Consider the following 57671-nt stretch of genomic DNA (forward strand, 5'->3'; position numbering starts at 1 on the left):
TGTAGTGGTAGTACTCGATCGCCGACAGCGGCCGCGACACCGCGCTCAGCGGCGCGAGCGGCGGCAGCGCGCCGGCTTCAGATGGAGCGGAGGGCATCGACGATCTCCAGGCGGGAAGCGCGCAAGGCCGGCAGCACGCCGCCGAGCACGCCCATGAATACCGAGAACAGCAGGACCTGCACGGCGATCGCCGGCGTCAGGATCAGGCGGAACACCACTTCGGAAAACGTCTGCACATTGGTCGTCGAGATCTCGACGAACTGCATGAACGCGGCGGCGACCAGCCCGGCGACGCCGGCGACAAAGCCGAGCAGCGCCGCCTCCTGGATGAAGGCGCTGACGATGTTGCCGCGGCGGAAGCCCAGCGCGCGCAGCGTGCCGATCTCGCGCGTGCGGTTGGCGACGCTCGCGTACATGGTGATCATCGCGCCGATGATCGCGCCGATCGAAAAGATGATGGTGATCGTCTGGCCGAGCACGGCGATGAAATTGGCGAGCTTCTCCGACTGGTCGGCGTAGAACGCCAGCTCGCGCTTGATATCGACTTTCAGCAGCGGCTGCGCGGCGACGGCACGGGCGAACGCGTCGTAGCTGCCGGCGTCGCGCAGGCCGACGACCACCGACGAGTACGCGTTGCGGCGGAAGGCCTGCATCATCTGCTCGCTGTCGCCCCACAGTTCCGAATCGAAGCCGTTGCCGCCGGCGTCGAAGACGCCGACGATGGTCCAGTCGCGCAGGCCGAAGCCGACGCGGTCGCCGATCGCCAGGCCGATCTTGCCGCGCGTCATCGCCGAGCCGACGATGATCTCCGACGAGCCCGGCCGGAACGCGCGGCCGGCGACGATCTTCGCCTGCGGCCGCATCAGCATCCCGGTCGGCGTCGTGCCGCGCACGACGACGTTGGCCAGACCGCCGCCGTCGCGGCGCGGCAGGTTGACGAGCACCAGCACTTCGCGCGTGATGCGCGCCTGGCCGCGATCGGCCGACGCGAGGCCCGGCAGCGATTCGATCAGATTGGCCTGCTCGCGCGTCAGCGAGCTCTGCACCTCGGTCTGCGAGCCCTGGCGGATGATGACGACATTGTTGTAGCTGCCGGTGCCGCCGAGCGTGTGGCGCAGGCCCTCGGCCATCATCAGCACGGTCGCGAACACGAACACCACCAGCGCCATGCCGGACGCCGTCAGGATCGTCGTCAGCTTGCGCGCGATCAGGTTGCGCGCGACGTAGGCGAACGACAGCCCGCGCTTGATCGGCAGCGGCGTCGCCATCACGTCACCGCCCGCAGGCCGTCGACGATGCGCACGCGCGCGCTCGACCATGCCGGCGCCAGCGCCGCGCACAGGCCGATCAGCAGTGCCGAAACGAGCTGCAGCACGATCGTCAGCGGCCGCACTTCGAAGACCAGGAACAGGTCGCGCGTCGCCTTGAAGAACGCGTCGGCGAGCGGAAACGTCAGGGCGATGCCGAGCGCGCCGCCGGCCAGCGACAGGCTCAGCGACTCGCCGATGATCAGCAGCGAGACGAACGAATCGCGAAAGCCCAGTGCCTTCAATGTCGCGTATTCGCGCATGCGCTCGCGCGCCGACATCGCCATGGTGTTGGCCATCACCGCCATCATGATCAGCACGACGACGTAGGCGACCGTCTGGATCGCCAGCAGGATGGTGTCGACCATGGCGATGAAGCCGAGCTGGAAGGCCTTCTGCGTCTCGGTGCGCGTCTCGGCCAGCGAGTTGGCGAAGCCGCTGTCGATCGCCGCCGAGATCGCCGCCGCCTGCGCCGGATGGTCGATGTCGACGACGAACACGCCGGCGCGGTCGGCCAGCGACGGCAGCGCGCGCTTCAGCGCCTCGTTGACGTAGTCCCAGTGCAGGATGAACTGGCCTTCGTCGACCTTGGCGTCGGCGCCGCCGTAGATGCCGCGGATCGTGAAGCTCCAGGTGCCCGGATAGATCGTGCCCTTCAGTGGCACCTGGTCGCCGATCTTCCAGCCGTACTTGCGCACCAGCTTGCGGCCGACGATCACGCCGCGGCGGTCGTGCTGGAACGCCGACAGCTGCGCCGGCGGCACGACGAATTCCGGATACAGATCGAAGTAGCTGCCGGCGTCGACCGCGTACTGCGGAAAGAAATGCTTGTCGTCGACGTAGATGCCGCCGAACCAGTTGACCCAGGTCACGCCGCGGACGCCAGGCACGCGGCGGATGCGCGCGGCATACGTCACCGGCAGCGAGAAGCTCAGCGACGCCTCGTTGCGCGTGATCAGGCGCGCCGACGAACCGAGTTCGGCGCCGGCGTACCAGGAATCGACGACGGTGCGCAGCAGGCCGAACGAGACGATGGCGACGGCGATGCCGGCCATCGTCAGGCCGGTGCGCAGGCGATGCCGCCACATGTTCTTGCGCGCCAGGCGCACGATGTAGGCGGCGAGCATTCAGTGCGCCTCGGCGTCGGCGTGGTCGAGCAGCACGCCCTTCTCGAGATGCACGAGGCGCCGCGCGCGCGCCGCGCACTTCGGATCGTGCGTGACCATGACGATGGTCTTGCCGAGTTCGCGGTTGAGGCGGTCGAGCAGCTTGAGCACGTCGTCGGCCGATTGCCGGTCGAGATCGCCGGTCGGCTCGTCGGCGACGATCAGCGTCGGATCGGTGATCAGCGCGCGGGCGATCGCGACGCGCTGCTGCTGGCCGCCGGACAGCTCGTTCGGATAGTGGTCCATGCGCTCGGCGAGGCCGACCATCGCCAGCGCCGTCTCGACGTGCTCGCGGCGCTCGGCCTTGCCGAGGCCGGTCAGCAGCAGCGGCAGCTCGACGTTCTCGAACGCGTTGAGCACCGGCATCAGGTTGTAGAACTGGAAGATGAAGCCGACATGCGCGGCGCGCCAGCCGGCGAGATCGTTCTCCGGCAATGCGGCGATGTCGACACCGCCGATCAGCAGGCTGCCGCTGCTGGGCTTGTCGATGCCGGCGATCAGGTTCAGCAAGGTGCTCTTGCCGGAGCCGGACGGCCCCATCAGCGCCACGTAGTCGCCGGCGTCGATTTCGAGATCGATGCCGAGCAGCACCGGCACCGGCTGGTTGCCGCGCCGGTAGGTCTTGCTCAGGGCGCGGATGCTGATCAGCGCGCTCATCAGCGCTCCGCAGCCAGTTTGAGGCGGCTGCCGTCGCGCACGCCGTGGCCCGGCGCGAGCACCACGGTGTCGCCGCTCTTCAGCGTGCCGCTGATTTCGCGCACGGCGCCGAGCGTGGCGCCGGTGTTCACCGCGACCTCGCGCGCGCGGCCGCCGTCGGCGACGACGTAGACGACGTCGTGGCCGTCGCGCTGCACGATCGCCGCCGGATTGACGGCGAGCACCGGCTGGCTCTGCGCCGTGCCGCCGAGCCCCTGCGACAGGAAGCTCACGCGCGCGCTCATGTCCGGCAGGATGCTGCCGTCGGCGTCGAGGATGCGCACCTTGGTCGTCACCGTCGCGCTCGAACGGTTGACGGCCGGCACGACGACGCTGACCTCGCCGCGGAAGCGGCGCTCGGGAAACGCGTCGAGCGCGATCTCGCAGGGCTGGCCGGTCTTGAGCTGCGACAGCGCCGATTCGGACACGTCGGCGTCGACTTCGAGCGTGCTCATGTCGGCGAGCACCAGCACCGCGCCCTTGGCGTCGGCCGCCGACGACAGCGGCGTGATGATGTCGCCGAGGTTGGCGCTGCGCGCGATGACGGTGCCGTCGAACGGCGCGCGGATCTGCGTGTAGTCGAGATTGCTGTGCGCGTATTCCTCGTTGGCGCGCGCCGCGGCCAGCGAGGCCTGCGCGCTTTCGAGCGCGGCCTTGGCGCGCGCGACGCGCGAGCGTCCGTCCTGCAGGTTCAGCAGCGACACCAGCTTCTTGCTGAACAGCAGCTGCATGCGCCCGAGATTGGTGTTGGCGTCGTCGAATTCGCTCCTTGCCGTCGCCACGCCGGCGGCGGCGACGGCCGTGTTGGCGACGGCGGCACGGTAGCTGGCGGCGACGTCGTGGCTTTCGAGGCGGGCGACGACGTCGCCTTCCTTGACGTGGTCGCCTTCGCTCGGGCCTATCCATTCGACGCGGCCCGTGCCTTTCGACGACACCGCGGTCTTGCGCCGCGCGACGACGTAGCCGGTCGCATTGAGCAGCTCGTACTGCTGCGACGGCCAGGCGCTGACCACCTGCGAGGTCTGCAGCGCGGCTGACGACGGCAGCAGCAGCCAGACGACGACGGCGATCGCGGCCGCCAGCAGCGCCCAGTGCCAGCGCGGCCGGCGACGCGCGAGCTTGACCTTGAGGCCGCCGGTTGCGTCGCGCTGCACGCGCAGCTTGTCGAGATTCAGGTCGTTCACGCGGCGGCCTCTACTGCGGTCGAGAAATGCTGGCGATACGCTTCGACCAGCGCATCGAGCTGGCCTTCATGGTTGTAGGCGGCCGGCGCCGCGAACGACACCGACACGTCGTGCGGCGTGTTGACGAAAACGACGTTGAGCTTGCCGACTGCGCCGGGGATGCCGTACAGGCGTGCGGCCTTGAAGCCGGGAAAGTCGTAGTGCTCGGGCTTGATGGTGCCCATCGACACGATGCCGCCGCTCGGCAGGCCGGGGCCGGCTTCGTGCAGCACCGCGTCGATCTTCGGGCGCAGCTGGCGCAGCATGAACCACACCGGCAGCCACCGCAGCAGCCTCGCGCCGGGGAACTGGCGGCAGTCGGCGAAGGCCTTCACGCGCGCGTTGAGCTGCTGGACGACGGTGCGCGGCGTCGCGCCCGGCTCGACGGTCAGGCGCAGGTAGCCGGTGAGGTTGCCGATGCCCATTTCGTGGATGCGGAAGCCGCGGTAGTCGACCGGCACCGTGAAGCCGATTTCGCCGGCCTCGCGGCGGCGCGCCCAGTCGGCGAGGAACACCGCGGTCTTCGGCAGCAGCTGCGAAACGTTGCGGTCGAGCAGCACGCGGCGCCAGATGAAGCGCACGCCGCGGCGTTCCGCGCTGCCCGCCGCGGCCGGCCGCAGCACCGGCATGCAGTTCGACGGCAGCGTCGGCGCCTCGTCCGGAATCTGCGCGCGGTACCGCTCCTGCACGTCGAAGTCGCTCAGCCGCGAGTCGGAACCCTGCAGCGGCTCGCCGCGCAGGGCGCGGCAGATCTCGAGCGCCCAGTGCATGCAGCCGCGGCCGTCGATCGCCGCGTGCAGCGTGCGAAAGACGATGCGCGTCCTGCCGTCGCGGCACGGCACCAGCAGCACGTCGGCGATCGGTCCCCGGCGCCGCGGATCGAGCCGCTCATCGAGGTACGGCGCGCCCTGCTCGCTGTTGCCGTCCCAGTCGGACCTCGGCAGCGCGCGCACCTGCGGCGCGATGCCGCTGTCGACCCAGCGCGACAAGCCGAGCCAGCCGCGCAGGCGCACGCGGATCGCCGGATTGGCGGCGGCGGCGCGGTCGACGGCCGCCTGCAGCAGGCGCGGATCGACCTCGCCCTCGCCTTCGAGAATGCCGTCGACGTGATAGCGGTACGCGGCATTGATGACCAGCGAATAGCGTTCGAGCGGCGAAACGCGGCGTTGGTAGCGGCGCGATGTCATGCCGTCTCCCGGAGATCGTGTGCGTGCATGTCGTCAGTGAGGAATCGCGTCAGCGCCGCCAGCAGGGCCTGCGGCGCTTCTTCGGGGATGTAGTGGCCGCAGTCCAGCCACTCGAGCGCGGCCTGCGGCAGCACGGCGGCGAGACGTTCACCGGCGGCGCGGCACGGCGACGCGCGGCCGTAGACCAGCAGCACCGGCAGCTTCAGCGCGGCGAGCGCGGCATCGGGCTCGGCGTCCATCGCCTGCACATCGGCGCGCAGAGTCGAGGCGAAGAACAGCGCCTGCAGGCGCTGCTGCTGGCGCTCGCGGCGGCGGCCGCCGAGGCCGGCGAACTGTTGGTCGAGCCAGGCGCCGAGATCGTCCGCCGTGCGCAGGCCGGCGAAGCTCGGCGCGACGTGCTCGCGCGCCGGCATCGGCGCGTCGACGAGCACGAGGCGGCGCACCGCGCGCGGCCGGCGCAGCGCGTAGCGCAGCGCGATCAGCGCGCCCATGCTGTGACCGACGATGTCGACGCCGGCATCGGCCTGGCCGTGGTGCGCCAGCACGCGGCCGAGATCGTCGGCCTGGCGATCGAGATCGAAGCCGTCCCGCGGCAGGCTGCTGGCGCCGTGGCCGCGCTGGTCGTAGAGGATCACGCGGCGGCTCGCCGACAGCGGCGACGCAAGCGACGAATACCAGCTCGCCATGTTGCCGGACACCAGGCCGTGCAGCATGACCAGCGGCGGCGCCGAGCGCGCGCCGAGCGCGAGGGTCGCGAGCTGTGCGCCGGGCACGCCAATCAGTTCCATGACGCCGCCTTGCGCGCTGGCGCGGCCGTCAGCGCGGCGATGTGCGCGGCGGCGCCGGCGGCGCCCGGCGCGGCGCGCAGCGCGGCGCCGATGCGTCGCGCCTGCTCGGCAAGCGACGGCGTCGCCAGCAGCTTTTCGATCGTCGCACGCGCCGCCGCCGGCGTGACCTTGCCGTGGCGCATGAACAAGCCGGCACCGGCGGCGATGACCTGGTGCGCGATCACCGGCTGGTCGTCGCGGATCGGCGCGACGACCAGCGGCAGGCCCTGCAGCAGCGCTTCGCAGACGGTGTTGTGGCCGGCATGGCAGATCACGCCGTCGACGCGGGCCAGCAGCTCGGTCTGCGGCACGTAGTCGCGCACCAGCACATTGTCCGGCGCCTGCGCGGCCAGCGACGGCGGCGCGACCATCACCGCCTGCAGCTGCGGCAGCCCGGCGAGCGCGGCGCACATCACCTCGAAGAAGCGCGTGTCGCGGTCGCGGCTGACGGTGCCGAGCGTGATCAGCAGCCGGCGGCGGTCCTCGCGCAGCCAGTCCCACGGGAATTCGACGCGGCGGCGGCCCTCGCCGCGCGTCGGGCCGACGAAGGCATACGGCGCGGCGATGCGTGCGTGCGCGTCGCCGAGCAGCGCCTCGATCGAGAAGACGATGACTTTGTGCGGCGAGAAGTCCGGCCGCTCGACGGGCGGCGTTTCCGGCAGGCAGCGGCACTGCAGGCTGTGGTACTGCGCGGCGACCCAGTCGTCGAAGGCCGGCGACATCTTGAGGATGGACGCGCTGGTCGTCACCAGCGTCGCCCACGGCAGGCCGAGCTTGCGCGCGACCAGCGCGCCGGCCGGCATCTGGTGGTCGACGACCATGACGTCCGGCTGGAAGCTGCGCGCGATCGCATCGAGCGGCGCGAACAGGCGCGCGGCGAGCGGGATCGTGTAGTCCTCGAAGAACAGGCGCACGCTCTCGAGGCCGCGCACCCGCGCCGACACCGCGCCGAGATCGTCGTCGTTCGCGTCGGCTTCGCCGTCGAGCGGATAGACGCGCGCGCGCGGCGGCAGCTTGTCGCCGAGCTGGCGGCGATGCAGCGCCCAGGCGACGACGTGGCCGCGCCGTTCGAGCTCGTCGGCGACCGCCAGCGCCGGGTTCAGATGCCCGGTCAGCGGCGGCACGGTGATGAGGATGCGCGCCATGCGCGGCTCAGGCGGCGCCCGCCGTCGCCTCGGCGACGTAGGCCGCGAGCTCGCCGACCGACAGGCCGATCAGCTCCTGGATGCTGCGGCCGGACAGCCAGCCGACGATGTCGAGCTGCGCGCCGTAGTGCGCCTGGATCGCCTCGGCGATCTTCACGAACTCGATGCTCTCGATTTCGAGATCGTCGTTGAAGCGCGTTTCGGCATCGATGTCGTACAGCGCGATCCAGTCTTCATTGATCGTGCTGCGGATCTTGGCGATGACCAGTTCGAGGGTGTCGTCGTAGCGGCTCATGCGGGGGAATAAGTCGGGGAGAGAGAATTCAGGAAGCGACGGCCGCCGCCGGTCCGGCGTCGGGCCTGCGATTCGAATCGGCATCGGCATCGGCATCGGCGGCGGCGAGCGCGGCGTCGACCGTCCAGCCGAGCACATGGCCCGGCAGCACGTGCGTGACGATCCAGCGGCCGTTGACGCGCAGGCAGTCGCCGTCGCGCGCCTCGATGACGGTGTCGCGCAGATGGCCGCCGAGGCCGGTGCGCGCGGCCTTGGCCGCCGCTTCCTTGGCGACCCAGCCGCGCGTCCATTCGATGTCGGCGACGGCGTTGTCGGTGCCGAGCAGCAGCGCGCGCTCGGCCGGCGTGAACGCCATCGCCACGAAGCCTGGGTCGCGCGCCTCGATGCGTTCGAGATCGATGCCGACCGCCTGCGCGCCGACGATCGCCGCCGCCAGCGTGTCCTTGTGCGCGATCGAGATCTGCAGCGCGGCCGGCACGACGTCGGTGACGTTGCCGTGCACGTGCGGCGCGCCGTCGCCGTCGTTGGCGATGCGCAGTTCCTGCGGAAAGATGTCGCCGGCGGCGCCCTGCCCGCGCAGCCACGCGCGCACCGCGTCCTTGGCGGCGACGCGGCCGTTGAGCCATTGCCGGCGGCGGCGCGGCGGCAGGCCGGCGTAGACCTCGCGCTCGGCAGCGGTCAGATAGCGGCGGCTGATGTAGTCGCGCAGGATCGCGGTGTCGTAGCGGTCGTCGAACAGCGCGACGTTCGGCGGCACCGCCTGCGAGACCTGCAGGCGCGACAGCGCGCGGCTCGCTTCCCAGAACGCCTTGTCCATCTGGTAGCGGCGCGTGCGCCAGCCGGCGATGGCGATGCGCAAACGCCCGCTCGCATCGCGCAGCTGGTGATCGCTGACGCAGTTCAGCTCGTCGAGCGCGGCGATGCGCACCTGCGCGCTCAGCGTCTCGCCGGGCTGCGGATCGGGTGCGAAGAACCGGATGCGGTCGACGCCGATCGGCATCGCCAGGCAGTCGCGCGGCTGCTCCATCACCCAGTAGCCGGCGAGCTGGCCCATGTTGTCGAGCAGCGCGCCCTTGCCGTCCGGCACGCGCAGGCGGCCGTCGATGCCGTTGTCGCCGATCGCGTCGAGCGCGTTGACGCCCTGGTAGGCCGGACCGTGGAACATCCAGCGCTGGCGATACAGGTCGGCGGCGGCGACCGCCGTCGCGCGTGGCGCCGCCAGCGGCGCCGGCGGCGCCAGATCGGCGTCCGGATACTGCGCGGCGACGTGCACGCGCGCCTTGAAGTAGCCGGCGATTTCCGCTTCCACCGTCTGCGCGTCCAGCGACTGCAGCACGATGTCGACGGTCAGCGGCTGCGTGACGACCAGCCAGTTGTAGGCCTGGATGTGGCTGATCTCGACGACCTTGAGCAGCGGCAGCGCTTCCTCGACGGCCTCGCGCACCAGCATCGCTTCCATCGTCATCGGCACGACCGGATGGCGGTCGGCGACGATCGGCCAGCCGTCGCGCTGCGGGTAAAGCTCGTGGTCGCGCACGTATGGGATCGTGCTGTGCAGATCGAGCAGGCGCTGCACGCGGCGGCTGATGCGCGCCGCCGGCACCGCGACCGGCGCCGGCGCGGCGCGATGGCGCTGCCAGGCGGCGAGCACGTCGCGGCCGGCGCGTTCGATGTCGGCGAGCGTGTCGCGCAGCAGACGGCCGACCGCGTCGTTGGCGGCCACGTCGGTGATGTCGGCGATCTGCTGCGGCAGCGCCGTGCCGCCGCGCAGCGACGGCGGCAGCAGTTCAGCGGCCAGCGGCTCGCGCACACGCAGCAGCGGCACGCCGAGCGACAGGCGCCGCGTGCTCGGCGTCGGCGCGTCATCAGCGGCCGGCGTCGCGACTGCCGGCGCCTGCAGCAGCCGCGTGTCGAACGTCGCGCCCTCGACCCACAGCGCCGCGCAAAGCTGCTGCAGCTGCGCGAGGCCGCTGCGTTCCTCGTGATGGCTGGCGAGCGCGCGATGCGGCCGGCCGCTCAGGGTGTCGGCTATGAAGCCCGGCAATGAACCCGTGCCGACCTGCACGAACACGCGCACGCCGTCGTCGTACAGCGCCTCGGTCAGCGCGCGGAAGCGCACCGGCTGCAGCAGATGGTCGAGCGCGAGCTGGCGCTTGCCGTCGAGGTCGGCCGGAAAGCGCTGCGCGGTCGTCGCCGACCACACCGGCACCGCCGGCTCGACGAGATCGGCGCGGCCGAAGAAGTCGCGGTACCAGTCCATGTGGCCGGCGAACAGCGGCGAATGGAAGCCCGACACGAACGGCAGGATCTGCACGAACACGTTCTGCGTGCGCAGCCGCGAGGCGGCGATCTCGACCGCGGCGCGCTCGCCGCAGGCGATGACCTGGTGCGGGCAGTTGTCGTGCGAGATGGCGATGCGTTCGAGGCCGGAGATCGCGACGGCGAGCTTCTCCTCGCTGCACGACGCGGCGAGGAACTGCACGTCCGGAAACTGCATCGCGTCGAGATCGAGCCCGGCATTGGTACGGTCGGACAGCGCCTGATCCATCATCCCCGCGCACAGCATCGCGCTCCATTCGCCGATGCTGTGGCCGGCGTAGACGTCGGCGCGGATGCCGAGGCCGGCCAGCAGGTCGTACAGATAGCGGTTGAAGCCGAGCAGGCCGATGACGACCTTCATCAGGGACTCGGCCGGAGCCAGCGGCTCGCACCAGCGCGGCAGCGGCTTGCCGAAATAGGCGGCGAGATCGCGCGCCTGCGGCGCGAACGTGCTGTCGACGCCGGGGAACACGAAGGCCAGCTTGCCACCGTCGCTGAGCAGGCCGCGCGGCGAGAACCAGATCTGCTGGCGGCCGCTCCACGGCTTGCCGGACGCCACGGCCTTGCGCGCCATCGCCAGCTTCTTGTCGTCGGGCTCGACGATCACCAGCCGGCACGGCGCGGCGCCCGGCACGGCGTCGCACTCGCCGCGCTCGAGGCGCGCGAGCAGCGCTTCCGGCGTGTCGGCGCTGAGCAGCAGCAGGCGCGGCAGTTCGGTCGCCGCCGGCGTCGCTTCGGCGACGCCGCGCAGCACGACGTGCGCGTTGATGCCGCCGAAGCCGAAGGCGTTGACGGCGGCGATGCGCTGCTCGCGCGGCTGCCGCCAGGGCTCGCTGCGCGACAGCGTGCGGAAGCGTGTCTGCGCGAGGCGCGGATGCGGCGTCTCGCAATGCAGCGTCGGCGGCAGCACGCCGTGATGGATCGCCAGCGCGGTCTTGATGATGCTGGCCATGCCCGACGCCGGCATCGCGTGGCCGATCATCGATTTCACCGAACCGATCACCGGGCGCGCCGCGGTGCCGTCGTGCGGGCCGAAGAATTCGCCGACGGTCTGCAGCTCGACGGCGTCGCCGGTCGGCGTGCCGGTGCCGTGCGCTTCGAGCAGGCCGATCTGCTCGCGCTCGAACGGCGCCTGCGCCCAGGCCTTGTCCAGCGCCATGCGCTGGCCGGCGACCGACGGCGCGACGAGGCTGGCGCTGCGGCCGTCGCTCGCCGAGCCGCAGCCCTCGATCACCGCGTAGACGCGGTCGCCGTCGGCCAGCGCGTCGTCGAGCCGCTTCAGCACGGCGATGCCGACGCCCTCGCCGGCGAGGATGCCGTCGGCATCGCCGGCCAGCGGCCGCACCGTGCCGCTGCGCGACAGCGCGCCGAGCTGGCAGAACGTCGCCCAGAACGTCAGGTCGTGCGTCAGGTGCGCGCCGCCGGCGAGCATCATGTCGGTCTCGCCGCGCGCCAGCGACGCGCAGGCCTGCTCGACGGCGATCAGCGAACTCGCGCAGGCGGCGTCGACGGTGTACGCCGGGCCGTGCAGATCGAGGCGGTTGGCGAGCCGCGACGCCAGCAGATTCGGGATCAGGCCGGCGGCGACGTCCGGACCGTAGTGCGTGAACTCGCGCTGCAGGCGCTCGCGCGCCGCGGCGATCGCCGCCTCGCCGAGATCGGGAAACAGATCGCGCAAGGTCCGCTCGATCTGCGGCAGCAGGCGCACGTGCTGTTCGAGCCTGAGCACGCCGGCGCCGACGTAGTTGCCGCGGCCGACGATGACGCCGGTGCGTTCGCGCGCGAACGGCCGCGCGCCCGCCGTGCCGGCGTCGTAGCCGGCGTCGCGCAGCGCCGCGTAGCCCACCTTCAAGGTCAGCAGCTGGTCGGGCTCGACGGCGTCGGTCGCCTTCGGCATCACGCCGAACGGCAGCGGATCGAAATCGGCGTGCGCGTCGACGAAGCCGCCGCGCCTGCAGTAGAAGCGGTCGACCGCCGTCGAATGCGGATCGTAGAAACTCGCGTCCCAGCGCCCGGCCGGCACGTCGCTGATCGCATCGACGCCGTCGACGATGTTCTGCCAGAAGCGCACGAGATTCGGCGCTCCGGGGAACAGGCAGGCGAGTCCGACGATGGCGATGCGCATGGCGGTCCGGCCTTCCGTCAGGCGGCCAGCGCGGCGGTCAGCAGGTTCGCGGCGCCGAAGTTCTCCGGCTTGCCGCACATGAACACGACCTGCGTGTCGCCGCGCTTGGCCGACAGCTCGCGCAGCAGCGCGTGCACGCCCTGGCTTTGCGGGATCAGGCCGATGCCCTTGCGCTGGTACTCGTTCTTCAGCGATTCCGAGACCATGCCGGTGTCGGCCCACGGTCCCCAGTTGACCGACAGCACGCGGCCCGGAATGCGCGCCTGCCAGCGGTGCGCGAGCTTGTCGAGCACGTCGTTGGCCGACGCGTAGTCGACCTGGCCGCGGTTGCCGAACGCGCTGGCGACGCTGGAGAAGAACACCACGAACTTGACGTCGTCGCGGATGCGGCGGTCGAGCACCAGCGCGCCGCGCACCTTGGTGTCGAACACGCGCACGAAGCTGTCGACCGTCTTGTCGCGCACCAGCTTGTCCTCGACGACGCCGGCGCCGTGAATGACACCGTCGATGCGGCCGCGGCGCGCGTACAGATCGTCGATGAACTGCGCGAACGAGCGCGACGCGCGCACGTCGAGCGGCGTGTAGTGCAGCGTGCTGCCGGCGGCGGCGACCGCGGCCAGCGTCGCGCGCACCTCGCGCTCGGCGACGATGCGCCGCGCGAGCTTCTCGATCTCCGCCGGCTTGAGCTGCGGATGCGCGGCGAGCAGCGCCTGGCGCAGGCGGCGCGGATCGGCGATGCCGCGCGTCGCCGCATCCTCGTCGGCCGGCGGCAGCGGCGAGCGGCCGACGACTTCGAGATGGCAGCGGTAGCGCCGCGCCAGCTCGACGGCGACCAGCGCCGTGATGCCGCGCGCGCCGCCGGTCAGCAGCACGACGCTGTCGGCCGTCAGCGGCAGGCCGTCGAGCGTGCCGGCGTCCAGCGTCGTCGCCACCGCCTCGCGCGCGTAGCGGCGGCCGTCGCGGTACGCGACTTCGGCGAGCGGATTGTCGGCGAGCAGCTCGTGCTCGATCTGCGCGGCGATGTCGGCCAGCGCCTGCGCCGGATCGAAGTCGACCCAGTGCGCGCGCAGCTCGGGGAATTCCTTGGCGACCGATTTGACGAGGCCGGCGAGACCGCCGCCGCGGCTGATGTTGCTGACCGCGCCGCCGTCGCCGAAGTCGCCGCCGAGGCTGCTGGCGACCAGCAGATGGCGCGCGCGGCCGACCAGCGATTCGCGCACGACGGCGAAGAAGCGCTTGACGTCGCGCACGCGGCTGCGCGGATTGAAGCTCCACAGGTGCACGAGGCCGTCGACCTGTCCGAGCCCGGCCGGCAGCGCCTTGGCCGACGGGAAGTCGACGATGCTGGCGCGCGCGCCGAGCGCGGCCAGGCGCGCGGCGACCAGCGGCGCGAGGCCGAGGCGGTCGTCGCTGATCAGGAAGCTCTTGCCGTCGAGACGGCCGTCCGGCCGCGCGGCGGCGACCGGCTGGCGACGCATCACGTAGCGTTCGAGCGGAATGATCGCCGCGTCGTTGTCGCCGGCCACGTCGCCGGCGATCCCGGCGGCGCCCGCCGCCGGTGCGACCGCGTCGAGCGCGGCGAGCATCGCGCGCAGCGTCTTCAGGGCGGCGACGCGTTCGAGCAGCTCGTCGCGGCCGACGAGGCCGAGGCGGACGGCGAGCTGGCCGACGATCTCGATGCGCTTGATCGAATCGATCGACAGATCGGCTTCGAGATCGAGGTCGAGATCGAGCGAGGCCGGCGGATAGCCGGTGCTGGCGCTGACGACGTCGAGCAGCACGTCGGCGGTCGCCGCGGCGGCCGGGACCGCGGCCGGCGCCGCCAGCGCGGTCGTCACCGTCGTCGGCGCCGCCGGCTGCCGCGCGGCGAGCCAGGCGAGCATCGCGCGCAGGCTCTTCTGCGCGGCGAGCTGTTCGAGCGCCGCGTCGGCATCGGCGCCGAGCACGCTGCGCAGCGACAGGCGCCGCGCCAGCTCGCCGATCACTTCGATGCGCTTGATCGAGTCGATCGACAGATCGGCTTCGAGATCGAGATCGAGGTCCAGCGCTTCCGGCGGGTAGCCGGTGCCGGCGCTGACGATGGCGAGCAGAACCTCCGCCGGGTTCTGGGCCGCCGCGCGTTCCGCCGCCGGCGCCGCGACCGCCACTTCGGTGCGCACGGTGACGGCGGCCGCGGCGGCCGGAATGCGCGCGGCGAGCCAGTCCTGCATGGCACGCAGCGTCTTCTGCGCGGCGAGCTGTTCGAGCGCGGCGTCGGCATCGGCGCCGAGCGCGCTGCGCAGCGACAGGCGCTGCGCGAGTTCGCCGATCACCTCGATGCGCTTGATCGAGTCGATCGACAGATCGGCTTCGAGATCGAGATCGGGGTCGAGCATCTCCAGCGGATAGCCGGTGCGTTCGCCGATGATCGCCAGCAGCACTTCGTGCGCGCCGGGCGTTGCGACCGCTTGCACGGCGACGGTGGCCGTGACGGTCGTCGCCTGTTTCGAAGCCTGCGCGCGCGGCGCTAACTCGATGACGGCAGGCGACGGCACGTCGCGTGCGGGCGGCGCGCCGAAATATCCCAGCAGCACGTCGCGCTGCGCATTGACCAGTTCGCGCATATTGCCGAGATAGCTGACGAGCGCCTGCTCGCCGGCGCTGCGCTCGACGACGACGCTCGGCAGCGGCACCAGCGCGGCATCGAGCACCGACACGGCAACGGGCGCGGTGACGACGGCGCCGGCATGCGCCGGCAGCTTGCCGTGCAGCGGCCAGGCGCGGCCGCCGTTGACCATCCACGTCGTCGCCGCGAGCTGGCGCGGCTGCGCGAGATCGAGCGTGGCGGCACGTCCGGCGAACAGCGGCGCGGCGTCGAAGGCGGCGTGATGGACGGCCAGCTGCGCGACGGCGTCGAACAGGCCGGCGAAGCCGCGCTCCTCGCCGTCGATCGCGATTGCCGTGTGCGGCTGGTCCTTGAGGATGCGGCCGACGAGGCCGCTCAGCACCTTGCGCGGTCCGATTTCGACGAACACGCGGGCGCCGTCGGCGTACATGCGTTCGATCTCGGCGACGAAGCGCACCGGGCTGACGATGTGCCGCGCGAGGCTGTCGCGGATCGCCGCCGCGTCGTCCCGCGGATGCGGCGCGGCCGTGATGTTCGAGTAGACCGGCCACTGCAGCGCGCCGACTTCCTGGCCTTCGAGCACCGCGGCGTAGCCGCGTTCGGCGGCCGCCATCAGCGGCGAATGGAAGGCGCAGTCGGTGGCGATGCGCTTGTAGCCGACGTTGTGCTGGCCGAGGAACGCACAGGCCGCCTCGACGTCGGCGGTCGGGCCGGAGATCACCGTCTGGATCGGGCTGTTCTGGTTCGCCATCACCACGCTAGGGAAGCCTTCGAGCAGCGGCCGCAGCGTGTCGACGTCGAGGCGCACGGCGGCCATCGCGCCGGCGTCGCCGCCGTCGATCGCGCCGACGATGGCCTCGGCGCGGGCGCGCGACAGGCGCAGCAGCGTCGCCGCGTCGAAGGCGCCGGCCGCGGCGAGCGCCGCCAGTTCGCCGTAGCTGTGGCCGGCCGCCATGTCCGGCGCGACGCCGAGTCCGCGCAGCCACTCGAACGCCGCGAACTCGACGAGGCCGAGCGCCGGCTGCGTGTTGCGCGTGTCGGTCAGCCGCTGCTGTTGCGCGGCGCGGCTGTCGTCGTCGTAAGCCGTTCCCGGCCAGATCAGCGGCGCGTAGTCGCGGCCGGCTTCGAGCAGGGCCTGCAGCGCCGGGAAGTAGACGAACAGCTCGCGCAGCATGCCGGGGTACTGGCTGCCCTGGCCGGAAAACAGGAAGGCGGTCTTGCCCGCGGCCTCGGCGACGCGCACGTGCACGCCATGCGCATCGCGCTGCGCGAGCGCGTCGGCGATGCGCGCGCGCAGCGCGTCGCGATCGGCGGCGACGAACGCGAGTTGCACCGGGCCGCTGCCCTCGTGCCACAAGCTCGCCGCGAGATCGCGCAGCGCGAGCGGCGCGTCGGACGCGTCGACGAACGCGGCGACGCGGCGCAGCAGCGCCAGCGCGTCGTGCAAGGACGCGCCGCGCGCGGCGAACAGCTCGGCCGGCCACTGCCGCGCGCCGAGCGCGCTGCGATGCGCCGGATAGGCCGACAGCACGGTGTGGAAGTTGGTGCCGCCGAAGCCGAAGGCGCTGACCGCGCCGCGCGTGACGCCGCCGGCCGGCAGCCACGGCAGCGGCTTGCGGTTGAGCTGGAACGGGCTCGTCGTCGCGCGCCACGCGGCGTTCGGCGCCGTCACCTGTCCGGTCGGCGGCAGCACGCCGTGATGCAGGGCCTTGGCGACCTTGATGAAGCCGGCGACGCCGGCCGCGCACTTGGTGTGGCCGATCTGGCTTTTCACCGAGCCGAGCGCCGCCTGCCCCGGCGTCGCGCCGAGCGCGGTGTAGACCTCGGTCAGCGTCTTCAGCTCGGTGCGGTCGCCGACCACGGTGCCGGTGCCGTGCGCCTCGACGAGACCGATCTCGGCCGGCAGCGCGCCGGCCTGCCAGTACGTGCGTTCGAGCGCGCGGCGCTGGCCTTCCTTGCGCGGCGCGGTGAGGCCGAGGCCCTTGCCGTCGCTCGAACCGGCGATGCCGTCGATCAGCGCGTAAATGCGGTCGCCGTCGCGCTCGGCGTCGCTCAGGCGTTTCAGCACGACGACGCCGACGCCTTCGCCGAGCGCGATGCCGTCGGCCTCGTCGTCGAACGAGCGGCAGCGGCCCTTCGCCGACAGCGCGCCGACCGACGAGAACATCAGGAAGTCGGCGATGCCGTTGTGGAAGTCGGCGCCGCCGGCCAGCACCATCTCGCTGGAACCGGCGCGCAGTTCCTTGACGCCGAGTTCGATCGCCGTCAGCGAGCTCGCGCAGGCCGAGGTCACCGAATAGTTCACGCCGCCGAGACCGAGACGGTTGGCGATGCGCCCGGAGATGACGTTGACGAGCATGCCGGGAAACGAATCCTCGGTGAGGCTCGGCAGCGCTTCGGCGAGTGCCGGCGGCAGTTCGCCGCAGTACTGCGGATACAGATTGCGGAAGGTGTACTGGTTGCCGAGATCCATGCCGGCCTCGGCGCCGAAGATCACCGAGGTCCTCTCGCGGTCGAACCAGCGGCCTTCGTAGCCGGCGTCGCGCAGCGCCTGCTGCGTGACTTCGAGCGACAGCAGCTGCACCGGCTCGATCGCCGCCAGCGACGCCGGCGGAATGCCGTACTTCAGCGGATCGAACGGCGTGTCGCCGATGAAGCCGCCCCACTTGCTGACGCTCTTGCCCTGCGGCGCACCGGCGCCCGCGTAGTACTGCGCGACGTTCCAGCGCCCGGCCGGCACTTCGCCGACGAGATCGCGGCCTTCGAGGATGTTGGCCCAGAAGCTTTCGAGATCGGGCGAGCCCGCGTAGAGACAGGCCATGCCGACCACGGCGATCGGCTCGAACGGCGCAGCCGGCTGCGGCCGCGGTGCGCGCACCGCGGCCAGATGCGCGGTCGCGCCGATGCTCAACTTCTCGTGCAGCGCGGCGATCGTCGTCTTCTCGCGCAGCATCGCGACGACCTGGCCGATCATGTACATGCCCTCGGCCTGCTGCACGTCGGCGTCGACCGGCGCGAGGCGGCCGGCGACGTAATCGAGACCCTTGGTGGCGATGCGCAGGCGGCCGACGGTCAGCGATTCGAGCGCCTGCCAGGCGAGCTTGTGCTCGACGCCCTCGCCGCGCAGCCGCGCCTTCTCGCGCTCGAACAGATCGATGAAGCCGGACGGCAGGCAGCGGATCGCGTGGCCCGGCGCGGTCTCGACCAGCGCCGTGCGCGTGCCGGCCAGTGTCTCGTCCTGGAAGCGTTCGAGGATCGCGCCGCCGGCCACCGCCTCCTGCGTCGCCAGATACGCGGTGCCGGCGAGCACGCCGACCTTGGCGCCGCGCGCCGCCAGCGGCGCGGCCAGCGTCGCCACCATCGCCGCCGAGCGCGCGTCGTGGATGCCGCCGGCGAACAGCAGGTGCAGGCGCTCCGGCGCCTCGACCTGCATCAGCTGCGCGAGCTGCTGCTCCCACAGCACGAAGCTGTAGCGCGGGCCGACGTGGCCGCCGCATTCGCGGCCTTCGAACACGAAATGCGTGGCGCCGTCTTTCAGGAAAAGTTCGAGCAGGCCCGGCGACGGCACGTGCAGATATGTGGCGATGCCGAGCTCGACGAACGGCCGCGCCTGCGACGGCCGGCCGCCGGCGAGCAGCAGCACGTCGGGCTTCAGCGCCCGGACCAGTTCGAGCTGCGGCTCGAGGATGTCCGGCGCGGCGAAGCCGAGCACGCCGACGCCCCAGGGCCGCTCGCCGACCTGCGCGCGCGTCGCCTCGAGCAGCTCGCGCGACGCATCGGCCTTCATCAGCGACAGCGCGACGAACGGCAGACCGCCGTGCGCCGCGACCGCGGCGGCGAACGCGGCGGTATCGCTGACGCGCGTCATCGGCCCCTGCGCGATCGCGTAGCGCGTGCCGTGCGACTGCGCCCAGGCATTGCGTTCGTCGAGCACGCGCAGTTTCTGCGCCTGGCCGATCTGGCCGGGAATGCGCAGGCGCAGGGTGTTGACCAGCGCCTCGACGTTCGCGCATTGGGCGAGCACCAGCCTGGCCAGCGCCGCGTCCTGGCCGATCGGCAGCAAATGGCCGGCGGCGATCGCCGCGCGCACGCCGTCGGCGTCGAGCGCTTCAAGCGCTGCCGCGTCGCGCGCGCCGCGCACGTAGACGTGATGGCCGGCGCGCTCGCGCGCCTCGCTGCCGTCCATCGCCAACACCTGCGTCTTGAGCTCGGCGGCGAGCGAGCATTCCGGCAAACCGGCGAGCGCCGCGTCGACGACGACGCCGAACGCGCCGCCGGCGACTGCGGCGGCGGCCGTGTTCAGCGCGATGCCGCCCTGCGCCCACACCGGCATCTCGTGCGCGTCCGCGACGTCGAGCACGCGCTGCAGCAGCACGAACGTGCTCTCGTCGCCGATGCGCCCGCCGCTCTCCTGGCCTTTGGCGATCAGGCCGGCGACGCCCTGTGCGAGCGCGGCCTGCGCTTCTTCGACCGAGCAGACCTGCGCGAGGACGGGCCGCTCGCGCCATTGCGCCGGCAGGCGCGCCGGCGTGCCGTCGACGACGAGGAACTGCACGCTGCGCGGCAACGCGACATCGGGCGGCACGATGCCGTCGGCGACGCGCAGGCCGAGTCCGTTCGAGGCGCCCGTCGCGCTCGCCTCGCGCACCAGCGCGTCGAACAGCGCCGGCCACGCCGCCGCGTCGCGACCGATGTCGACGGCGGCCGCGCCGCCGTGCCGCAGCCAGGCACGCGCGAGCGACAGGTCCGGCCGCTCGAACGGCGTGATGGCGAGCAGACGCAGCCGGCCGGCATCGATACCGGCCAGCTGCGCGACATCGTGCGAATGCGGCAATGACTCCATCGTCCTATACCCCTTCAACATCCCTGCGGCCCGGCTGCGCGGCAGCGCCGCTCAGTCCTGCGTCCAGCGGAAAAATCCGGCGCCGATCGCCGTGAACAGCACCGTCATCAGCACCATGGCCGACAGCGGCCGCAGCAGATCGGCGAGCCCGGCGCCGTCGAGCATCACGGCGCGCGCGGCGCTCAGCAGATGCGTCAGCGGAAACAGATCGGCGAAACCGCGCAGCAGGGCCGGCGCGCCGTCGAGCGAGAAGAACACGCCGGACAGCAGCACCATCGGCCACGCGATCAGGTTCAGCAGGCCGGCCGACAGCTCCTCGCTGGTGATGCGCGCGGCGACCGGCAGGCTCATGGCGATCATCGCCATGGCGCCGAGCACGGTGACCAGCAGCAGATCGACGTAGCTGCCTTCGACATGCAGATGCAGCACGAGCTTGCAGATCGCGAACACGGCGCAGCTGACGGTGACGGCGAGCGCCAGGCAGGCCAGAAGCTGCGCGCCGACGAATTCGAGCGCGCGCAGCGGCGTGCCGTTGAGGCGCTTCAGGAAACCGGTCTTGCGGTAGCGGACGATGACGTGGCCGATGCCGAGCAGGCAGGTGAACATGATGTTGACGCCGAGCAGGCCCGGCACCAGCCAGTCGGCATAGCGGACCGGCTTGCCGATGACGGCCTGCGCGACGGCATCCGGGTCCTTCGCGAGCAGGATCGATTCCAGCAAGCGGCCTTTGGCCGACTCCGTGTTGATGGCGTAGTGCGCCGGCCGCTCGCGCAGGTCGAGCAGCAGGTCGGTGCTCTGCCGGCGCAGCCGGGCGAGCGCCGCCGCCGCGTCGGTCTCGCGGTAGAAGCGTGTCGCCTCGACGGCGAGGAACGGATGGCTGTCGGCGGTCAGCGCGACGTCGCCGAGCACGGCGACGGTGAACACCGGCTGCGGCGTGCCGGACAAGACGACGGCCATGCCGGTGATCAGCAGCGGCACGAAACACAGCTGCCAGAACAGTGCGGTGCGGTCGCGCACGATCTCCAGCAGGCGCGCGCGCGTCATGGCAAGCAGCCGGTTCACGGGAGCACCTCTCTTGTGATGAACGCGTGCACCGCCCGGCGTCGCGCACCGGCGCGCGCTTCCCGCATCCACGGCGCCACGCGCAGGCATCGCGCCGGCCCGCTCATGCGCGCAGCTCCCGGCCGGTCAGGCTGATGAACAGGTCTTCGAGCGTGCGCGGGCGGATCTTCAGCTGCGCGAGCGACACGCCGGCGGCGAGCAGCTTCTGCACCGTGCGGTTGACGTCGGAGCTGAGGATTTCCACCAGATCGGCGCGCTGCTGGATCGGCAGCTCCAGCTCGCGACCATCGATCTCGGCGGCCGGAAGTTCGAGCACGCTGTCATCGAAATGCTCGGACAGCAGCTTCTGCGGCGAGCCGCGCGCGATGATGCGGCCGCGATCCATGATCGCGATGTCGTCGCACAGCGTGTACGCCTCGTCCATGTAATGCGTGCTCAGCACGACCGTCTTGCCGCGCGCGCGCACGCCCTGCACGAGCTCCCAGAAATTGCGGCGCGCCTGCGGATCGAGCCCGGTCGTCGGCTCGTCGAGGAACAGCAGATCGGGATCGTTGATCAGCGCGATCGCCAGCAGCAGGCGCTGCCGCTGGCCGCCGGACAGGCGTGCATGGTCGCGGTCGAGAAAGCTCTCGAGATTGCAGGCGGCGATCAAGGCGTCCATCGGCATGCGCCGCCGGTACAGCGCCGCGAACAGCTCGAGGTTCTCGCGCACCGTCAGGAAATCCTGCAGCGCGGTGTGCTGGAACTGGATACCGACGTATTCGCGATAGCGCGCATCGAGCGGACGGCCGCGGAACAGGATCCGTCCGGACGTCGGCCGCACGAGGCCTTCGAGCATCTCGATCGTCGTGCTCTTGCCGGCACCGTTCGGGCCGAGCAGGCCGAGACAGCTGCCTTCGTCGATGTCGAAGCTCAGGCCGTCGACGGCGACGAGCTTCGGATACGCCTTGCGCAGTTCACGGACCGAAAGTATGGAGGCCATCGTGCTTCACCGGCGCGCCGGGCGCATCGGGCCGTGCGCGATCGGCCGACCAGGGCGCGGCGGATCAAAGCGAAGCTGGATGGAGCATGCGCGAAGCGACGACTGCACCGTCGACGCCATAGGTCTCTGCGCGGGCCATGGCCAGACCGCGGGCAACACGTCTCTAATACACTCGTACATGGGAGGATGCGAGCGATTGACACCGTTGATTGGGAACAACACTTCACGGCGAGTTCCACAATCAGGTTGCGGTCACTCCATACTGCGGCGCGAGCGTGTCTTCTCCCCACTGTTCGGCACGAACAGCGCTCGTCGCGTTGAGATTGCATCTTAAGGAGCGATGAACGAACGGTCTGTAAGGCGATTGCTCATCACCATGCACGCAACTCTGAACATGCGCATGCACGAATGCCGAACTGCGGCACATGTCGACAACATTGCGTCACTTCCGCGACTTTAACGTCGCATCCGTTGCCGATCGTTGCAGGCGCGCGTCCTCGATGACGACAGTCGCCAGATCGAAAAGTGCTCAGCTTATGCGTTGCAAGAATATGAAAGCGCCTGCGCGACCAAGCGAGGCGCGCGCTGCGCAGGAACGACCGGCTGCGTGCGCGCGTCGACGATGCCGTCGCTCCACAATCGCGCGCGCTCGTTTCGAGAAAGGCCTCGCCTGCGCATTGGTGGTGCATCGCGACGCAAGCCCGCGACCGCTTGCTTCGAAGCTGCGCATGTTGGCTCTGTCGGCGAGGCGGCCGACGGGCATCGGAGCGCGCTACTTCTGCGTCTGGCGAACCAGGTCGCAGCTGATGTCGGGGTTGAAGGCCGTCGGCCAGCAGATCGCGGCGAGCGGCGGCCAGAAGATCGAGACGACGCGGAACTTCGCGCGCGGCCTGCCCTTCTTCACGACCTCGCCATCCTTTTCCAGGCGGTCCGGAATCCCGCCGGCCGCGCTCCACGAGAACGGCCTGGTGCTGACGACACCGTCGGCCGGCACGTCGAGCGCACGCCCCATCGCGACAAGCCGCATATGCGGCGGCATGATGAGATGCCCCGTCGTCGAACAGCCGCCAGGCAGGACCACGCTGGCAAGCAGCGCGGCCGCCATCATCTTCTGGAGGGAGCCATGCGATCCGCCCCGCGATCCGTCGCCGACACCGTCGTGCAGAGCGGCAACGAACGGCGCCGGCCATGACGACGATGCTCGCCGGCCTGCATCATGTCGCGCTGATCGCCAGTGACTACGAGCGATCGAAGCGCTTCTACACGCAGGTGCTCGGCCTGCGCGTGCTCGCCGAGCATTACCGCGAGGCGCGGCAGTCGTGGAAGCTCGACCTCGCCGGCGCCGGCGGCCTGCAGCTGGAGCTGTTCACGTTTCGCGGCGCGCCGCCGCGGCCGTCGCGGCCGGAGGCGCTGGGGCTGCGGCATCTCGCGTTTCGCGTCGGCGATCTCGACGCCGCGCTCGCGCAGCTGCGCGCGCACGGCATCGCGCACGAGGATGTGCGCGTCGACGAATACACGGGCCGGCGTTTCTGTTTCTTCGCCGATCCGGACGGCCTGCCGCTGGAGTTCTACGAGGACGCGCGCTAGCTAGCGCCTTGCCGCCGCGGCGATCCGCGTGCGCACCAGCGCGACCAGCTCGGCCGGCGTGTCGCAATAGAAGTCCGGAGCGGCCGCCGCCAGTTCGGCCGCTTCGCCGTAGCCCCAGCGCACGCTGCAGGCCTCGACGCCGTTGGCGCGCGCGCCGAGCACGTCGTGCCTGCGGTCGCCGGCCATCAGGCACAGAACCGGATCGAAGCGCTCGCGTTCGAGCAGGTGGCGGAGCAGCTCGGCCTTGTCGGCGCGCGTGCCGTCGAGTTCGGCGCCGTAGACGGCCGACAGCCAGCGGTCGAGACCGAAGTGTTCGACGATGCGCTGCGCGTAAATGTGCGGCTTCGACGTCGCCAGCACCATGCGGCAGCCGAGCGCCTGCAGCGCGTCGAGCATCTCCGTGATGCCGGGATAGAGGCGGTTCTCGAAGATGCCGGTCGCCGCGAAGCGCTCGCGGTACAGGCGCACCGCTTCGTCGACCAGCGCGCGCTCCTCGCTGCCGAGCAGGGTCGCGAACGTCTGCTGCGTCGGCGGCCCGATCAGGCGGCGCAGCGCGGCGTCGTCCGGCACCGGCCTCCGCATCTGCTGCAGCGCGTGCCGCATGCAGCGGATGATGCCTTGCTCGGAATCGGTCAGCGTGCCGTCGAGGTCGAGCAGCACGCCGAAGGGCACGCCGCTCATTTCGGCGCCGTCACGCCGGCGGTGTCGAGGATGATGCGCGCGAGGTGATCGTAGTTGCCGTCGAAATGATGACCGCCCGGCAGCTTGACCAGCTTGACCTTCTTCGGATCGAGCGAGGGACACAGGGTGTCGTCCTCCTCGGTGCCGTAGACGCACAGCGGATTGCCGCCGTCGAGCTTCTGCACCTCCGGCGCGATCGGCAGACCGTCGTCACTGCTGCTGACCCAGTTGCTGACGTGGAACTCGAAGTCGGCGCGCTCGGACAGCCCCATCATCGCTGTCACCGCCACCATGTCGCGCGTCGTCGCCGGCATGCGGTTCATCGCGAACGGCAGGATGTTGGCGCCCTGCGAGTAGCCGATCAGCAGCACCTTGTCGCGCTTCCATTGATGCGCGTAGTAGCGGATCACGCGGTCCATGTCCTTGGCGAGGCTGGCCGGCGTCTTCTCGCTCCAGAAATAGCGCAGCGAATCGACGCCGACCACCGGGATGCCGTGTTCCTTGAGCGCCTCGGCCACGTCCTTGTCGAGCCCGGCCCAGCCGCCGTCGCCGGACCACAGCACGGCGAAGGTGTCGCCGGGCGCGCTGTTCGGAATCTCGATCAGCGGCAGGTCGGACAGCGAGGTCGGCAGCGCCGCGCCGGCGAGCGGCGCCAGCTTGGCGGCGAGCGTGTCGTAGCTCTGCAGGAACAGGTCCTCGCGGTTGTGCGCGGCGGAGATGATGCGGCGGCCGTTGTCGATGTCCGGGAATTTCGCGTCGATCTTCACCTTGCACGAGGCCGGGTCGACGCCGGCGTCGATCCAGGTCCACGGCGCGTCGAGATCCTTGGCCGGCAGCAGCAGGCCCGGCCGGGCGCGCGGCGAGGCGTAACGCACGTGCTCGCCCTCGCAGAACGGCTTCTTCAAGCCGGTCAGCGGGCAGAAGCCGAGCGTGATGATGCCGGTGAGCTTGCCGGCGCCGGCCTGCGCGTCGAGCAGGTAGGCCAGCGCGGCGCCGGTGCCCTCGCCGATCAGGATCGGCGGAAAGTAACCCGGCACCTTGTAGTAGGCCTGCACGAAGCGGCTGAGATTCTCGACGTCGCCGCTGGTGTAGAGACACTTGTCGGGCAGCGCGTCGAGCATCGCGTAGAGGCGCGCGGTATCGATGCCGGCGACCAGCGCGCCGCGCTCGGTGAGCTGCCTGGCCATCTCCGCATCCTGCGCATTCCAGGCGCCGTCGGAGAACAGCATCACGAAGCTCTTCACCTGGTGGCGCGGCGCGTACATGGCCACGCCCTCGAAGCTGCCGTGCGTGATCATCTGCTCGGCGCCCGGCGCCAGCGGAATCTCCCTGGGCTTGGCGGCGGGCCTGGCGCTCTTCGCAGCGGTTCTGGCCGGCGCCTTCGACGGCGCCTGCTGGCCGGCATACGCGCTGCACGACAGGGTCGCGCAGAGCAGCACGGCAAGGACACGGATCATTTGCTGATGACTCCCTTCAGTCCGCCGCCGATCAGGGCGGCGATGTCGGCCAGGGTGAGCAGCGGCGCGATGCCGCCGGGCGCGACGAGATAACGGGGTTCCCAGCCGGGCGCGAACTTTTCCTTGAACGCACGCAGGCCCTGGAAGTTGTAGAACTGCCCGCCGTGCGCGAACAGCAGGCGCCCGAAGCGGTGCCAGCGCGAGGCCAGCGGGTGATCGATCATGCCCGACATCGGCGCCATGCCGAGGCCGAAGCTCTGGTAGCCGAGCGACTGCAGCTGCGTGAGCGTCCTGGCGAACAGGAAATCCATCGCGCCCTTCGGCGCGTCCGGCAGGTAGCGCATGAGATCGACGACCGAATCGATGCGCTGCTCGGTGATCATCACGCTGACGAAGGCGACGATGCGCTCGCCGTGCCGGGCCACGCCGACCGCGCCGGCGGTCAGGTAACGCGCGTCGAAGCGGCCGAGCGAGAAGCTCTTCTCGCGCGTCTCGTGCGCCGCCAGCCAGGCGTCGGACACCACGCGCAGCTGCGGCAGCCATTCGGCGATCGCCTCGCCCTCGCGCCATTCGAACGTCAGGCCCTCACGCTCGCCGCGGCTGGCGCCGTGGCGCAGGTTGGCGCGCGCGCTGCCCTTGAGCGTGAAGTCGGGCAGCGACACCGAGGCGTATTCGCCGAGCTTGAGCGCGCGCAGGCCGGCGTCGAGATAGAGCGGCAGCGAGGCCGGCGGCACCTGGTAGAACGCCGCGCGTCCGCCGTGCGCGGCGGCCAGCTCGATGAAGCGCCAGATCAGCTCCGGCCATTCCTTCACCGGCCCGATCGGATCGTGCAGCGCGACCCAGGAGCGCGCGTGCTTGCCATACATCAGGAAGGCATTGCCGGAAGCCGAGAACAGCAGGGACTTGTCGCCGGTCAGCGCCAGCAGGCCTTCGGCGCGCGGCTGCTTGCGGATGATGGCCTGCGCGCGCTGCAGCTCCTCGGCGGTGGCCGGTCGCACGTCGCCGGACACCGGCCGCATCAGCTGCCAGCTGGCGTAGACCAGCGCCAGCGCGGCGATGCCGGTGATCGCGCGCAGCGAACGCGGCGCGTTGGCATTGAAGGCGAACTGCCACCACAGCTCGTTGCCATACGAGACGTCGCGGTAGGCGAAGAACAGCACCCAGACGACGACGGCGATCACGCAGCCGATGGCGATGAACCAGTCGATCGAAAAGCTCTGCGTGACCAGCGAGGCGCGCCGGTAGAACTCCTTGCGCGAAGCGAGCAGGGTCAGCCACAGGAAGGCCAGCAGGACCATTTCGCCGACGGCGAGGCCCTTGGGCAGCGCCAGCACGAAGCTCAGCGCCGCGAGCAGCACGGCCGCCCACCAGGCGGCGTCGAGCCGGTGCAGCAGCCCGCGGGCGATGAACAGGAAGGCGATGCCGACCATGCTGCCGATGAAGTGCGAGGCCTCGACCAGCGGCAGCGGCACCTTCAGCGCCAGCAGCTCGGCCGCCTCGTCGGTCGCCGGCGTCACGCCGGACACCAGCAGCATGACGCCGACGATCAGCGTGAAAGCGGCGAGGAAGGCCGGCGACAGCCGCGCCGCGGCGCGCGTCACCGGCGCGGCGACGCCGACGCGCAGTTCGAACAGCGCCAGCATCGCCACCGCCACCAGCAGCGGCAGCAGGTAGTAGATGCCGCGATAGAGGATCAGCGCGCCGGCCAGCTGCTCGGGCGGCATGCGCCCCGAATACGCGAGCAGCAGGGTCGCCTCGAACACGCCGAGGCCGCCCGGCACGTGGCTGATGATGCCGAGCGTGATGGCGATGGCGTAGAAGGCGATGAAGGCCGGGAAGTTGATGCCCTCGTGCGGCAGCAGGAACCACAGCGCCGCCGCCGAGAACACCAGCTCGACGATCGAGATGCCGAGCTGCTGGAGTGCCAGGCCGGCGCGCGGCAGGGCGACCGTCAGGCGCGGCCCGAGCGGCAGCTCGCGCCGCGCCGCGCAGAGCGTGACGAAGGCGGCGACGCCCATCAGCAGCAGCACGGCGATCGTGCGCAGGAGGTTCGCCGACAGGTGCGTGACGCCGCCCATCTGCTTGGCGCCCCACAGCAAGCCGAGTGCGCCGAGCGTGGAAATGCCGATGCCGAAGGCGAGCGCGTTGAAGGCGATCGCCCGCCCGACTTTCGGCGCCTCGACGCCGGCCGCGCTGTACATGCGCATGCGCACCGCGCCGCCGGTCAGCACGCCGAGGCCGACCGTGTTGCCGAGCGCATAGGCGATGAACGAGGTGAGCATGACCACGCGCGGCTTCACGCGCGCGCCGACGTAGCGCAGGCTGGAGAAGTCGTAGCCGCTCAGGGCGATGAAGCTGGCGGCGGTCATCAGCGCGGCGAGCGCGATGTCGGACTTCGCGGTGCCGCGTATCGCCGTCAGCAGGTCGGCGTAGCGGATCTCCGCGGTCAGGCGCTGCAGCGCGAAAAGGATCAGGGCCGTCAGCGCCACGGCCCCGGCGATCGTCAGCGCCATGCGCCAGCGCGACCAGCGCAGCCCGGGTGCCGCGCCGGCGGCGGGTTCAGGACTGGCGGCGGGCTTTACGGGGTCCGGCATCGAAGGTCGGGGCGATCAGGCGGAAGCGCTGCGCGATTGTATGCGGCCGGCACGACGGGTATCTGAACCCTGACCGGCGGCGGGCCGGCGGCGTCCGCCCGGCGCGGCGCCGGACGGCGCCTCGATCCGGTTCAGCCCTGGCGCGGCGCGGTCGTGAAGGCCGCGCTCGGCGGCGCCTCGAGGCGCTGCAGCAGCGCGGCCGGCGGCAGGTAGCCGTTGACGACGCTGCCGTCCTCGAGCACCAGCAGCGGCGTGCCGCGCAGGCCGAACTGGTTGCCGAGCTCCCATTCGCGCTGCACGACGTTCTCGCAATCGGCGCCGCCGCTGACCGGCATGCCCTGCTTGGCCTGCGTCAGCGCCGCCTGGCGGTCGGCCGAGCACCACACGGCCTCGGCCTTGCGGAACGATTCGGAATTCGGCCCGGTGCGCGGATACGAGAGATAGCGGATCTCGATGCCCTCGGCGTTGTACTGGGCGATCTCGCTGTGCAGCTTGCGGCAGTAGCCGCAGTCGACGTCGGTGAACACGCTGACGATGTGCTTGGCGCGGCCCTGCGGCGCGAAGATGATCATCTGATCCTCGCCGAGCGCGGCCAGCTTGGCGACGCGGTCGGCCTTGCGCAGGTTCTCGGTGACGTTCTCGCCGGTCTGCAGATTGACCATGTCGCCCTCGATGAGGAACTTGCCGTCGGCGGTCACATAGGCGACGTTGGCGCCGTCCTGCACCTCGTACAGGCCGTGCGCGGAGGCCGGGCGCACGGCTTCCGGCGACAGGTCCGGCAGCACCCTGGCGATCTTGGCGCGCACGGCATCGAGCTCGGAATTCTGTTTCGGCGCGCAGGCCGAAAGCGCGAGGATCGCCGCAACGGCGGCGCACAGCGGCAGGACGAACTTCATGGTTTCCACGACGGGCGGAGGAAGGCGGCCATTATGACAGCACGGCCCGCCGGCGGTTCACCGCGGCGGTGTTTTTCAGGCGCGCGGATGATGCCGGGCATGCAGCTCGCGCAGGCGCGCCTTGGCGACGTGCGTGTAGATCTGCGTGGTCGACAGATCGGCATGGCCGAGCAGGGCCTGCACGGCGCGCAGGTCGGCGCCGTGTTCGAGCAGATGCGTGGCGAAGGCGTGGCGCAGCGTATGCGGCGACAGTGCCGTGCGGATGCCGGCCTGGCGCGCGTAGGCCTTGATGCGCAGCCAGAAGTTCTGCCGCGTCATCGCCGCGCCGCGCGTCGTCACGAACAGCCAGTCGGCGCCGGCCACGGCCCGCTCGCCGCGCGCCTCGCGCACATAGCGCTGCAGCCAGTGCAAGGCCTCCTCGCCCATCGGCACGAGGCGCTCCTTGCCGCCCTTGCCAAGCACCTGCACGACGCCCTGGCGCAGGTCGGCGCTGGTCAGCTTGAGCGTGACCAGCTCGCTGACGCGCAGGCCGCTGGCGTACATCAGCTCGAGCATGGCGCGATCGCGCAGGCCGAGATCGGATTCGACGTCCGGCGCTTCCAGCAGGTTCTGCACGTCGCGCTCGGCCAGCGTCTTCGGCAGGCGCAGGCCGAGCCTGGGTGATTCGATGCGCGCGCTCGGGTCGTCGTCGCGCTGCCGGTCGGTGTTGAGATAGCGGTAGAACTGGCGCAGCGCCGACAGCAGGCGCGCCTGCGAGCGCGGATTGCGACGCACGGCGGCCAGGTAGTCGCGCAGATCGGCCTCGCGCGCGCCGGCGATCGCCACGCCGCGCGGCGCCAGCCAGCGCGCGAACAGCGCGAGATCGGAGCGGTAGCTGGCCTGCGTGTTGGCGGCGAGCCCGCGCTCCAGCCACAGGCGGTCGAGGAAGCGCTCGATCGCCGCGCGATCTTCATCGCTCGGCGCGGCGGCGAGGGAGATCGACGGAGGCGAAGCGGCGCGCGGCATGGGCGTATTGAAGCGTCGCCGCGCACGAGGCGGCAAGTGGAACCGGCACGGCGCGGCCCGCCGGTGGCTTGCGTTCACGATGCGGAACGCGCACCGTGCGCGCAGTGCGGCGGAGCGGTTCCGGCGCGATCACGCCGAGACGCCGGACCCCAACAATGGCTGTCAAGCCCTACGCCGGCGACGCGCAGCGTCGCCAGGAACGCCAGCAGAATTACGACATCGCGCCGACCATCAGCGAGCGCTGGCCCGAGGTGCGCAGCGTCGCCGTCGACCTGCGCTTCGCACGCATGGAGCGACGCACGCTGCCGATGCCCTACCGGCAGATCTTCCTGCCGCCGATGCGCGCCTTCTTCGCCTTCCTCTGCCCCGATCCCGAGTGCCGCAACGGCGGCTTCGATCTGACGCCGACGATCGAGCGCGGCCACGCGCGGCACGGCGGCGCGATCCACGGCACGCTCGCCTGCGGCGGCCAGCGGCCGACGCGCGAACGCGGGTGGGCGGCCTGCGAGATCGAACTGCAGTTCGACGTCATCTTCGATGACGACCCGCCGGCATCCGCCTGAACGGGTGCGCCGCCTCGCCCGGCGCGAGACGGCGGCCGGCGAGCCGGCGCCGCGCGGCGCCTCAGCCGGGCCTGATCACGCTCATCAGTTCGGTGGCCGCGAACGATTGCGAATGCTTCGCCGGACCGCGAACCCAGGTGCAGCGGACGCGGCCATCGCTCCTGTCGATCGCGGACACTTTCATGCGGACGCTGCCGCTGCGCTGGACGACGATGTCGCCGACCTTGAATGGCTTGTCCATCATTGAACTCCGAAGCGGATGCGGACGGGCGGAGAACCACGGTGCGCCGACCACGCGACAAAAGCAACACGGAACGCGCGGCCGCCGCACGTGAACCGGCGCGCGGCGCGCGGCCGCGCGCCGATTTGCAGTGCGTAAGCTTTGCGCGCAGACTGCAATTCCAACCGCTGCCGGTCCCGCGTCGCCATGTCGTTTCCCTCCGGCTGCAGCGATCACGATTTCACCTACCTCATGCGCCTGTTTCGCGGCCAGCAACCGGCGCCGCCGCTGGGCGAGGATGAAAGGCGTCTGGCGCGCGCCGGCTGGCTCTATCGCAACGAAGCCGGCGTGCTGGCGGTGACGGCGGAAGTCACCGCGCATTTCCGCAAGGTCTGGCAACCGATCGTCGTCGAGTCCGGACGCCGCCGCTCGAGCAGCTGAGTTCCCACAGCCGTCGCCATGGCGCGACGGATCGCCGAGTGTGCGCACGCGACCGCGCGGCACGCTTTTCCGTGACGCGGCCCGACGCCGCATCGCTCACAACGCCGCCTTGCAACGGTGACATCGCGCCGCCGGCGCCCTTCGAACATGCATCGCTTGCTCTTCCTGCTGTGCCACGCCGTGGCCTGCGCGCTGCTGCGCTCGTATCGTTTCCGCGCGGTCGGCGAACCGCCGGCCGGCGGCCCGTACATCCTCGCCATCTGGCATCAGAACCTGTTCGCCGGCATCCTCGCGCAAAGCGCCCGGCCGCACGTCGTCATGGTGTCGCGCTCGCGCCACGCCGATCCGCTCGACTACGCGCTCGGCCGGCTCGGCCACGTCGTCGTGCGCGGCAGCTCGCGGCGCGGAACGCGCGACAAGGGCGGCCGCCAGGCCAAGGACGAGATGATCGACGTGCTGATGTCGGGCCTGCCCGGCGCGGTGACGGTCGACGGACCGAAAGGGCCCGCGCGCGAAGCCAAGCCCGGCATCGTCGACATGGCCATGCGCACCGGCCTGCCGATCGTGCCATACGCGGCGCTCGCCGAGCGCTACTGGAGCTTCCCGACCTGGGACGCCTTCCGCCTGCCGAAGCCGTTCACCACCATTCACGTTCATTACGGCGCGCCGCTGCGCATCGACGCGCGCGCCACGCCGCGGCAGTTCGATGACATGCTCATCGAACTCGGCAAGCGCATCACCGCGCTGGACGACGGCCCGCTGCGGCCGCGCCGCCGGTGGCGGACGGCGCGCCGGCGCGCGCCGCTCGGCAGCGCTTGAACGGCAGGGCCCGGCCGGCGGCCGCCGCCGTCGCGGCACTGCCGGCGTCTCGCGTCTGGCGGTCCAAGCCGCCGCCGTCCGATAATGGCGCTCCCTATGCGCCGCCTTTTCCATCTCGTCTACGCGCCTTACGCCGCGCTGATGCTGGCCTTGCTCATCCCGCCGGTCTGCGTCGCCGTCATCGCCAGCCGCTCGCTCGAGACGCGCCGCAACGTCGGCCGCATCGGCGCACGGCTGATGCTGGCGGCGATCGGCGTGCCGCTGCGCGTGCGCGGCACCGAGCATCTGCCGGCCGGCGCCAACATCGTCGTCTGCAACCATGCCAGCTACATCGACGGCATGGTCATGACCGCGGCGCTGCCGCCGCATTACAGCTTCGTCGTGCAGGACGGCGCCGAGCGCTGGCCGCTGATCGGCCGCTGCCTGAACGCGATGGGCGTCATCTTCGTCAATCGCCGCGAGGCGCGCGCCGGCGCGCGCACCACGCGCGAGCTGATGCGGCGCCTGCACGGCGGCGAGGCGCTGACCATCTTCGCCGAAGGCACGTTCAAGCCGGAACCGGGGCTGCTGCCGTTCAAGGCCGGCGCCTTCCTGATGGCGGCGCGCTGCGGCGTGCCCGTGGTGCCGGCGGCGATCCGCGGTTCGCGGCGGCTCTTTGGCGGCGGCCGACGCCTGCCGCGCTGGAGCGCGCTGCACATCGAGATCGCCCCGCCGCTCAAGGCGGACGGCAGCGAACGCGAGGCCGCGCTCGCGCTGCGCGACGTCGTGCGCCGCGAGGTCCTGCGGCTCAGCGGCGAAGCCGATCACGTGACCGCCCTCGCCGATCGCGGCGACAGCGAGCTCTGAGCATGCCGGACAGCGAAGCGGGCCTGGTGAATGGCCGCAGCGCGCAGGCGCCGCGGGCAGGCGCAGCGACTGAATTCACCATGCGAATTGGTTATCCTCCTCGCCCCCGCCCGTCGTCGCCCCCTGCATGAAGCCGCTTTCCCGCCCGCAAGGCTGGAGCAACTGGTCCGGTACCGTTCGCTGTGAACCGAACTGGTGCTCGGAACCGGTTTCGCTCGAAGAAATCCAGGCCGAAGTGCTGCGCGCCGCCGAGGAAGGCGAGCGCCTGCGCGTGATCGGCTCGGGCTGCTCGTTCGCGCCGCTGTGCTGGACCGACGACAACCAGATGTCGCTGCGCCGCTTCACCGGCATCGAGAGCGCCGACGTGCAGCGCAGCCGTGTCTGGGTGCGCGCCGGCACCACGCTGCGTCACCTCAACGAACTGCTCGCCGAGCGCGAGCTTGCGCTCGAGAACGGCCCGTCCACCGACGCGCCGACGATCGCCGGCCTCATCGCCACCGGCTCGCACGGCAGCGGCACCGCCTTCGGCAACCTCGCCAGCATGGTCACCGGCCTGCGCCTGGTGCTGGCCGACGGCTCGGTGCGTGTCTGCTCTCGCGAGCAGCAGCCGGAGCTGTTCGACGCCGCGCGCGTCTCGCTCGGCGCGCTCGGCGTCGTCACCCACATCGAGCTGCAATGCATCGATCACTATCGCCTGAAGGTGACGTCGCGGCGCGCCAGCTTCGGCGAAACCCTGGCGCGGCTCACCGAATTGCGCCGCGAGCACCGCAATCTGGAACTGCACTGGTTTCCGTACGCCGGCGTCGTGCGCCAGCGCTATGCCGACGAATCGCGCGAAGCGCCGCAGCCGGCGCTGAGCGTCGCCACCGTGCGCGGCCTGGCCTACGAGCAGATCATGCTGCGCGGCATGCGCACCCTGGCGCGCCGCTCGACGCAGGCCGCGGAGTACGCCGGCAAGCTGCTCGCCGCGCGCCTGCCGACGGAAAGCTGCGTGCTCGACGCCGAGCGCGCGTATGCGCTGCCGCGGCGCACCCGCGTGCAGCAGCTCGAATATGCACTGCCGCTCGAACGCGCCGCCGACATCCTGCGCCAGCTCGAGCGCGTGATCCGCGCGCTCGATTTCCGCGTGCACATCCCGATCGAGATCCGCTTCGTGCGCGGCGACGATGCCTGGCTGTCGCCGCAGTACCGGCGCGACAGCGTCTGCATCGCCCTGCCCGCCTACGGCGATCGCCCTTACGCCGCCTACTTCGCCGCCGTCACCGAGCTGTTCGATCGCAGCGAAGGCCGGCCGCACTGGGGCTCGGCGCACGACAAGACGATCAGCGACCTGCGTCCGCTGTATCCGCGCCTCGACGACTTCTGCGCCCTGCGCCGGCAGCTCGACCCGCACGGCCTGTTTCTCAATCCGCACATCGCCCGCCTGTTCGGCGCGAACCTGCGCTGACCGTCCGCCGGGATGACGCACCAGCAACCGCCATCGCCGCGCGCGCGTTACGCGCAGGACCTGCAGCGCAGCGACTTCTCGCGCGACGCCGCGCAGGCGGCGGCCATCGAAGGCCTGCAGCAGGTCTACGAGGCGCTGGTCGACACGCCGCCGCGGCGCTGGTTCCGCAAGCAGCAGTGGGCGCCGGTGCAGGGCCTGTACATGTGGGGCGGTGTCGGCCGCGGCAAGACGTACATCATGGACGTCTTCTTCGAGTCGCTGCCATTCGCGCGCAAGCTGCGCACGCATTTCCATCGCTTCATGCTCGACGTGCACGAGCGCCGCAAGCGCTATCCCGACGAGCGCGATCCGCTGAAGCTGGTCGCCGACGAGTACGCCGCCGAAGTGCGCGTGCTCTGCTTCGACGAGTTCTACGTCTCCGACATCGCCGACGCCATGATCCTCGGCCGTCTGTTCGAGAACCTGTTCGCGCACGGCGTGACGCTGATCGCCACCAGCAACATTCCGCCCGAACGGCTCTACGAGAACGGCCTGCAGCGCGCCAATTTCCTGCCCTTCATCGACATCCTCAAGCGTCATGTCCGCGTGCTCAACGTCGATGGCGGCATCGACTACCGTCTGCGCACGCTGACGCACGCCGACATCTACCGGCACCCCTGCGACGAGGCCTGCGAGGCGGCGCTGCAGAAATGGTTCACGGCCATCGCGCACGGCGACGGCGTCGCCGAACCCGACCTGCGCATCAACGACCGCGTGATCCACGCGCGCCGCGAGCTCGACGGCGTGATCTGGTTCGACTTCGACGAGCTCTGCGAAGGTCCGCGCGGCGCCGCCGACTACATCGAGATCGGCCGCACCCATCACACCGTGATGATCTCGCGCGTGCCGCAGCTGACCGTCTTCAAGGAAGACGCCGCGCGCCGCTTCATCAACCTCGTCGACGAGTTCTACGACCGCGGCGTCAAGCTGCTGCTCGCCGCCGACGTGCCGCTCGACGCGCTCTACACCGGCGACAAGCTGCGCTTCGAATTCCAGCGCACGAATTCAAGGCTGACCGAGATGCAGTCCGAGGAATATCTGGCGAAGCCGCATCTGGCCTGACGTTCCTGAAGATTTCGCCGCGCATGGCCGGCGCTTCGCCTCGTCAGGCCCGGCGCCGGCATCCGCCCGTCGCGCGACGATCCGGACACTTCAACGCAGCGCGCCGCCCTGAACCCAGGCACCGATGTTGGCCGTCGCTTCGAGCTGCTGCTCGAAATAAATCAGCATGTCGGGCGGCTTCGCGCAGCCAAGATAGTGATGCAGTGCGCGATGCACGCCGGCATCGGAGAACGTCAGCGAAATCGTCGCGTGATCGGTCGCGTAAGCCTGGCAACCCGCACTGCCCGGCACGTAGTCCATGAGCCTGCCGAACAGCTCGCGCGCCGGCATCAGGAGCTTGGCGACGACAAGCGGATCGACGCGCTTGCGATACGGCCCCAGGGCCGCGACATTCCGTTCGCCGACGAACTCGACGAGGCCGTCGCCATGCACGGTGACGCGATATTGCGGACAGCGCCCGAAGCAGGCCGAACGCGCGAGCGACACCGCGAAACGCTCGTCAGCCGGCGGCGCCGGCACCGGCGCACCCGCCGGCGGCACCTTGGACGGCGGTACCTTGGACGGCGGCGCCGACACGCCGGCACAGCCGACCGCGAGACCCGCGAGCAACGCCGTTACCCATCGCCTGCCCCTCTTCATCGAACGCTCCATGCGCAGCGAAACCGGCCGGCATCGGCCAATCACGGCGCAGCGTTGCACGTCCCGTGCCAGCGGTCGTCACAAATTGCCCATCTTGCGCAGTTCTCTCACCGCGACCGCCAGCGTCATGAAGTCGCTGACGCCGCCGGTCTGCAGTTCCTGCAGGCGACGAATGCCGAACTTGATCTTGTCCGGATCGGCCTGCAGCCAGGAGTCGAGGCGCGCCTCGGCGCCGTCGTTGCCGGACTGCAGCACGCGCGCGGCGATCTTGCGGTGCAGGCGATAGCTGTCCTCGCGCAGGTTCGAACGCGCGAGCGCCTGCCACTTGTTCTGTACCGGGAAGGCGATGATCGTCGACAGCAGCCACAGCATGCCAAGCTTGTCGCCGACCAGGAAATACGCGCGCGCGGCCTCGGCGAGCGGCACCTCGGCGCTGCGCGCGAGCTCGATGATGTCCGGCGCGCTGCCGAGCACCATGGTGTTGGCGAGCTGGTGCGCGAGGCCGACCGGCACGCCGTCGGCGAGCATGGCGGCGACAGCCTTGTCCCAGTCGCCGCGATAGCCCGGCGGCAGCACGTCCGGCAGCAGCGCGGTCAGCGCGTCGATGCCCGCGCCGAAATTCTCCACCGCTTCGTGCACCGGCTTCGCGGTCCAGCGATAGTTGAGCAGCCAGGTCGTGGCGTGCTTCATCAGGCCGATGGCGCGGCCGAACAGGCGCAGCTGCAGCGCGGCCGGCACCTTGCCGTCGAGTTGCTGGATCGGCAGCCAGTAGCGGTCGCCGTCGTAGATCTCGTGGGCGATCGCGTAGGCCTTGACGACCTCGGCGCGCGGCACGCCGTGATCCTCGGCGAAGCGGTGCGCGAAGGCGAAGCCCATGCGGTTGATCACCGCGTTGGCGAGGATGGTCGCCACGATCTCGCGGCGCAGCCGATGCGTGCGCAGCGGCTCGCGATACTGCGAGACCAGCTCGCGCGGGAAATAGGCCAGCAGATCACGTTCGAAGAACGGCTCGTCCGGCACGGTGGACTGCAGCACCGAATCGAACAGCGAGATCTTGCTGTACGACAGCAGCACGGCCAGCTCGGGGCGCGTGAGCCCCTTGTTCTTCGAGCGCCGCTCCTTCAGCGCCTCGTCGTCCGGCAGGAACTCGACCGTGCGGTTGAGATGGCCGTCGCGTTCGAGCGTGCGCATCACGTCGTTGTGCTCGCCGAGCTGATTGACCGCATCGCGCTCGATCAGGCTGATCGCCAGGCTCTGCACGTAGTTGTCCTTGAGCACGGCGTCGGCGATCTCGCCGGTCATGCCGGCCAGCAGCGGATCGCGCGCGGCGCGCGTCAGCCTGCCCTCGTACATCAGGCCGTTGAGCGGAATCTTGATGTTCACCTCGCGGTCCGAGGTGTGCACGCCGGCGGCGTTGTCGATGAAGTCGGTGTTGATGCGGCCGCCCTCGCCGCCGCGGCCCTGCGGCGCGCCGCCGTACAACGAATACTCGATGCGACCGAGCTGCGTGCAGCCGAGATTGCCGCCTTCGCCGACCACCTTGCAGCGCAGCTGCCGGCCGTCGACGCGGATCGCGTCGTTGGCGCGATCGCCGCATTCCTGGTGCGACTGCAGGTGGCTCTTCACGTAAGTGCCGATGCCGCCGTTCCACAGCAGATCGACCGGCGCCAGCAGGATGGCGCGCATCAGCTCCTGCGGCGTCAGGCTCGCCGCCTCGATGCCGAGCGCGCGGCGCGCTTCCTCGGACAGCTTGATCAGCTTGGCGCTGCGCGGCCAGACACCGCCGCCGGCCGAGAGCCTGCTCCTGTCGTAGTCGTCCCAGCTGCTGCGCGGCAGCGCGAACAGGCGCTCGCGCTCGGCGAAGCTCGCTTCCGGATCGGGGTCCGGATCGATGAAGATGTGGCGATGATCGAAGGCGGCGACCAGCTTGGTCTGCCGCGACAGCAGCATGCCGTTGCCGAACACGTCGCCGCTCATGTCGCCGACGCCGACCGCGGTGAACGGCGTGCTCTGGATGTCCGTGCCCAGTTCGCGGAAGTGGCGCTTGACGCTCTCCCACGCGCCCCTCGCCGTGATGCCCATCTTCTTGTGGTCGTAGCCGGCGCTGCCGCCGGAGGCGAAGGCGTCGCCGAGCCAGAAGCCGTATTCGTCGATCGCGAGCTGGTTGGCGATGTCGGAGAACGTCGCCGTGCCCTTGTCGGCGGCGACCACGAGATACGGATCGTCCTCGTCGTGGCGCACCACGTCCGGCGGCGGCACGATGCCGTCGCCGACGCGGTTGTCGGTGAGGTCGAGCAGGCCGCGCAGGAAAACCTTGTAGCACTCGACGCCCTGCCGGGCCCAGGCTTCGCGGTTCGACGGGTCGCCGTTCTTGACGACGAAGCCGCCCTTGGCGCCGACCGGCACGATGATGGCGTTCTTCACCATCTGCGCTTTCATCAGGCCCAGCACCTCGGTGCGGAAATCCTGCTTGCGGTCCGACCAGCGCAGGCCGCCGCGCGCGACGCGGCCGCCGCGCAGATGGATGCCCTCGACCTCCGGCGCGTAGACGAAGATCTCGAACATCGGCAGCGGCGCCGGCAGTTCCGGCACCCGCCTCGGGTCGAGCTTGACCGAGACGTAGCGCTTGGCGCCGCCGTCCCTGTCCTTCTGGAAGTAGTTGGTACGCAGCGCGGCGCGGACCACGCCGGTGTAGGCGCGCAGCACGCGATCGCCGTCGAGCGTCGCCACCTTGTCGAGCGCGTCGTCGAGCGCCTGCGCCAGCTTGATCTCGTCGAAGCGCCGCTGTTCATCCGCCAGCCGCGGATCGAAGCGCGTCTCGAACAGCTGCACCAGCAGCCGCGCGACTGGCGCGTACTCGGCGAGCAGGCGTTCCTGGTAGTCCTGGCTGTACGGCAGGCCGGTCTGGATCAGGTACTTGGTCAGGGTGCGCAGGCAGACGATCTGCCGCGCGTCGAGGCCGGCGAGCAGCACCAGACGGTTGAGGCCGTCGTTCTCGGTGGCGCCGTGCCAGGTCTGCAGGAAGGCGTGCTCGAAGTAGCTGCGCTGCTGCTCGGGCGGCAGCCGGCAATGGCCGGCCAGTTCGACGTGAAACTGCTGCACCCACAGCGGCTCGCCGTCGCGCGGACGGATCTCGTGCGGATCCTGCGAGAGCACGCGCAGGCCGAAGTTCTCCAGCGTCGGCAGCACGTCGGACAAGGGCAGCGGCGCGGCGCGGCAGTAGAGCTTGAGGCCGACCGGCTTCGCGCTGTCGGTGCCGGCCTCGACGATCAGGCGCGGCAGCACGACGTTCGTCGCCGACAGCTGCAGCAGCTGGCGCAGGTCGGCGGCGGCCTCGTCGGCAGCGGTCATCTCCTGGTAGGAGAGCGGAAAGGCGTCGAGGAAACGCGTCAGCTGCAGGCTGTGCGGATCGCGGCGGTTGGCGCGCACGAAGGCGTCGCGCAGCTGTTCGCGCCAGGAGCGGGTCGCCGCCAGCAGGCGGTTCTCGATCTGGGTCGGCGTCAGCGCCAGCTGCGTGCCCGGCGGCGTGCGCACGATGTAGTGGATGCGCGCCATGCCGTGGCGCAGGAATTCGGTGTTGCGGTCCATGCCGCTGCCGCCGCAGGCCGCCATCAGCTCGTGGCCGATGCGGTCGCGCAGCTCGCGCGAGTAGCGTTCGCGCGGCATGAAGACCATGCAGGAGAAGAAGCGGCCGTAGCGGTCGCGGCGCATGAACAGCTTCAGCTGCGCGCGCTCGCGCAGCGCGCGGATGCCCATGCAGAGCTGGAACAGTTCCTCCTCGCTGGACTGGAACAGTTCGTCGCGCGGCAGCTGGTAGAGGATCTCACGCAGATACTTGCCCGAGTGCGAGCCTTCCGGCAGCCGCGAGCGCTGCATGACGTACTCGGCCTTGCGCCGCATCAGCGGGATGTTGCGCGGCCGGTCGATGTAGGCGTCGGCGGAGAACAGGCCGACGAAGCGGCAGGTGCCGGCGACGCTGCCGTCCTCGCGCACGCGCTTGACCGAGACCACGTCGACGAACTCGGCGTGGTGAATGTGCGAGCGGAAATTGCCCTTGGTGATGACCACCAGGCGCGCGGAATCGCTGTATTTGTCAAGCTCTTCGCGCGGCGCGATCAGCGCGTCGGCATCCGCGTAGCGGCGACCCGCGCGCGACAGGCCGAGCGCCGCATCGGGGCGCGTCTCGAAACGGCCCTTGCCGTCGGCGCTGGCGACCACATCGGTTTCGATGCAGCCGAGAAAGGTGAAATGGCCGTCCTCCAGCCAGCGCAGGAACTCGCCGGCTTCGCGCGCGTCGTCGGCCGTCGCGTCGGCCGGCAGCCGTCCGAGCTGCTCGGCGAGTTCGACCGCCTTGGTGCGCATCGCCGAGAAGTCGTCGACGACGCAGCGGATGTCGGCGAGCACGCCGCGCACGGTGTCTTCGAGCGCCGTGTAGTTCGCGGCATTGCTGAAAGCCTCGAACTCGATGTGCACCATCGATTCCGTTTCACCGTCGGCGGCGAGCTCGTGCCACAGCTCGTGCTCGCGCACGACGTGCAGGATCGGATGCACGAGCCAGTCGATCGGCGCGTTGCTGTCGCGGATCGCCATGCTCAGCGAGTCGACGAGAAAAGGCATGTCGTCGACGACCGTTTCCAGGCGCGCCAGACCGCGGCTGTCGTGCGCCGCGAGATCGGCCGGCGGCAGCACGCGCACCAGGGCCTCACCCGGCGCGCGGCGCCGCGCGAACTGGAAGTGGCGCAGCGCCGTGTCGAACAGCTCCTCGGGCGTGCGCATGCGCAGGGTGTCCTGCGAGGCCATCTCGTAATAGGCCCTGACGAAGGGCGCAAAGCCTTCGCGCAGCGCGTCCGGCGCCCGCTCGCGGGCCATGTCCTGCAGGCGTTCAAGCAAGATCGCCTGTTCTTCGACGGCTTCCGGTCTCATGCACGCTCCTCGTCGGCGAGTTGCGCCCGAGTATATGCCCGCATTCGTGAAGCGCCTGCGGTGAAAACCCTCTTGCCCTTCCGCGCCAAAGCTTCAGCGGTCGTCGTTCCGTCCGGCGGCGAAGGCCGAAGATGCTTGACGCGCGGCAAAGATCAGGGGCGCGCCCCGGCATCATCGAGCAGCGCGCGCGTCACGCCGTTGGTCCAGCCGAAGCCGTCCTGCAGGGGATATTCGCCGCCGCTGCCGCCGCCCTGCGCCTCGAGATCGTATTTCTCGACCAGGCGATGCTCGCGCGTGAAGGTGCGCATCACCGTCTGCAGCCAGCGCCGCGCGATCTCGTCGGCGAGCGCGGTCTCGCCGTAGCGGCGCAGGCCGGCGATGGCGATCCACTGCAGCGGCGCCCAGCCGTTCGGGCGATCCCACTGCTGGCCCGTCACCACCGTCGTCGTCGCCAGGCCGCCGGGCAGCAGCAGCCGGGCGCGCACCGTCGTCGCCACCGCGCGCGCCTGTGCCGGCGCGGCGGCGCCGACGAACAGCGGGTACAGCGTCGCGGCGCTGAGCCGGGTGCTGCGCGCATGCCGCTGCCATTGCCAGTCGGCGTAGCAGCCGCAGGCGGCGTCCCACAGCCAGCGGTCCATCGCCGCGCGGCGCACGGCGGCACGCGCGTCGAAGATCTGCATGCAGGCGATGTCCTGCACGCGCGCGCAGCCCTGCGCGATCGCCGTTTCGAGACCGTAGAGCAGGCTGTTGAGATCGACGGCGACCAGCGCCGTCGTCTCGATCGTCGCGAGATTGCGGCCGTCGGCGAACCAGCGCGAGCTGAAGTCCCAGCCGCTCTCCGCCGCCGCGCGCAGATCGCGGTACAGCGCCGGCGCCGGACGCGCGCCCGCCGCCGCCAGCGCCACATCCTCGCGATACGACTCGTCGCGCGGCGCGGCACGCGCGTCCCACCAGCGATTGAGCAGGCTGCCGTCGGGCAGGCGCACGACGTGCTCGGCGGCCGCATCGGCCGGCAGGCCGGCGGCGCCGCGCATCCACCAGGCATGCTCGGCGCGCAGCGCCGGCAGCAGGCGCGCCCAGGCGGCGGCTGGATCGTCGGGCTCGGTCAGCGCCGCCATCAGCCAGAAGAACGGCGGCTGCGAGCGGCTCAGATAGTAGGTGCGCGTGCCGTTGGGGATGTGGCCGTAGCGCGCGACGAGGCCGGCGAAGCCGTCGACCATGGCGTTCACGGTGTCTTCGTGGCCATCGCGCCGCAGGCCCAGCATCGTGAAATACGAATCCCAGTAGTACAGCTCGCGGAAACGGCCGCCGGGCACGACGTGCGGCGTGTCGAAGGCGAGCCGCGAGCCACCGTCGGCCGGCAGCGCCGGACGCAGCAACTGCGGCCACAGCGCGGCGATCTGTGCGCGCAGCGTCCTGGCCGCCGGTGGTGCGTGCGTGGCGGCCTCCTCGGGCAGCGTGAAATGCGCGGCGACGAAGGCACGCAGCGACGCGTCGTCCGGCCGCTGCGCGAGATAGGCGGCGACGATGCGCTCCGGCGACTCGTTCGGCACGGCATCGGCGAAGGTCTTGCTGTCGGCGTAGAGGCCGGCGCGCTGCACGCGGTCGAACAGCTCGCCGTAGCGCTCGGACGGCGGGCGCAGGTCGATCGGCGCATCGGCGCCGCGCGCAACGGCCACGGTGAACAGGATGACGGCGAACGCGGCGCTGCGGGCGATCGGGGCGTGAAGACGCATGGGGGCTTGTCCGGTTGCGATCCATCCCCATGGTAGCGGGCGCGCGTCGGCGGTTGCGGGTGCGTCAGGCACGCGACGCCATTACGATGCACGCCATTCGCAAGGAGCCCGCGTGTCGTCCATCATTTCCGTCCGCGGTCTGAACAAGACCTACGCCTCGGGCTTCGAGGCGCTCAAGAACGTCGATCTCGACATCCGCCGCGGCGAGCTGTTCGCGCTGCTCGGGCCCAACGGTGCCGGCAAGACCACGCTGATCGGCGCGATCTGCGGCATCGTCATTCCAACGCGGGGTACCATCCACGCCGACGGCCACGACATCGCCACCGATTTCCGCGCCGCGCGCGCCAAGATCGGCCTGGTGCCGCAGGAGCTGGCGACCGATGCCTTCGAGACCGTGCGGGCGACGGTGAGCTTCAGCCGCGGCCTGTTCGGCAAGGCCGCGAGTCCGGCTTACATCGAGAAGCTGCTGCGCGATCTCTCGCTGTGGGACAAGAAGGACGCCAAGGTGATGACCTTGTCCGGCGGCATGAAGCGGCGCGTGATGATCGCCAAGGCACTGTCGCACGAACCGACCATCCTCTTCCTCGACGAGCCGACCGCCGGCGTCGACGTCGAGCTGCGCCGCGACATGTGGCAAATGGTGCGCAAGCTGCGCGAGAGCGGCGTCACCATCATCCTCACCACGCACTACATCGAGGAAGCCGAGGAGATGGCCGACCGCATCGGCGTCATCAGCAAGGGCCGGATCCTGCTCGTCGAGGACAAGGCGACGCTGATGGCGCGGCTCGGCAAGAAGCAGCTGACGCTGAACCTGCAGGCGCCGCTGGCGCAGCTGCCGACCGAGCTGTCCGGCCAGCCCGTGGAACTGTCGGCCGACGGCACGGCGCTGACCTACACCTTCGACTCGCAGGGCGAGCAGACCGGCATCGGCACGCTGCTGCGCCGCCTCAACGAGCTGGGCATCGACTTCAAGAGCCTGCAGTCGAGCGAGTCCTCGCTCGAAGACATTTTCGTCAGCCTGGTCCGGGAGCGGGCATGAGCATGAACCTCCACGCGGTGCGCGCGATCTACGGCTTCGAGATGGCGCGCTTCCGGCGCACGCTGATGCAGAGCATCGCCTCGCCGGTGCTGTCGACCTCGCTGTACTTCATCGTCTTCGGCGCGGCGATCGGCTCGCGCATCGGCTCGATCGGCAACGTCAGCTACGGCGCCTTCATCATTCCCGGCCTCGTCATGCTGTCGCTGCTCTCGGAGAGCATCTCCAATGCCTCGTTCGGCATCTACATGCCGAAGTTCACCGGCACCATCTACGAGCTGCTCTCGGCGCCGGTCTCGTACTTCGAGGCGGTGCTCGGCTACGTGGGCGCGGCGGCGACCAAGTCGATGGTCCTCGGCGCGCTGATCCTGGTCACGGCGCGCCTGTTCGTGCCTTACGAAATCCAGCATCCGGTCGCGATGGTCGCGGTTCTGCTGCTGACCGCCGTCACCTTCAGCCTGTTCGGCTTCATCATCGGCGTGTGGGCCGACGGCTTCGAGAAGCTGCAGATCGTGCCGCTGATGGTGATCACGCCGCTGACCTTCCTCGGCGGCAGCTTCTATTCGATCAGCATGCTGTCGCCGTTCTGGCAGAAGGTCGCGCTGTTCAATCCGGTCGTCTACCTGATCAGCGGCTTCCGCTGGAGCTTCTACGGCGTGTCCGACGTCAACATCGGCATCAGCGTCGGCATGACCTTGCTGTTCCTCGTCGTCTGCCTCGCCGTGATCCGCTACATCTTCAAAACGGGTTACCGCCTGCGCAACTAGAGCGCCCTGCACAGCGCCGCGCGGCGGCCGCGCCGGCTTCACTGCAGCTCCACGACCGGCTTGAAGCCGGACCAGATCATGCGTTTGCCGTCGAAAGGCATGGTCTTCGGGGCCCTGCCCTTGCGCAGGCATGGATCGGCCATCACCTTCTTCAGCACGCGGTCACGGTCGCGCCGCGGCTTGTAGACGATCCACGAAAAGAACACGAGTTCACGGACTTGCGCTTCAACGCCTGGGGGAACGAGGTCCACCGGCCCGGCTTCGTCCTCCCGGCACTCGACGTAGTGCAGCGCGCCGTGCTCGAGCCAGATCTTCGCCGCCCTGCGTCGTGCCAGCTTCCTGCAGGCGGCGATGTTTTTCTCCGGCACCGCCAGCAGAAATCCTCGACGCACGCCATGGCGTTCTCCTTCCGCTCCAGGTCCGCGCAGTGTGCGCAGCGCCGGACGCGCCGCAAGCCGCCCTCAGCCTGGCGGCAGGCCGCGCCGCCAGCGCCATCGGCGCCACGGGCAATCGCAGGCGGCGAGCCGGCCGCTACAGTGCGGCATTCCCGATATTCGAGACGCCGATGGCAAGCGAGATCGTGGACGTGCTGATCGTCGGCGCCGGTCTGTCCGGCATCGGCGCGGCGCGTCATCTGCAACTGCATTGTCCCGACCGCAGCTACGCGATCGTCGAGGCGCGCGAGCGCAGCGGCGGCACCTGGGATCTGTTCCGCTATCCGGGCGTCCGCTCGGATTCCGACATGTACACGCTCGGCTACCGCTTCCGGCCCTGGCGGTCGGCCAAGTCGATCGCCGACGGACCGTCGATCCTGCAGTACATCCGCGACACGGCACGCGACTACGGCATCGAGCCGCAGATCCGCTACCAGCATCGCGTCGTGCGCGCCGCCTGGTCCTCAGCCGAGGCGCTGTGGACCGTCACGCTCGAACGCGGCGCGGCGCGCGGGCCGGTGGCGCTGCGCTGCCGCTTCCTGTATTTGTGCAGCGGCTACTACCGCTATGAGGCGGGCTACACGCCCGACTTCCCCGGTCTCGCCGATTTCCGCGGCCGCTTCATCCATCCGCAGCACTGGGACCCGACGACCGAGGTCAACGGCCGGCGCATCGTCGTCATCGGCAGCGGCGCCACCGCGGTGACGCTGGTGCCGGAGCTGGCGAAGCGCGCCGCGCACGTGACGATGCTGCAACGCTCGCCGACCTACGTGGTCTCGCTGCCCGACGAGGACGCCTTCGCCAACGCGCTGCGCGCGCTGCTGCCGGCACGCGCCGCCTACGCCTTCGTGCGCTGGAAGAACGTGCTGCTGGGCCTCGGCTTCTACAAGCTCTGCCGGCGCTTTCCGGAAGCGGTGAAGAAACTGCTGCGCGCCGGCGTGCGCCGCCGGCTCGGCAAGGGCTACGACGTCGACCGGCATTTCTCGCCGAGCTACCGGCCCTGGGACCAGCGCCTGTGCATGGTGCCGAACGGCGATCTGTTCGAAGCCATCCGCAGCGGCCGCGCCAGCGTCTGCACCGATCACATCGAGCGCTTCACCGCCCACGGCATCCACCTGCGCTCCGGCCACACGCTCGACGCCGACATCGTGGTCTCGGCGACGGGCCTGCAGCTGGCCGTGCTCGGCGACGTCCGCTTCGCCGTCGACGGCCGCGACGTCGACCTGGCGAAGACCATGAGCTACAAGGGCATGATGTGCAGCGATCTGCCGAACCTGGCGTTCGCGATCGGCTACACCAATGCCTCGTGGACGCTGAAATGCGACCTCAGCTCCGAGTACGTCTGCCGCCTGCTCAATCACATGCGCCGGCACGGCTACACGCATTGCACGCCGCGCCGCCGCGATCCCGCCGTCACCGAGGAGCCGCTGATCGACTTCTCGTCGGGCTACGTGCGGCGCGCCATCGACGCCTTTCCCAAGCAGGGCTCACGCAAGCCCTGGAAGCTCTACCAGAACTACGTGCTCGATCTGCTGACGCTGCGCCACGGCCGCCTCGACGACGGTGTCATCGAATTCGCGGCGGCGGCCACGCAAGCGTGAAGCGCCGAACGGCAACGGCGGCGCGGCGGCGTGCGGGCCCGCGCCGCCTCGCGCTCACTGCTTCTTGTTCTCCAGCTCCTTGGCGGCGCCGCCGTGCGCCTGCAGCTTCGGCAGCATCTGCATGGCGAAGGATTTCACGTCCGGATCCTTGGCCTTCTTCGCGGTCTGATCGAACAGCGACACCGCTTCCTTGTGCGACGCCACCATCTGCTCGCGATAGTCGTCGTCGAATTCCTTGCCGGCCTTGTCCTCCTGCAAGGTGTCGAGCATCTTCTGATGGCGGCCGAGCAGCGTGGTCGGCAGGGTCACGTTCTTCGACTTCGCCAGCGTCTCCAGCTTCTGTGAGGCCTGCGTGTGGTCGTCGATCATTTTCTGCGCGAACTGCTTGAGCGCCGGGTCGCTGGCCTTGGTCAGCGCGAGCCGGCTCGACGCGACCTCGAACATGTTGGCCGACGCCGCCGATTCGAAGAAGTCCTTCTCGTCGTTCGACATCATCGCTTCGGCAATGCCGGAGGGTTTCATCGGCGGCGGGCTGGACTGCTGCGCGTGCACGTTGGCGACGGCGGACATGCCGAGCAGGCCGGAAGCGGCAATGATGGAAAAGTGGCGCATGGAAATCTCCGGTTGTTCCGAGGAGCCCCGACAGTGCCGCCCGCCCGCTGACTGCGATCTGAACTTTTTTCGCGGCGGCGGGCACGCCGTTTGCCATGGCGGGCGCGCCGCGCGGCGCGCGAGTTCCCGCTGCCGCGGCTCCGCGCGAGCCCACGCACGTCGATCTTGCGCGCGGTATCGCCTTCCGGCCATCGCGCTGGACGCCATGCGCCGTCGCGCCCGACCATGGCGGCGCGCCCGACACAAGACGCCACGGCGGCAACACGTGAAACTCGGATTCGCCATGCCGCACCTGCTGCGACTGAAGGCCGCCTGCCAGCCCTGGGAGGCCGCGGTGACGGGCGCCGACCAGACGCGGCTCGCCCGCCGGGCGGAGCAGCTCGGCTACGCGATGATCGCCGTGCCGGAACACCACATCGTGCCGGCCGCGCACGTCGAGCTGTCGGGCCCGCACTACTTCCACGCCTGCTCGGCGATGTCGTACCTCGCCGGTGCCACGCAAAGCATCCGCGGGCGCTAGAACGAATAGCGCAGTGATGCGCGCAGCTGGCGCGGCTCGACCGGATGGAGATGCACGCGATCCTCATCACCCGCGCTCTCCGGCTCGGTGGCGAGACGCGAAGCGTAGTAGTACGTGATGTCGGCATCCTTCGAATTAAGGACGTTGTACAGATCGAGCGCGATCCGCCACGCGGTCCGCTCGTAGTAGGCGCCGAGGTTGACGACGGTCGTCGGCTTCGATTCGACCCGGCCGCTCTCGATCAGTGGCGCTTTTCCGAAGTGACGCATGCGCACGGTGCCCTTGAACCCGTGGCCAAGGTCGGCGACCGCGCCGGCCGCGAGTACCGTCTTCACCGCATTCGGAATCGAGTCCTCGCCATGCGCGACGCCGCGAAAGCGCGCATCGGTGTAGGCCGACGAGAGATCGAGCGTCAGCCAGTTCAATGGCTGCCAGAAACCGGCGAGCTCGCCGCCATAGCGGCGCGACGCGGCATTGGGCTCCGTCGTGCCCTCGTCGCCGACGAACACCAGCTCGGAATCCAGGTCGAGCCAGAAGCCGACCAGCGTCAGATCGAAACCGCGGCCGTTGTAGCGACCGCCCAGTTCGGCGCCACGCGCGCGCGCCAGGACGTCGACACGCTCGGCGGGCGTTTCCGGATCGCGCGGCTCGACACGAATGGTCGCGCCGCGCACGTCGTTCGAATGAAAACCCTCGCCATAGTTTGCGTACAGCTCGGTGCGTTCCCCGCATTGCCAGGCCAGCGCGATCTTCGGCGACACCATGCCGCTCGAACCGCTGCCGCTGTTCAGCGGCTGCAGAGCGTCGTCGACCGTGTACTGATAGAGATCGCCGCGCAGGCCGAGCACCGCGCGCAGCGTCGGCGTCAGGTGAATCTGCGCATCGGTGTAAATCCCGATGCTGAACTCATCGACGGCGTCCTGCCGCAGCGTGCCGGTCTTGCGCGCGGCGACGGTGTCGTAGAGGCCGACCTTGGCGATGTCGTCATAGCGCGTGTCGCCGCCGACGCGCAACTGCACCGGCAGACCCGCCACATCGACCTCCCAGTGATGCGCGAGCGCACCGCCGAAGATCGAACGCTGGTCCTGCTGCTCGAACTCGTCGCCGTTGAGCGGATCGTCGAGGTAGTAGGTGAAGTTGGAGACGAGGCTGAGCCGGTAGTGCAGCGCGTAGACATTCAGGTCGGTGTCGCCGAAGCGCATCTCGCTGGCCAGCGCGACACGCGAAGTCTGGCCGCCGAGAGCGGGGTCGACGTAGCCGTAGCGCGAGATTTCGCCGGACTCGATTGCCGCGAGCGGCACCTGATCGGTCGAATCCCAGCGGTTGTCGTAGACGCTGAGGGCGAGATTCCAGTAATGATCGCCGCTGCCGCGGCTGTACTTGATGAGGCCGTTGAGCTTCTTCAGCTTCTCATCGAGCACCCACGGCCCGTCGACGGTCGAGGCTTCGCCGCCGATCAGCAGCGTGCCGTCGCCGAGCGGTGTGCTGCCGGCCGCGAGGCCACGGTAGTAGCCATATTCGCCGATCGTGGCTTCGATGAACGAACGCGGCAGCGCGTCGTAGGTCTTGAAGTGCGCGGTGCCGGCGGCGCTGAAATCGCCGACGTCGGCGAAGTACGAACCTTTGCGGTATTCGACCTTCTCGACCAGCTCGGGAATCAGGAAGTTGAAGTCCATGTAACCCTGGCCGTGACCATGCGTGCGCAGGTTGACCGGAATGCCGTCGACGAAGCCGGCGAAGTCGGTGCCGTGGTCGAGATTGAAGCCGCGCAGGAAATATTGATTGGCCTTGCCTTCGCCGGAGTGCTGTGTCGCGATCATGCCGGGAATCACTTCCATCAGCTCGCCAACCCGCGAGATCGGGCGGTCCTGGAAGTCGGCGTAACCGACGATGCCCTGCGAACCGGACTGCGCGCTGCCGACCAGATCGAACGCGCGGCCCCACACCGTCATTTGGGCCGGATCGTCGGACGCGGAGAAGGCCGTGTCCGCCTCGCCATGGGCCAGCGACGGCGCCACGCAGGCGCCCGACAACAACAGCGAAAGGCCAGTTCTGCGCAGCATCATCCGCACCGGAAGTCATCAGTCCGGCTGTAGTACGGTTTTTCGAAGCGCATGAACATACGTCGTTCACCCACCGTCGGCGAGCCGACGGCTTCGCCTGCCGTACCCGCAGATCGACGCGGCATGGAGCTCTCGAATCTTTTAAGCAGGCTCGGCATCTTCTCGTCCTTTGGACGCAAAAAAGCCCGCACTTGGCGGGCTTTTTTGCCGACGTCCTCCAGATTTTCACCTGGCGACCACTTATTGGCGGAGAGGGTGGGATTCGAACCCACGGTACGCTATAAACGTACGCCTGATTTCGAGTCAGGTACATTCAACCACTCTGCCACCTCTCCGAACTCGATCTGGCTGCTTGCAGAAGGCTGATCGCAGCGAGCCCGCCGGGCGTGACCGGGCGACGCGTGCGAGAAACCGTTTGTGCTAGCGTGGCGTCCAATCGGCCGCCGAGCCAAGACCGACATTGTAAATGAACCTGGGCGCAACGCCTACCACCCCCGCGCAAGAATCCGGGCCGGGCGGCCTGCATTGGGCGCGCCTGGCGTTGCTGTGCGGGCTGTTCGCCCTGTTCGCCGTGCTGGGCACCTGCTCGCCGCGACATTCGACCCTGGACGAGGTGCGCACGCTCGGCGTGCTGCGCGTCGCCACGATCAACAGCCCGACGGTCTACTACATCGGCCCCGACGGCCATCCGATCGGCTTCGAATACGACCTGTTGAAGGCGTTCACCGATCGTCTCGGTATACAGCTCGAACTGGTCGTGGCGACGACGCCGGCGGCGGCCATCGATCTGGTCCGCCAGGGCGCGGCGCAGATCGCGGCAGCCAGCATCACGATCACGGAAGGACGGCTGCAGCAGGTGCGCTTCTCGCGCCCCTTGCTGCAGGTCGCGCCGATGCTCGTCTATCGCCGCGGCCAGCCGCGACCCCGGGATCTGGGCGAGCTGCACGGCGAGCTGCGCGTCGTCAAAGGCAGTGCGCCGGCGGAAATCCTCGCCGCCGCGCAGAAACGCGCGTACCCGCAGCTGCGCTGGTCGGAAACCGAGGACGATGTCGCCGAAGAACTGCTGTATCAGGTCGCGCAGGGCACGCTCGACTACACGATCGTCAATTCCGACCTGCTGGCGATCAACCAGCGCTACTACCCCAACCTCGACACGGCATTCGCGGTCGCCGGCGCGCAGGACGTGGCCTGGGCGTTCCGCAAGGATCACGACCACAGCCTCAGCGACGAGGTGGAGAAATTCCTGGCGACGCTCGATCCGGGCGAGTTCGCGCGCATCAAGGACCGCTACTTCGGCCACGTCGAGCAGATCGACTCGCTCGGCGCGCTGACCCTGGCGACGCACGTCGACACGCGCCTGTCGCGCTACCGTGCGCTGTTCCAGAAGGCCGGCGACAAGACCGGGCTGGACTGGCGCCTGCTCGCGGCGATCGGCTATCAGGAGTCGCACTGGGATTCCGACGCGACGAGCCCGACCGGCGTGCGCGGCATCATGCAGCTGACCAACGACACGGCGGATTTCCTGCGGCTCAGCGATCGCGAGGATCCGGGGCAGAGCATCGCGGGCGGCGCGCGCTACTTCAAGCAGATCGCCGACCAGCTGCCGACCGACATCCCCGAACCGGACCGCACCTGGATGGCGCTGGCGGCTTACAACATGGGCGTCGGTCATCTGTTCGACGCGCGCATTCTCACGCAGAAGAACGGCGGCGATCCCAACCGCTGGGTCGACGTGCGCAAGTCGCTGCCGCTGCTCTCGCAGCCGCGCTGGTACATGCAGACCAAGCACGGCTACGCCCGCGGCCATCAGGCGGCGATCTACGTCGGCAACATCCGCTCGTACTACGACATGCTGGTGTGGATCACGCGCGACAAGGATGCCGAGCCGCAGACCGCGCTCGAAGCCGCCGAAGAGCAGAAAAAGGACGAAGCGCGCGACGAGGCGGAGAAGAATCCGCTGAACATCAACTCGCCGGTCTTCTGACCGCGACGCGGCTCAATCGTCCGCCAGCGCCTGGCCCGGGAACAGCACGTCCTGGAAGCCGAAGCGCGTGAAGTCGCGGATCCGCATCGGATAGAGAATGCCGTCGAGATGGTCGCACTCGTGCTGGACGACGCGGGCGTGAAAGCCCTCGGAGACGCGGTCGATCGGCGCGCCTTCCATGTCGAAGCCCTGGTACCGCAGTCGGCGGTGGCGCGGCACGACGCCACGCAGGCCCGGCACCGACAGGCACCCTTCCCAGCCATCCTCCATCTCGTCGGACAGCGGCGTCAGCACCGGATTGACGAGGATGGTCTCCGGCACCGGCGGCGCGTCCGGATAGCGGGCATTGGCGGCGAACCCGAAGATGACGACGCGCAGATTGACGCCGATCTGCGGCGCCGCCAGCCCGGCGCCGTTCAGATGCCGCATCGTGTCGAACAGATCGCCGACCAGCGCGCGCAGTTCCGGCGTCGCGAAGGCGCGCACCGGCTCGGCAATCCGCAGCAGCCGCGCGTCGCCCATCTTCAGTACGTCGCGAATCACTTCAGCCTCAGGCGCTCGACGACGCGGCCCTGCCGCAGATGCTGCTCAATGATCTCGTCGACATCCTCCTCATCGACGTAGGTGTACCAGACACCTTCGGGATAGACGACGATGCACGGTCCTTCCTCGCAACGGTCCAGGCAGCCGGCCTGATTGATCCGCACCTTGCCGGCGCCGGACAGGCCGAGCGCCTTCACGCGCTGCTTGGCGTAGTCGCGCACGCGGTCGGCGCCCTTGTCGGCGCAGCAGGTGCGCTCGCCGGGCGGGCGGCGGTTGCCGCAGAAAAAAACGTGGTGCTCGTAGTACTGGGACATGGGTCGGCTCGTTTGCTCGATCAGCTCTTCTTCTTGCCGAACTCGTAGCTCAGCGTCACCGCGGTTTCGGTATCCGTCGACTTGGTCTCGGGCGCCGTGTTCGAATTGTTCTTGACGGTGTACGAGAGATTGGCAAACAGGCTGCCGATGATCGCCAGCTTCAGCTGGCTCACCGATTCCGTATACGTATTGTTCTCGCCGGCTTCCACCTTCAGCGCCTCGAGAAAGGTCGCGGTCGGCGAGATGTTCCACTGATACTTGGCCGCGGCGCGGCCGATGAAGTCGTTCTCACGCTCGCGCGGCTGGTCGTTGGTCTGCTGCTGGCGCGCACCGGCGCCGATTTCCAGATCGAGCAGGTGCGCCGGGCCGGTCAGCACATGACGGCCATAGCCGGCCGTCTCGGACGTGCGCTCGCGAATCGCGGCGAACAGATCCTTGTTCCACTCGAGCGCCACGAAGGCGTAGTCGCGCGGCGTGAAGTTGTAGTCGAGCTGCTCCGTCGCCAGGTAGCTCTCCGCCGAACTCACATCGTCCGCGTAGGTGCTGACAGCGGCGGCGGCCACGGTATTCTTCCAGCGGTCGGCGGCATAGACGAGGCTGCCCTTGGCGTTGACCGAACTCGTCTTGGAGTTGCCGGTGGTCGCCAGATAGCCGAGGGCGAAATCGCCGGACCACGGTTCGGCCCGGGCGATGGCCGGCGCGGCGGCGAGCGCGGCCAGGATGCAGGCCGACTTGATGTTCTTCATGCGCGATGATTCTCCGGATTAGGGGGCTTGCGGATGAGGGCCTATTATTGGCGACGATGATCGAAGCGCAACCCGGTACGACGTTCCCCATCGCGAAGGCGGACCTTTGCGTGAAGTGCGGCCTGTGCCTGCCGCACTGCCCGACCTATCAGGAAACACGCAACGAAGCGGATTCGCCGCGCGGCCGCATTGCACTGATGCAGGGTCTGGCGGGCCACGCCGTCGACTGGTCGCCGCGCCTGCGGGATCACCTTGAAGGCTGCCTGGGCTGCCGCAGCTGCGAGCGCGTCTGCCCGGCCACGGTGCCGTACGGCGAACTGATCGACGCCGGTCGCGCCCTGCTCCGGCAGCGCGATGCCGGCGCGTCGTGGCTGACGCGCGCGCTGTCGCCGTGGCTGGTGTCGCGGCGGCGGCGACGTATCGCTCGCGGCCTCCTGCAGCTGTATCGCTACAGCGGCCTGCAGTCCTTCCTCGGCGCGCTCGGCGCGCCGCGCTGGCCGGGTGTCGGGCGCTGGCTGTCGCTCGTGCCGCGCGCGGACCGACCGATTCCCGTCGCCAGCCACGCGGCCGCGCGGCGCGGCAGGCGCGTGCAGCTCTTTCGCGGCTGCGTCGGCGACATCGCCGATACCGCGACGCTGCACACCATCCACGACTTGCTCGAACGCTGCGGCTTCACGGTCGACGAGCCCGAGGCGCAGACCTGCTGCGGGGCGCTGCATCAGCACGCCGGCGAGCCACGGGCCGCCGCATCGCTGTGCCGCGCCAATATCGCCGCCTTCCAGGGCGACGACACGGTGCTTTACGCGGCGAGCGGCTGCGGCGCGACGCTGCGCGAGTACGGCCTCATCGAGGGCAGCGACGACGCGCGCCGCTTTGCGGCGCGCGTCCACGACCCGCATCGCTTCCTCGTCGAACACTGGCCCGAGCATGTCGCGCTGCGGCCGCTGGCGGCGCGCGTGGCCGTGCATCTGCCCTGCACGCAGCGCAACGTCACCGGCGGCGGCGATGCCATCATGCAGCTGCTCGGCAAGATTCCGCAGCTGACATGCGAAGCGCTCGATGCGCAGCACGGCTGCTGCGGCGCCGCCGGCACGTACTTCCTGTCGCAGCCGGAAATGGCGGACCGTCTGCTCGAGCACAAGCTCGATGCGCTGGCCGCGTCAAGGCCGGACTACCTCGTCAGCAGCAACATCGGCTGCACTCTGCACATCGCGGCCGGCCTGCGCCGGCGCGGGCTCAATGTGCCGGTTCTGCATCCACTGGCGCTGCTGGCACGACAGTGGCCGAGTGATACGTGAGCGCGGCGTCGATGCGCAGCATCAGCAGTTCGGCGAGCTGGCTCTGGATGAACTCGCGCAGGCGCTGCTCCTCGACTTCCTTGGCGAGCACCTGCTGCGGATCGAAGCTGTAGTCGCGGGTGGCGACCAGATCGCCCGGCGTCACCAGCGTGGTGGCGCCGCGAAACACTTCGTAGTGCACGCGCGTGACCAGGCGGAATTCGTTCGCCTTGCCGTCGGTGCCGATCGACAGCACCTCGCGCGTTTCCTCCAGCTTGGTCAGGCGGATCGTCGTGACCTTGCTGTCGGCCTGATTGATGACGGTCGCGCCGCGACGCTGCAGGATCGCGCGCAGCTGCGTCTCGACCGGCGGTTCCGTGACCGTGTACTGCATGACGGTGTCGACGTAGACCTTGCGCAGATCGTCGGACAGCGGCCGCCGGCCGGCGAGATGGAACCCGCAGGCCGTCAGCAGCAGCGGCAGTATCAGGAGGCAGGCGCGCATGTCACACCATGAGATTGACGAGCTTGCCGGGGTGAGCCGGAACAGATGCGAATGCCTTGAATGGCATTCGCACCCGGCGAACGGGCGGCCATGGACGGCCGCCCTGGGGTTCGATCAGGAGACACGGTCGCGCCACGGATGGCCTCCTAGATCACAAGGTTGACGAGCTTGCCGGGCACCACGATCTGCTTCTTGATCGCCTGTCCGGCAATGAATTTGGCGACGGCCGCGTCGGCGAGCGCCGCGGCGATGATCGCGTCCTTGTCGGCGCCAGCCGGCACGCTGATGTTGCCGCGCAGCTTGCCGTTGACCTGCACGACCAGCGTGATCTGGTCGCGCACCAGCGCCGCTTCGTCGACCTGCGGCCAGCGCTGCGCGAGCAGATCCGCGCTGCCGCTCAAGGCCTGCCAGAGCGCGTGCGCGACGTGCGGCACGATCGGCTGCAGCATCAGCGTCACCGCTTCCCAAATCTCTTGCTGCAGCGCGCGCCCCGGCGGCGTAATGTCCTCGGTGCGCGTCGCCTCGTTCATCAGTTCCATGATCGCGGCGATGGCGGTGTTGAACGTGCGGCGGCGGCCGTAGTCGTCGCCGACCTTGGCGATGGTCTCGTGCAGCTTGCGGCGCAGGGCCTTCTGCGCGTCGTTCAATGCCGCCTTGTCGAGCGCCGGCGCCGGACCGGCTTCGACATGCGCCTGCACCGCGCGCCACAGGCGCTTGAGGAAGCGCGAGGCGCCTTCGACGCCGTCGTCGCGCCATTCGAGTGATTGTTCCGGCGGCGCAGCGAACATCGCGAACAGGCGCACGGTATCGGCGCCGTACTGGTCGATCAGCGCCTGCGGATCGACGCCGTTGTTCTTCGACTTCGACATCTTCTCGACGCCGCCGATGACGACCGGCAGGCCGTCGCTCTTCAGCCTGGCGGCGACCGGCTGCGCCTTGGCGTCCAGTTCGAGTTCGACGTCGGCGGGATTGATCCAGAGCTTCTTGCCCGAGGCGTCCTCGCGGTAGTAGGTCTCCTTGACGACCATGCCCTGCGTCAGAAGATTGGTGAACGGCTCGTCGCTCGTCACCATGCCCTCGTCGCGCATCAGCTTGTGGAAGAAGCGCGCGTACAGCAGGTGCAGGATGGCGTGCTCGATGCCGCCGATGTACTGATCGACGGGCAGCCAGTAGTTGGCGCGCGCGTCGAGCATTTCGTTCGCGTTGTCCGGGCAGGCGTAGCGCGCGAAGTACCAGCTCGATTCCATGAAGGTGTCGAAGGTGTCGGTCTCGCGCTCGGCCGGGCCACCGCATTGCGGGCAGACGCACTTGCGCCACTCGGGATCGGCCTTGATCGGCGATTGCACGCCGGTGAAAGCGACATCTTCCGGCAGCACGACCGGCAGCTGGTCTTCCGGCACCGGCACCGCGTCGCACTTCGCACAGTAGACGACCGGAATCGGGCAACCCCAGTAGCGCTGGCGCGAGACGCCCCAGTCGCGCAGGCGGAAATTGACGCGGCGCTTGCCGGTGCCGGCCTTCTCGAAACGCGCGGTGATGGCCTCGAAGGCCTGCTCGAAGTTCAGGCCGCTGTATTCGCCGGAATGAATCAGCACGCCATGCTCGGTCATGCAGGCCGAGCGGATCGCTTCGAGTTCCTTCAGCAGCGGCTGCTTGGCCGGCGCATTGACGAAATCGTCCTCGTCGGACAGATCGCCGAGCGTCGCCATGCGCTGCATCAGCTCGGCCTCCTTCGCGCCGCAGATCACCTGCTTGATCGGCAGACCGTACTTCGTCGCGAACTCGAAGTCGCGCTCGTCATGCGCCGGCACCGCCATGACGGCGCCGGTGCCGTAGCCCATCAGCACGAAGTTGGCAGCCCACACCGGCACCTTCTCGCCGGTGATCGGATGGATCGCGGAAATGCCGAGCGGCATGCCGCGCTTCTCCATCGTCTCCATGTCCGCTTCGGCCACGCCGCTGCGACCGGCGTCCTTGAGGAAGGCCGCCAGCTGCGGATTGTTCGCGGCCGCCTTCTGCGCCAGCGGATGCTCGGCGGCGACGGCCACGTAGGTCACGCCCATCAGCGTGTCGGGGCGCGTGGTGTAGACCGTCAGCGGCTCATCGTTTTCGATCGGGAACTGCAGCTCCAGGCCTTCCGAGCGGCCGATCCAGTTGCGCTGCATGGTCTTGACCGCTTCCGGCCAGCCGCTGAGCTTGTCGAGATCGTCGAGCAGCTCCTGCGCGTAGGCAGTGATCTTCAGGAACCACTGCGGAATTTCCTTGCGCTCAACCAGCGCGCCGGAACGCCAGCCACGGCCATCGACGACCTGCTCGTTGGCGAGCACCGTCTGGTCGACCGGGTCCCAGTTGACGACCGAGTTCCTGCGGTAGACGAGCCCCTTCTTCATCAGCCGCGTGAACAGCAGCTGCTCCCAGCGGTAGTACTGCGGCGTGCAGGTGGCCAGCTCACGCGACCAGTCGTAGGCGAAGCCCAGGCGCTTCAGCTGGCCGCGCATGTACTCCATGTTGGCGTAGGTCCACGTCGCCGGC

General features: G+C 69.7%; 43 protein-coding genes, 1 tRNA gene and 1 pseudogene (2 of these 45 running past the window's edge). 13 read left to right on the forward strand and 32 right to left on the reverse strand.

Annotation, left to right across the window (positions count from 1 at the left end):
* The 14 genes from K344_RS0105440 to K344_RS0105505 form a co-directional block, all read right to left on the reverse strand.
* On the reverse strand, positions 1-97 hold the 5' portion of the coding sequence (locus K344_RS0105440) for a hypothetical protein (RefSeq protein ID WP_028079806.1). It extends 1172 nt beyond the left edge of the window; only the first 97 of its 1269 coding nucleotides appear in the window; it begins with the start codon at positions 95-97; the stop codon falls past the left edge of the window.
* Entirely contained in the window at positions 78-1268 is a 1191-nt protein-coding gene (locus tag K344_RS0105445; RefSeq protein ID WP_028079807.1) for an ABC transporter permease, read from the reverse strand. The genes K344_RS0105440 and K344_RS0105445 overlap by 20 nt, the downstream gene beginning before the upstream one ends.
* Positions 1268-2434 (reverse strand): ABC transporter permease, encoded by a 1167-nt coding sequence (locus K344_RS0105450; RefSeq protein WP_028079808.1) that lies wholly within the window; start codon positions 2432-2434, stop codon positions 1268-1270. The genes K344_RS0105445 and K344_RS0105450 overlap by 1 nt, the downstream gene beginning before the upstream one ends.
* Positions 2435-3130 carry an ABC transporter ATP-binding protein gene (locus K344_RS0105455; RefSeq protein WP_028079809.1) on the reverse strand — a complete coding sequence of 232 codons (696 nt, stop codon included), beginning with the start codon at positions 3128-3130 and terminating at the stop codon, positions 2435-2437.
* Complete coding sequence (locus K344_RS0105460) at positions 3130-4353, reverse strand: efflux RND transporter periplasmic adaptor subunit (protein WP_028079810.1); 1224 nt, start codon at positions 4351-4353, stop codon at positions 3130-3132. The genes K344_RS0105455 and K344_RS0105460 overlap by 1 nt, the downstream gene beginning before the upstream one ends.
* Positions 4350-5579 carry an amino acid adenylation domain-containing protein gene (locus K344_RS0105465; protein WP_028079811.1) on the reverse strand — a complete coding sequence of 410 codons (1230 nt, stop codon included), beginning with the start codon at positions 5577-5579 and terminating at the stop codon, positions 4350-4352. Before K344_RS0105465 ends, K344_RS0105460 begins: the two co-directional genes overlap by 4 nt.
* Positions 5576-6367 carry an alpha/beta fold hydrolase gene (locus tag K344_RS22875; RefSeq protein WP_051361926.1) on the reverse strand — a complete coding sequence of 264 codons (792 nt, stop codon included), beginning with the start codon at positions 6365-6367 and terminating at the stop codon, positions 5576-5578. Before K344_RS22875 ends, K344_RS0105465 begins: the two co-directional genes overlap by 4 nt.
* Complete coding sequence (locus tag K344_RS0105475) at positions 6358-7551, reverse strand: glycosyltransferase (protein ID WP_028079812.1); 1194 nt, start codon at positions 7549-7551, stop codon at positions 6358-6360. Before K344_RS0105475 ends, K344_RS22875 begins: the two co-directional genes overlap by 10 nt.
* Positions 7552-7558: 7 nt before the next feature.
* Entirely contained in the window at positions 7559-7846 is a 288-nt protein-coding gene (locus tag K344_RS20400) for a phosphopantetheine-binding protein (RefSeq protein ID WP_043113836.1), read from the reverse strand.
* Positions 7847-7874: 28 nt separating this feature from the next.
* Complete coding sequence (locus K344_RS20405; protein WP_051361927.1) at positions 7875-12290, reverse strand: type I polyketide synthase; 4416 nt, start codon at positions 12288-12290, stop codon at positions 7875-7877.
* Between the two features lie 17 nt (positions 12291-12307).
* A complete protein-coding gene (locus tag K344_RS20410) occupies positions 12308-19738 on the reverse strand; it encodes a type I polyketide synthase (RefSeq protein WP_051361928.1) in 7431 nt (2476 codons plus the stop codon).
* A gap of 51 nt (positions 19739-19789) precedes the next feature.
* Positions 19790-20800 carry an ABC transporter permease gene (locus K344_RS0105495; protein WP_028079813.1) on the reverse strand — a complete coding sequence of 337 codons (1011 nt, stop codon included), beginning with the start codon at positions 20798-20800 and terminating at the stop codon, positions 19790-19792.
* A 103-nt stretch (positions 20801-20903) separates the two neighbouring features.
* Positions 20904-21782 (reverse strand): ABC transporter ATP-binding protein, encoded by an 879-nt coding sequence (locus tag K344_RS0105500; protein ID WP_028079814.1) that lies wholly within the window; start codon positions 21780-21782, stop codon positions 20904-20906.
* A 772-nt stretch (positions 21783-22554) separates the two neighbouring features.
* Positions 22555-22887 (reverse strand): hypothetical protein, encoded by a 333-nt coding sequence (locus K344_RS0105505; protein ID WP_245586119.1) that lies wholly within the window; start codon positions 22885-22887, stop codon positions 22555-22557.
* Positions 22888-22979: 92 nt separating this feature from the next.
* Here K344_RS0105505 and gloA2 point away from each other — a divergent pair, with 92 nt between their 5' ends.
* The gene (gene gloA2 / locus K344_RS0105510) at positions 22980-23369 is read left to right on the forward strand and encodes an SMU1112c/YaeR family gloxylase I-like metalloprotein (RefSeq protein WP_028079816.1); all 390 of its coding nucleotides are present in this window, start codon (positions 22980-22982) and stop codon (positions 23367-23369) included.
* Here the strand turns inward: gloA2 and K344_RS0105515 are convergent, their stop codons facing one another.
* From K344_RS0105515 to xerD, 5 genes are all read right to left on the reverse strand, one after another.
* Positions 23370-24050, reverse strand: coding sequence for an HAD hydrolase-like protein (locus K344_RS0105515; RefSeq protein ID WP_028079817.1), 681 nt, complete (start codon positions 24048-24050; stop codon positions 23370-23372). It lies immediately after the preceding gene.
* Positions 24047-25507 (reverse strand): virulence factor family protein, encoded by a 1461-nt coding sequence (locus K344_RS20415; protein ID WP_043113840.1) that lies wholly within the window; start codon positions 25505-25507, stop codon positions 24047-24049. Before K344_RS20415 ends, K344_RS0105515 begins: the two co-directional genes overlap by 4 nt.
* Entirely contained in the window at positions 25504-28101 is a 2598-nt protein-coding gene (mprF, locus tag K344_RS0105525) for a bifunctional lysylphosphatidylglycerol flippase/synthetase MprF (RefSeq protein WP_043113842.1), read from the reverse strand. The genes K344_RS20415 and mprF overlap by 4 nt, the downstream gene beginning before the upstream one ends.
* Before the next feature lie 131 nt (positions 28102-28232).
* Positions 28233-28997, reverse strand: coding sequence for a DsbC family protein (locus K344_RS0105530; RefSeq protein WP_028079819.1), 765 nt, complete (start codon positions 28995-28997; stop codon positions 28233-28235).
* Positions 28998-29072: 75 nt separating this feature from the next.
* Positions 29073-30002: a site-specific tyrosine recombinase XerD gene (xerD, locus tag K344_RS0105535; protein ID WP_211234472.1), complete on the reverse strand. Its 930-nt coding sequence runs from the start codon at positions 30000-30002 to the stop codon at positions 29073-29075.
* Between the two features lie 155 nt (positions 30003-30157).
* Here xerD and K344_RS0105540 point away from each other — a divergent pair, with 155 nt between their 5' ends.
* Entirely contained in the window at positions 30158-30565 is a 408-nt protein-coding gene (locus tag K344_RS0105540) for a hypothetical protein (RefSeq protein WP_028079821.1), read from the forward strand.
* Positions 30566-30626: 61 nt separating this feature from the next.
* On the opposite strand, the gene K344_RS0105545 is transcribed toward K344_RS0105540, so the two are convergent.
* Positions 30627-30806 carry a hypothetical protein gene (locus K344_RS0105545; RefSeq protein ID WP_028079822.1) on the reverse strand — a complete coding sequence of 60 codons (180 nt, stop codon included), beginning with the start codon at positions 30804-30806 and terminating at the stop codon, positions 30627-30629.
* A 186-nt stretch (positions 30807-30992) separates the two neighbouring features.
* Here K344_RS0105545 and K344_RS0105550 point away from each other — a divergent pair, with 186 nt between their 5' ends.
* The 5 genes from K344_RS0105550 (at position 30993) to zapE (ending at position 35439) form a co-directional block, all read left to right on the forward strand.
* Positions 30993-31226, forward strand: coding sequence for a hypothetical protein (locus K344_RS0105550; RefSeq protein ID WP_028079823.1), 234 nt, complete (start codon positions 30993-30995; stop codon positions 31224-31226).
* A gap of 147 nt (positions 31227-31373) precedes the next feature.
* On the forward strand, positions 31374-32045 hold the full coding sequence (locus tag K344_RS0105555; RefSeq protein WP_028079824.1) for a lysophospholipid acyltransferase family protein: 672 nt from the start codon (positions 31374-31376) through the stop codon (positions 32043-32045).
* Between the two features lie 96 nt (positions 32046-32141).
* Positions 32142-32891, forward strand: coding sequence for a lysophospholipid acyltransferase family protein (locus tag K344_RS0105560; protein ID WP_028079825.1), 750 nt, complete (start codon positions 32142-32144; stop codon positions 32889-32891).
* A gap of 127 nt (positions 32892-33018) precedes the next feature.
* Positions 33019-34338, forward strand: a complete 1320-nt coding sequence (locus K344_RS0105565) for a D-arabinono-1,4-lactone oxidase (protein ID WP_028079826.1) — start codon at positions 33019-33021, stop codon at positions 34336-34338.
* A gap of 12 nt (positions 34339-34350) precedes the next feature.
* Entirely contained in the window at positions 34351-35439 is a 1089-nt protein-coding gene (gene zapE / locus K344_RS0105570; protein ID WP_028079827.1) for a cell division protein ZapE, read from the forward strand.
* A gap of 90 nt (positions 35440-35529) precedes the next feature.
* On the opposite strand, the gene K344_RS0105575 is transcribed toward zapE, so the two are convergent.
* The 3 genes from K344_RS0105575 to treF form a co-directional block, all read right to left on the reverse strand.
* A complete protein-coding gene (locus tag K344_RS0105575) occupies positions 35530-36078 on the reverse strand; it encodes a DUF6438 domain-containing protein (RefSeq protein ID WP_157622786.1) in 549 nt (182 codons plus the stop codon).
* Between the two features lie 78 nt (positions 36079-36156).
* Positions 36157-41001 carry an NAD-glutamate dehydrogenase gene (locus K344_RS0105580; protein WP_028079829.1) on the reverse strand — a complete coding sequence of 1615 codons (4845 nt, stop codon included), beginning with the start codon at positions 40999-41001 and terminating at the stop codon, positions 36157-36159.
* 152 nt (positions 41002-41153) lie between these two features.
* A complete protein-coding gene (gene treF, locus K344_RS0105585) occupies positions 41154-42737 on the reverse strand; it encodes an alpha,alpha-trehalase TreF (RefSeq protein ID WP_028079830.1) in 1584 nt (527 codons plus the stop codon).
* 112 nt (positions 42738-42849) lie between these two features.
* Between treF and K344_RS0105590 the strand changes: the two genes are divergently transcribed.
* Both K344_RS0105590 and K344_RS0105595 read left to right on the forward strand, forming a co-directional pair.
* Positions 42850-43776, forward strand: coding sequence for an ABC transporter ATP-binding protein (locus K344_RS0105590; RefSeq protein ID WP_028079831.1), 927 nt, complete (start codon positions 42850-42852; stop codon positions 43774-43776).
* Between the two features lie 2 nt (positions 43777-43778).
* Entirely contained in the window at positions 43779-44540 is a 762-nt protein-coding gene (locus K344_RS0105595) for an ABC transporter permease (protein WP_028079832.1), read from the forward strand.
* 38 nt (positions 44541-44578) lie between these two features.
* On the opposite strand, the gene K344_RS0105600 is transcribed toward K344_RS0105595, so the two are convergent.
* Positions 44579-44932: a DUF1428 domain-containing protein gene (locus K344_RS0105600; protein ID WP_028079833.1), complete on the reverse strand. Its 354-nt coding sequence runs from the start codon at positions 44930-44932 to the stop codon at positions 44579-44581.
* A 173-nt stretch (positions 44933-45105) separates the two neighbouring features.
* Between K344_RS0105600 and K344_RS0105605 the strand changes: the two genes are divergently transcribed.
* Positions 45106-46575 carry a flavin-containing monooxygenase gene (locus K344_RS0105605; protein WP_028079834.1) on the forward strand — a complete coding sequence of 490 codons (1470 nt, stop codon included), beginning with the start codon at positions 45106-45108 and terminating at the stop codon, positions 46573-46575.
* A 54-nt stretch (positions 46576-46629) separates the two neighbouring features.
* Here K344_RS0105605 and K344_RS0105610 read toward each other — a convergent pair whose 3' ends face one another.
* Positions 46630-47187, reverse strand: a complete 558-nt coding sequence (locus K344_RS0105610; RefSeq protein WP_028079835.1) for a DUF4142 domain-containing protein — start codon at positions 47185-47187, stop codon at positions 46630-46632.
* A 265-nt stretch (positions 47188-47452) separates the two neighbouring features.
* Here K344_RS0105610 and K344_RS0105615 point away from each other — a divergent pair.
* Positions 47453-47698, forward strand: a pseudogene (locus K344_RS0105615) (LLM class flavin-dependent oxidoreductase); the annotation flags it as partial.
* A 5-nt stretch (positions 47699-47703) separates the two neighbouring features.
* Here the strand turns inward: K344_RS0105615 and K344_RS0105620 are convergent.
* Positions 47704-49770, reverse strand: a complete 2067-nt coding sequence (locus tag K344_RS0105620) for a TonB-dependent receptor (protein ID WP_157622787.1) — start codon at positions 49768-49770, stop codon at positions 47704-47706.
* A gap of 244 nt (positions 49771-50014) precedes the next feature.
* A tRNA-Ser gene (locus tag K344_RS0105625) sits at positions 50015-50105 on the reverse strand.
* Positions 50106-50236: 131 nt separating this feature from the next.
* On the opposite strand from K344_RS0105625, the gene mltF reads away from it, so the two are divergent.
* The gene (gene mltF, locus K344_RS0105630) at positions 50237-51754 is read left to right on the forward strand and encodes a membrane-bound lytic murein transglycosylase MltF (protein ID WP_028079838.1); all 1518 of its coding nucleotides are present in this window, start codon (positions 50237-50239) and stop codon (positions 51752-51754) included.
* Positions 51755-51766: 12 nt separating this feature from the next.
* On the opposite strand, the gene def is transcribed toward mltF, so the two are convergent.
* The 3 genes from def to K344_RS0105645 are packed head-to-tail and all read right to left on the reverse strand — an operon-like array spanning position 51767 to position 53357.
* Positions 51767-52297, reverse strand: a complete 531-nt coding sequence (gene def / locus K344_RS0105635; protein ID WP_028079839.1) for a peptide deformylase — start codon at positions 52295-52297, stop codon at positions 51767-51769.
* Complete coding sequence (locus tag K344_RS0105640) at positions 52294-52611, reverse strand: (2Fe-2S) ferredoxin domain-containing protein (protein ID WP_028079840.1); 318 nt, start codon at positions 52609-52611, stop codon at positions 52294-52296. Before K344_RS0105640 ends, def begins: the two co-directional genes overlap by 4 nt.
* A gap of 20 nt (positions 52612-52631) precedes the next feature.
* On the reverse strand, positions 52632-53357 hold the full coding sequence (locus K344_RS0105645; protein ID WP_051361929.1) for a DUF481 domain-containing protein: 726 nt from the start codon (positions 53355-53357) through the stop codon (positions 52632-52634).
* Positions 53358-53467: 110 nt separating this feature from the next.
* On the opposite strand from K344_RS0105645, the gene K344_RS0105650 reads away from it, so the two are divergent.
* Positions 53468-54655 (forward strand): (Fe-S)-binding protein, encoded by a 1188-nt coding sequence (locus tag K344_RS0105650; protein WP_211234475.1) that lies wholly within the window; start codon positions 53468-53470, stop codon positions 54653-54655.
* Here K344_RS0105650 and K344_RS0105655 read toward each other — a convergent pair.
* Together K344_RS0105655 and leuS are read right to left on the reverse strand one after the other, a co-directional pair.
* Complete coding sequence (locus tag K344_RS0105655; protein ID WP_043113845.1) at positions 54594-55139, reverse strand: LPS-assembly lipoprotein LptE; 546 nt, start codon at positions 55137-55139, stop codon at positions 54594-54596. The two genes, K344_RS0105650 and K344_RS0105655, sit on opposite strands and share 62 nt — an antisense overlap.
* A 146-nt stretch (positions 55140-55285) precedes the next feature.
* On the reverse strand, positions 55286-57671 hold the 3' portion of the coding sequence (gene leuS, locus K344_RS0105660; protein ID WP_028079844.1) for a leucine--tRNA ligase. 287 nt of this gene lie beyond the right edge of the window; 2386 of the gene's 2673 nt are visible here — the last part of the coding sequence; its start codon lies beyond the right edge, outside the window; the stop codon is at positions 55286-55288.

The organism is Solimonas soli DSM 21787 (assembly GCF_000474945.1).
GTDB classification, from domain to species: domain Bacteria; phylum Pseudomonadota; class Gammaproteobacteria; order Nevskiales; family Nevskiaceae; genus Solimonas; species Solimonas soli.

Coding starts and splice junctions, on each gene's coding strand:
- K344_RS0105445 (WP_028079807.1), bottom strand. CDS start 1,268: ATGGCGACGCCGCTGCCGATCAAGCGCGGGCTGTCGTTCGCCTACGTC.
- K344_RS0105450 (WP_028079808.1), bottom strand. CDS start 2,434: ATGCTCGCCGCCTACATCGTGCGCCTGGCGCGCAAGAACATGTGGCGG.
- K344_RS0105455 (WP_028079809.1), bottom strand. CDS start 3,130: ATGAGCGCGCTGATCAGCATCCGCGCCCTGAGCAAGACCTACCGGCGC.
- K344_RS0105465 (WP_028079811.1), bottom strand. CDS start 5,579: ATGACATCGCGCCGCTACCAACGCCGCGTTTCGCCGCTCGAACGCTAT.
- K344_RS22875 (WP_051361926.1), bottom strand. CDS start 6,367: ATGGAACTGATTGGCGTGCCCGGCGCACAGCTCGCGACCCTCGCGCTC.
- K344_RS0105475 (WP_028079812.1), bottom strand. CDS start 7,551: ATGGCGCGCATCCTCATCACCGTGCCGCCGCTGACCGGGCATCTGAAC.
- K344_RS20400 (WP_043113836.1), bottom strand. CDS start 7,846: ATGAGCCGCTACGACGACACCCTCGAACTGGTCATCGCCAAGATCCGC.
- K344_RS20405 (WP_051361927.1), bottom strand. CDS start 12,290: ATGCGCATCGCCATCGTCGGACTCGCCTGCCTGTTCCCCGGAGCGCCG.
- K344_RS20410 (WP_051361928.1), bottom strand. CDS start 19,738: ATGGAGTCATTGCCGCATTCGCACGATGTCGCGCAGCTGGCCGGTATC.
- K344_RS0105500 (WP_028079814.1), bottom strand. CDS start 21,782: ATGGCCTCCATACTTTCGGTCCGTGAACTGCGCAAGGCGTATCCGAAG.
- K344_RS0105505 (WP_245586119.1), bottom strand. CDS start 22,887: ATGGCGGCCGCGCTGCTTGCCAGCGTGGTCCTGCCTGGCGGCTGTTCG.
- gloA2 (WP_028079816.1), top strand. CDS start 22,980: ATGCTCGCCGGCCTGCATCATGTCGCGCTGATCGCCAGTGACTACGAG.
- K344_RS0105515 (WP_028079817.1), bottom strand. CDS start 24,050: ATGAGCGGCGTGCCCTTCGGCGTGCTGCTCGACCTCGACGGCACGCTG.
- K344_RS20415 (WP_043113840.1), bottom strand. CDS start 25,507: ATGATCCGTGTCCTTGCCGTGCTGCTCTGCGCGACCCTGTCGTGCAGC.
- mprF (WP_043113842.1), bottom strand. CDS start 28,101: ATGCCGGACCCCGTAAAGCCCGCCGCCAGTCCTGAACCCGCCGCCGGC.
- K344_RS0105530 (WP_028079819.1), bottom strand. CDS start 28,997: ATGAAGTTCGTCCTGCCGCTGTGCGCCGCCGTTGCGGCGATCCTCGCG.
- xerD (WP_211234472.1), bottom strand. CDS start 30,002: ATGCCGCGCGCCGCTTCGCCTCCGTCGATCTCCCTCGCCGCCGCGCCG.
- K344_RS0105540 (WP_028079821.1), top strand. CDS start 30,158: ATGGCTGTCAAGCCCTACGCCGGCGACGCGCAGCGTCGCCAGGAACGC.
- K344_RS0105545 (WP_028079822.1), bottom strand. CDS start 30,806: ATGGACAAGCCATTCAAGGTCGGCGACATCGTCGTCCAGCGCAGCGGC.
- K344_RS0105550 (WP_028079823.1), top strand. CDS start 30,993: ATGTCGTTTCCCTCCGGCTGCAGCGATCACGATTTCACCTACCTCATG.
- K344_RS0105555 (WP_028079824.1), top strand. CDS start 31,374: ATGCATCGCTTGCTCTTCCTGCTGTGCCACGCCGTGGCCTGCGCGCTG.
- K344_RS0105560 (WP_028079825.1), top strand. CDS start 32,142: ATGCGCCGCCTTTTCCATCTCGTCTACGCGCCTTACGCCGCGCTGATG.
- K344_RS0105565 (WP_028079826.1), top strand. CDS start 33,019: ATGAAGCCGCTTTCCCGCCCGCAAGGCTGGAGCAACTGGTCCGGTACC.
- zapE (WP_028079827.1), top strand. CDS start 34,351: ATGACGCACCAGCAACCGCCATCGCCGCGCGCGCGTTACGCGCAGGAC.
- K344_RS0105575 (WP_157622786.1), bottom strand. CDS start 36,078: ATGAAGAGGGGCAGGCGATGGGTAACGGCGTTGCTCGCGGGTCTCGCG.
- K344_RS0105580 (WP_028079829.1), bottom strand. CDS start 41,001: ATGAGACCGGAAGCCGTCGAAGAACAGGCGATCTTGCTTGAACGCCTG.
- treF (WP_028079830.1), bottom strand. CDS start 42,737: ATGCGTCTTCACGCCCCGATCGCCCGCAGCGCCGCGTTCGCCGTCATC.
- K344_RS0105595 (WP_028079832.1), top strand. CDS start 43,779: ATGAACCTCCACGCGGTGCGCGCGATCTACGGCTTCGAGATGGCGCGC.
- K344_RS0105605 (WP_028079834.1), top strand. CDS start 45,106: ATGGCAAGCGAGATCGTGGACGTGCTGATCGTCGGCGCCGGTCTGTCC.
- K344_RS0105610 (WP_028079835.1), bottom strand. CDS start 47,187: ATGCGCCACTTTTCCATCATTGCCGCTTCCGGCCTGCTCGGCATGTCC.
- K344_RS0105620 (WP_157622787.1), bottom strand. CDS start 49,770: ATGCTGCGCAGAACTGGCCTTTCGCTGTTGTTGTCGGGCGCCTGCGTG.
- mltF (WP_028079838.1), top strand. CDS start 50,237: ATGAACCTGGGCGCAACGCCTACCACCCCCGCGCAAGAATCCGGGCCG.
- K344_RS0105640 (WP_028079840.1), bottom strand. CDS start 52,611: ATGTCCCAGTACTACGAGCACCACGTTTTTTTCTGCGGCAACCGCCGC.
- K344_RS0105645 (WP_051361929.1), bottom strand. CDS start 53,357: ATGAAGAACATCAAGTCGGCCTGCATCCTGGCCGCGCTCGCCGCCGCG.
- K344_RS0105655 (WP_043113845.1), bottom strand. CDS start 55,139: ATGCGCGCCTGCCTCCTGATACTGCCGCTGCTGCTGACGGCCTGCGGG.